At 34.9% G+C, this 57,671-nt stretch carries 51 protein-coding genes (1 of these 51 only partly in view); 30 read left to right on the forward strand and 21 right to left on the reverse strand.

Features of this window, described 5'->3' with window-relative positions; all coding sequences use genetic code 11:
• Nucleotides 1–277: 277 nt before the first annotated feature.
• The 3 genes from ACFSTE_RS19470 to ACFSTE_RS19480 all read left to right on the forward strand — a co-directional run bounded on the left by ACFSTE_RS19470 (nt 278) and on the right by ACFSTE_RS19480 (nt 2,582).
• A complete protein-coding gene (locus ACFSTE_RS19470) occupies nt 278–787 on the forward strand; it encodes a hypothetical protein (protein ID WP_176030004.1) in 510 nt (169 codons plus the stop codon).
• A 117-nt stretch (nt 788–904) separates the two neighbouring features.
• Nucleotides 905–2,107, forward strand: coding sequence for an alanine dehydrogenase (locus ACFSTE_RS19475; protein WP_176030003.1), 1,203 nt, complete (start codon nt 905–907; stop codon nt 2,105–2,107).
• 100 nt (nt 2,108–2,207) lie between these two features.
• A complete protein-coding gene (locus ACFSTE_RS19480) occupies nt 2,208–2,582 on the forward strand; it encodes a hypothetical protein (RefSeq protein WP_378255205.1) in 375 nt (124 codons plus the stop codon).
• Nucleotides 2,583–2,705: 123 nt separating this feature from the next.
• Here ACFSTE_RS19480 and ACFSTE_RS19485 read toward each other — a convergent pair whose 3' ends face one another.
• The gene (locus tag ACFSTE_RS19485) at nt 2,706–3,230 is read right to left on the reverse strand and encodes a GNAT family N-acetyltransferase (protein WP_378255207.1); all 525 of its coding nucleotides are present in this window, start codon (nt 3,228–3,230) and stop codon (nt 2,706–2,708) included.
• A gap of 17 nt (nt 3,231–3,247) precedes the next feature.
• Nucleotides 3,248–3,907, reverse strand: coding sequence for a pyridoxamine 5'-phosphate oxidase family protein (locus ACFSTE_RS19490; protein WP_378255209.1), 660 nt, complete (start codon nt 3,905–3,907; stop codon nt 3,248–3,250).
• A gap of 85 nt (nt 3,908–3,992) precedes the next feature.
• Here ACFSTE_RS19490 and pdxR point away from each other — a divergent pair, with 85 nt between their 5' ends.
• Nucleotides 3,993–5,477 carry a MocR-like pyridoxine biosynthesis transcription factor PdxR gene (gene pdxR, locus ACFSTE_RS19495; protein ID WP_378255211.1) on the forward strand — a complete coding sequence of 495 codons (1,485 nt, stop codon included), beginning with the start codon at nt 3,993–3,995 and terminating at the stop codon, nt 5,475–5,477.
• Between the two features lie 3 nt (nt 5,478–5,480).
• Here the strand turns inward: pdxR and ACFSTE_RS19500 are convergent, their stop codons facing one another.
• From ACFSTE_RS19500 to ACFSTE_RS19510, 3 genes are read right to left on the reverse strand one after another with little or no spacing between them, the layout of a single operon-like run.
• Nucleotides 5,481–6,041, reverse strand: coding sequence for a pentapeptide repeat-containing protein (locus ACFSTE_RS19500; protein WP_378255213.1), 561 nt, complete (start codon nt 6,039–6,041; stop codon nt 5,481–5,483).
• Between the two features lie 5 nt (nt 6,042–6,046).
• The gene (locus ACFSTE_RS19505; RefSeq protein WP_176029997.1) at nt 6,047–6,424 is read right to left on the reverse strand and encodes a VOC family protein; all 378 of its coding nucleotides are present in this window, start codon (nt 6,422–6,424) and stop codon (nt 6,047–6,049) included.
• Nucleotides 6,425–6,429: 5 nt separating this feature from the next.
• Nucleotides 6,430–7,602 (reverse strand): proline dehydrogenase family protein, encoded by a 1,173-nt coding sequence (locus tag ACFSTE_RS19510; protein ID WP_176029996.1) that lies wholly within the window; start codon nt 7,600–7,602, stop codon nt 6,430–6,432.
• Nucleotides 7,603–7,777: 175 nt separating this feature from the next.
• Here ACFSTE_RS19510 and aroB point away from each other — a divergent pair, with 175 nt between their 5' ends.
• Nucleotides 7,778–8,854, forward strand: coding sequence for a 3-dehydroquinate synthase (gene aroB, locus ACFSTE_RS19515; protein WP_378255216.1), 1,077 nt, complete (start codon nt 7,778–7,780; stop codon nt 8,852–8,854).
• A gap of 78 nt (nt 8,855–8,932) precedes the next feature.
• Complete coding sequence (locus ACFSTE_RS19520) at nt 8,933–9,649, forward strand: hypothetical protein (RefSeq protein WP_378255218.1); 717 nt, start codon at nt 8,933–8,935, stop codon at nt 9,647–9,649.
• On the opposite strand, the gene ACFSTE_RS19525 is transcribed toward ACFSTE_RS19520, so the two are convergent.
• The 5 genes from ACFSTE_RS19525 to ACFSTE_RS19545 all read right to left on the reverse strand — a co-directional run bounded on the left by ACFSTE_RS19525 (nt 9,646) and on the right by ACFSTE_RS19545 (nt 18,737).
• Nucleotides 9,646–11,085 (reverse strand): SLC13 family permease, encoded by a 1,440-nt coding sequence (locus tag ACFSTE_RS19525; protein ID WP_378255220.1) that lies wholly within the window; start codon nt 11,083–11,085, stop codon nt 9,646–9,648. The two genes, ACFSTE_RS19520 and ACFSTE_RS19525, sit on opposite strands and share 4 nt — an antisense overlap.
• 37 nt (nt 11,086–11,122) lie before the next feature.
• On the reverse strand, nt 11,123–11,644 hold the full coding sequence (locus ACFSTE_RS19530; protein ID WP_378255222.1) for a hypothetical protein: 522 nt from the start codon (nt 11,642–11,644) through the stop codon (nt 11,123–11,125).
• Between the two features lie 130 nt (nt 11,645–11,774).
• On the reverse strand, nt 11,775–13,865 hold the full coding sequence (locus ACFSTE_RS19535) for a M12 family metallo-peptidase (RefSeq protein WP_378255224.1): 2,091 nt from the start codon (nt 13,863–13,865) through the stop codon (nt 11,775–11,777).
• 279 nt (nt 13,866–14,144) lie between these two features.
• A complete protein-coding gene (locus tag ACFSTE_RS19540) occupies nt 14,145–16,277 on the reverse strand; it encodes a M12 family metallo-peptidase (protein ID WP_378255226.1) in 2,133 nt (710 codons plus the stop codon).
• 360 nt (nt 16,278–16,637) lie between these two features.
• The gene (locus tag ACFSTE_RS19545; protein ID WP_378255228.1) at nt 16,638–18,737 is read right to left on the reverse strand and encodes a M12 family metallo-peptidase; all 2,100 of its coding nucleotides are present in this window, start codon (nt 18,735–18,737) and stop codon (nt 16,638–16,640) included.
• Between the two features lie 438 nt (nt 18,738–19,175).
• Between ACFSTE_RS19545 and uvrA the strand changes: the two genes are divergently transcribed.
• The 4 genes from uvrA to ACFSTE_RS19565 all read left to right on the forward strand — a co-directional run bounded on the left by uvrA (nt 19,176) and on the right by ACFSTE_RS19565 (nt 28,463).
• Nucleotides 19,176–22,010 carry an excinuclease ABC subunit UvrA gene (gene uvrA / locus ACFSTE_RS19550; protein ID WP_378255230.1) on the forward strand — a complete coding sequence of 945 codons (2,835 nt, stop codon included), beginning with the start codon at nt 19,176–19,178 and terminating at the stop codon, nt 22,008–22,010.
• An 11-nt stretch (nt 22,011–22,021) separates the two neighbouring features.
• Nucleotides 22,022–22,711: an LOG family protein gene (locus ACFSTE_RS19555; RefSeq protein WP_176029987.1), complete on the forward strand. Its 690-nt coding sequence runs from the start codon at nt 22,022–22,024 to the stop codon at nt 22,709–22,711.
• 301 nt (nt 22,712–23,012) lie between these two features.
• Nucleotides 23,013–25,844 carry a metalloprotease gene (locus ACFSTE_RS19560; RefSeq protein WP_378255232.1) on the forward strand — a complete coding sequence of 944 codons (2,832 nt, stop codon included), beginning with the start codon at nt 23,013–23,015 and terminating at the stop codon, nt 25,842–25,844.
• A 204-nt stretch (nt 25,845–26,048) separates the two neighbouring features.
• A complete protein-coding gene (locus ACFSTE_RS19565; RefSeq protein ID WP_378255234.1) occupies nt 26,049–28,463 on the forward strand; it encodes an alpha-ketoacid dehydrogenase subunit alpha/beta in 2,415 nt (804 codons plus the stop codon).
• 21 nt (nt 28,464–28,484) lie between these two features.
• Here ACFSTE_RS19565 and ACFSTE_RS19570 read toward each other — a convergent pair whose 3' ends face one another.
• The 3 genes from ACFSTE_RS19570 to ACFSTE_RS19580 all read right to left on the reverse strand — a co-directional run bounded on the left by ACFSTE_RS19570 (nt 28,485) and on the right by ACFSTE_RS19580 (nt 30,903).
• Nucleotides 28,485–29,087 carry a hypothetical protein gene (locus ACFSTE_RS19570; protein WP_176029985.1) on the reverse strand — a complete coding sequence of 201 codons (603 nt, stop codon included), beginning with the start codon at nt 29,085–29,087 and terminating at the stop codon, nt 28,485–28,487.
• A gap of 44 nt (nt 29,088–29,131) precedes the next feature.
• Nucleotides 29,132–29,884, reverse strand: coding sequence for a hypothetical protein (locus ACFSTE_RS19575; RefSeq protein WP_176029984.1), 753 nt, complete (start codon nt 29,882–29,884; stop codon nt 29,132–29,134).
• A gap of 176 nt (nt 29,885–30,060) precedes the next feature.
• Entirely contained in the window at nt 30,061–30,903 is an 843-nt protein-coding gene (locus ACFSTE_RS19580; protein ID WP_378255236.1) for a 1,4-dihydroxy-2-naphthoyl-CoA synthase, read from the reverse strand.
• Between the two features lie 155 nt (nt 30,904–31,058).
• Between ACFSTE_RS19580 and ACFSTE_RS19585 the strand changes: the two genes are divergently transcribed.
• Together ACFSTE_RS19585 and ACFSTE_RS19590 are read left to right on the forward strand one after the other, a co-directional pair.
• Entirely contained in the window at nt 31,059–32,255 is a 1,197-nt protein-coding gene (locus ACFSTE_RS19585; protein WP_378255238.1) for a hypothetical protein, read from the forward strand.
• A 120-nt stretch (nt 32,256–32,375) separates the two neighbouring features.
• A complete protein-coding gene (locus tag ACFSTE_RS19590; protein WP_378255240.1) occupies nt 32,376–32,888 on the forward strand; it encodes a hypothetical protein in 513 nt (170 codons plus the stop codon).
• 20 nt (nt 32,889–32,908) lie between these two features.
• On the opposite strand, the gene ACFSTE_RS19595 is transcribed toward ACFSTE_RS19590, so the two are convergent.
• The 5 genes from ACFSTE_RS19595 to ACFSTE_RS19615 all read right to left on the reverse strand — a co-directional run bounded on the left by ACFSTE_RS19595 (nt 32,909) and on the right by ACFSTE_RS19615 (nt 37,755).
• Nucleotides 32,909–33,742: a CvfB family protein gene (locus tag ACFSTE_RS19595; protein ID WP_176029980.1), complete on the reverse strand. Its 834-nt coding sequence runs from the start codon at nt 33,740–33,742 to the stop codon at nt 32,909–32,911.
• 275 nt (nt 33,743–34,017) lie between these two features.
• Nucleotides 34,018–34,359: a DUF2853 family protein gene (locus ACFSTE_RS19600; protein ID WP_176029979.1), complete on the reverse strand. Its 342-nt coding sequence runs from the start codon at nt 34,357–34,359 to the stop codon at nt 34,018–34,020.
• A 103-nt stretch (nt 34,360–34,462) separates the two neighbouring features.
• Nucleotides 34,463–36,190, reverse strand: a complete 1,728-nt coding sequence (gene menD / locus ACFSTE_RS19605; RefSeq protein ID WP_378298348.1) for a 2-succinyl-5-enolpyruvyl-6-hydroxy-3-cyclohexene-1-carboxylic-acid synthase — start codon at nt 36,188–36,190, stop codon at nt 34,463–34,465.
• 55 nt (nt 36,191–36,245) lie between these two features.
• Nucleotides 36,246–37,325: an isochorismate synthase gene (locus ACFSTE_RS19610; protein WP_378255244.1), complete on the reverse strand. Its 1,080-nt coding sequence runs from the start codon at nt 37,323–37,325 to the stop codon at nt 36,246–36,248.
• Between the two features lie 4 nt (nt 37,326–37,329).
• Nucleotides 37,330–37,755, reverse strand: coding sequence for a PaaI family thioesterase (locus ACFSTE_RS19615; RefSeq protein ID WP_176029976.1), 426 nt, complete (start codon nt 37,753–37,755; stop codon nt 37,330–37,332).
• Between the two features lie 431 nt (nt 37,756–38,186).
• On the opposite strand from ACFSTE_RS19615, the gene ACFSTE_RS19620 reads away from it, so the two are divergent.
• From ACFSTE_RS19620 to ACFSTE_RS19705, 18 genes are all read left to right on the forward strand, one after another.
• Nucleotides 38,187–38,948, forward strand: coding sequence for a phospholipase D-like domain-containing protein (locus ACFSTE_RS19620; protein WP_378255246.1), 762 nt, complete (start codon nt 38,187–38,189; stop codon nt 38,946–38,948).
• A gap of 625 nt (nt 38,949–39,573) precedes the next feature.
• Nucleotides 39,574–40,059 (forward strand): hypothetical protein, encoded by a 486-nt coding sequence (locus tag ACFSTE_RS19625; protein WP_378255250.1) that lies wholly within the window; start codon nt 39,574–39,576, stop codon nt 40,057–40,059.
• A 269-nt stretch (nt 40,060–40,328) separates the two neighbouring features.
• Complete coding sequence (gene csx27 / locus ACFSTE_RS19630) at nt 40,329–40,976, forward strand: type VI-B CRISPR accessory protein Csx27 (protein WP_378255252.1); 648 nt, start codon at nt 40,329–40,331, stop codon at nt 40,974–40,976.
• A gap of 59 nt (nt 40,977–41,035) precedes the next feature.
• A complete protein-coding gene (gene cas13b, locus ACFSTE_RS19635; protein ID WP_378255254.1) occupies nt 41,036–44,362 on the forward strand; it encodes a type VI-B CRISPR-associated RNA-guided ribonuclease Cas13b in 3,327 nt (1,108 codons plus the stop codon).
• 850 nt (nt 44,363–45,212) lie between these two features.
• Complete coding sequence (gene tssD, locus ACFSTE_RS19640) at nt 45,213–45,953, forward strand: type VI secretion system tube protein TssD (protein ID WP_378255256.1); 741 nt, start codon at nt 45,213–45,215, stop codon at nt 45,951–45,953.
• 3 nt (nt 45,954–45,956) lie between these two features.
• The gene (locus ACFSTE_RS19645; RefSeq protein WP_378255258.1) at nt 45,957–47,174 is read left to right on the forward strand and encodes a hypothetical protein; all 1,218 of its coding nucleotides are present in this window, start codon (nt 45,957–45,959) and stop codon (nt 47,172–47,174) included.
• A gap of 75 nt (nt 47,175–47,249) precedes the next feature.
• Nucleotides 47,250–47,867 (forward strand): hypothetical protein, encoded by a 618-nt coding sequence (locus tag ACFSTE_RS19650; protein ID WP_378255259.1) that lies wholly within the window; start codon nt 47,250–47,252, stop codon nt 47,865–47,867.
• Nucleotides 47,868–47,901: 34 nt separating this feature from the next.
• Complete coding sequence (locus tag ACFSTE_RS19655) at nt 47,902–48,048, forward strand: hypothetical protein (protein ID WP_378255261.1); 147 nt, start codon at nt 47,902–47,904, stop codon at nt 48,046–48,048.
• Between the two features lie 65 nt (nt 48,049–48,113).
• Nucleotides 48,114–48,500, forward strand: a complete 387-nt coding sequence (locus tag ACFSTE_RS19660) for a hypothetical protein (RefSeq protein ID WP_176029967.1) — start codon at nt 48,114–48,116, stop codon at nt 48,498–48,500.
• A 31-nt stretch (nt 48,501–48,531) separates the two neighbouring features.
• Entirely contained in the window at nt 48,532–49,146 is a 615-nt protein-coding gene (locus ACFSTE_RS19665; RefSeq protein WP_378255263.1) for a hypothetical protein, read from the forward strand.
• Nucleotides 49,147–49,400: 254 nt separating this feature from the next.
• On the forward strand, nt 49,401–49,751 hold the full coding sequence (locus tag ACFSTE_RS19670) for a hypothetical protein (RefSeq protein WP_378255265.1): 351 nt from the start codon (nt 49,401–49,403) through the stop codon (nt 49,749–49,751).
• A gap of 48 nt (nt 49,752–49,799) precedes the next feature.
• On the forward strand, nt 49,800–50,354 hold the full coding sequence (locus ACFSTE_RS19675; RefSeq protein ID WP_378298350.1) for a hypothetical protein: 555 nt from the start codon (nt 49,800–49,802) through the stop codon (nt 50,352–50,354).
• A 55-nt stretch (nt 50,355–50,409) separates the two neighbouring features.
• The gene (locus ACFSTE_RS19680) at nt 50,410–51,006 is read left to right on the forward strand and encodes a hypothetical protein (protein ID WP_176029963.1); all 597 of its coding nucleotides are present in this window, start codon (nt 50,410–50,412) and stop codon (nt 51,004–51,006) included.
• A gap of 188 nt (nt 51,007–51,194) precedes the next feature.
• On the forward strand, nt 51,195–51,317 hold the full coding sequence (locus tag ACFSTE_RS19685; RefSeq protein ID WP_378255269.1) for a hypothetical protein: 123 nt from the start codon (nt 51,195–51,197) through the stop codon (nt 51,315–51,317).
• Between the two features lie 14 nt (nt 51,318–51,331).
• Nucleotides 51,332–51,796, forward strand: a complete 465-nt coding sequence (locus tag ACFSTE_RS19690) for a hypothetical protein (protein WP_176029960.1) — start codon at nt 51,332–51,334, stop codon at nt 51,794–51,796.
• Nucleotides 51,797–51,829: 33 nt separating this feature from the next.
• Nucleotides 51,830–52,345: a hypothetical protein gene (locus tag ACFSTE_RS19695; RefSeq protein ID WP_378255271.1), complete on the forward strand. Its 516-nt coding sequence runs from the start codon at nt 51,830–51,832 to the stop codon at nt 52,343–52,345.
• Nucleotides 52,346–52,473: 128 nt separating this feature from the next.
• The gene (locus tag ACFSTE_RS19700) at nt 52,474–53,337 is read left to right on the forward strand and encodes an alpha/beta hydrolase family protein (protein ID WP_378255273.1); all 864 of its coding nucleotides are present in this window, start codon (nt 52,474–52,476) and stop codon (nt 53,335–53,337) included.
• Complete coding sequence (locus ACFSTE_RS19705; RefSeq protein WP_378255275.1) at nt 53,334–53,963, forward strand: alpha/beta hydrolase; 630 nt, start codon at nt 53,334–53,336, stop codon at nt 53,961–53,963. The genes ACFSTE_RS19700 and ACFSTE_RS19705 overlap by 4 nt, the downstream gene beginning before the upstream one ends.
• A gap of 308 nt (nt 53,964–54,271) precedes the next feature.
• Here ACFSTE_RS19705 and ACFSTE_RS19710 read toward each other — a convergent pair whose 3' ends face one another.
• The 3 genes from ACFSTE_RS19710 to ACFSTE_RS19720 form a co-directional block, all read right to left on the reverse strand.
• A complete protein-coding gene (locus ACFSTE_RS19710; RefSeq protein ID WP_378255277.1) occupies nt 54,272–54,652 on the reverse strand; it encodes a nuclear transport factor 2 family protein in 381 nt (126 codons plus the stop codon).
• A 4-nt stretch (nt 54,653–54,656) separates the two neighbouring features.
• Nucleotides 54,657–55,169 carry a DinB family protein gene (locus ACFSTE_RS19715; protein WP_378255279.1) on the reverse strand — a complete coding sequence of 171 codons (513 nt, stop codon included), beginning with the start codon at nt 55,167–55,169 and terminating at the stop codon, nt 54,657–54,659.
• A gap of 172 nt (nt 55,170–55,341) precedes the next feature.
• Nucleotides 55,342–57,671, reverse strand: the 3' portion of a protein-coding gene (locus ACFSTE_RS19720) for a phosphoenolpyruvate carboxylase (RefSeq protein ID WP_176029954.1). The gene runs 256 nt beyond the window's last position; the window shows 2,330 of its 2,586 coding nt (coding positions 257–2,586); its start codon lies off the right edge, out of view; the stop codon is at nt 55,342–55,344.

A 57,671-nucleotide genomic window follows, 5' to 3' on the forward strand; every position in this document is an offset into this window, starting at 1 on the left:
CGTGTCTTTTTACAAGTAAAAAACATTTACTTTAAAAAACACCTAAACAACGAATAGGCATAAAAAACCTATTAACAGATACATTATTGATGTACCCCCGGAATATTCAAATTTCATATTTGTGTATTTCTTTTTCACACTAATTACATTAAATAATTTAATACTATGAACAATTTAATCATCATTAAGGGCTTGTATTTCATAATGAGTATAAATTTGATCAATGTAATATCATCAAAACAACTTATTTCTAGCACAACAACCCCAATCCATCAAAATGACAACTCAATCAACCAATCACAATTCATCGAAAAAAGCAAAATCAAAGTACCTAGACACAAGTAGTACCATTGCTATTATTATAGCATTTATTCCGTTTCTATTCTATATAAGCGATATTTTTCCTGAAGGAAAAATTTGGGAGACTTCTTTTTTTACTTATCAAAGTAAATATTATGAAAGCGTTCATGTTTTTATTTGGGTCTTAATGGGTAAATTCATTCCTTTAATTCTTCTCACACTCTGGTATTTCACTTGTAAACACTGGTGGCACAAAGTCATCCTCATTCCAATCATCTTGTATTCTTTTCAGATCATATCAATTATTACTGATGATTTGGAACTCAATAAAACAGACGAAATATACTATCTGCTCCCCTGTCTTGTCTTTATATTATGCGTAACATATACTATCAGAGTCAAGATATTTGATAAAATACACAATATTGACCTGACAGAACTGAATTATATTGATAAGAGTAAATGGTGGCAACGCAATAAAAACTAAACCCCGAAAATCGATAAATTACTCGTACAAAATACTACTTTCATAAAACCAAATAGAATTTTCTATTTGGTTTCTAACCTTTTTTATTCGTAATTTGGAATATTCAATTTTAGACTAATGAACAAACCGAGTTCTCCCTTCACCAAAGAACAACTACTTCCTCAGGAAGAGATGATTGAAGTAGCTAAACAAAAAGGCAAGCTCTTTATAGGTATTCCTAGAGAGACACATTATCAAGAAAAACGTGTATGTCTGACACCAGATGCTGTTGCCGCACTTACTAGTCATGGTCATCGAGTACTTCTGGAAACCAATGCAGGTATTGGCGCTAGTTTTTCTGATAGAGAATACAGTGAAGCCGGAGCAGAGATCACAAATGACAGAAAAAAGGTTTTCGGATGTCCCATTCTTCTAAAAGTTGAACCTCCTTCTCTGGAAGAACTGGAATTAATCAATCCACAAACGGTACTTATTTCAGCTTTACAATTAAAAACACAATCCAAAAGTTTCTTTCAGGCACTTACCAAAAAACGCATCACAGCATTAGGTTTTGAGTTTATCAGAGATAGTGATGGTGCATATCCGGCAGTGAGAGCTCTCAGTGAAATAGCAGGAACAGCTGCTGTACTGATCGCTTCTGAGTTAATGAGTAGTGCCAGCAGAGGAGGATTAGGTCTTATGATGGGTAATATCAGCGGAGTTCCTCCTGCAGAAGTAGTGATTATCGGAGCAGGAACTGTTGGTGAGTTTGCTGCAAGATCCGCTATTGGATTAGGAGCAAATGTCAAGGTTTTTGATAATTCTATTACAAAATTGAGATGCTTACAAACCAATCTGGGAAGACCCTTATACACCTCGACTATTCAACCTAAAAATCTCATCAAAGCATTGCGAAGATGTGATGTAGTTATTGGTGCTGTTCGAGGAAAAAACCGATCGCCTATTATTGTTTCTGAGGAGATGATAGAAAAAATGAAAACAAAAGCGATTGTTATTGATGTTAGCATTGATATGGGTGGGTGCTTTGAAACCAGTGAAGTTACAACCCACGACAATCCTACTTTTGAAAAACACGGTGTTATCCATTATTGTGTACCTAATATTCCTGCCCGGTATGCCAAAACTTCATCTGCCTCTATCAGTAATATTTTCACCCCTTATTTATTACAAATAGGAGAAGAAGGAGGAGTAGAAAATGCCGTACGTTTCGACAAAGGTCTCAAAAGTGGTCTTTATTTTTACAGAGGAATTTTAACGAACAAATCTGTTGCAGACTGGTTTGATTTATCTTACAGAGATATCAACTTATTAATCATCTAAAAACTAGTTTGATCAATTCCTGAATTTAATTCTAAAAATAAACTTATAAAAACTACTGCTTTTTATTACTTTTGCGCCAATCGCTATACAAGCAGTTACCATGAAGTTACTACATAGAATTGGATATTATTTAGGAGGATTTGCAATCGGTATTATTTTGTTATTCTTTTTTCTTGGAGGAAAGAAAACTTCTTGTGCATATGGACCGAATGCCCGTGTTCTAAAAAACATAAGAATAAAAGAAAGGGCATTTTCCCCAAGTGTTTTATCTAAAATACAGGCTAAGGAAATCGATACTGCTGATATTTCTGTTTTATTGAACGATGGTAATGTGAATTTTTCCAAAAGCAATACCAAACTAGACTCTTGCAAAACATATTATATAGAAGGTTCCATCAACGAAAAAGAGATTGAGATGCTTGTTCAGAATTGTGATTCTACCGCCACTATACAACATATAACTCCTATAAAATAATATAAAAAAATCCCTGAAAGCAGCTTCCTTCAGGGAGTCATAAAACATGCTTCCCTTACCACAACACCTCAAAGCATTGGCGGGGTAAGTTCTAAAGTATGTAAATTTCGAATATCGATTAAATCATGGTATTTTTTTACACATCACCCAAAAATCAAATACTTCATCTCCAATAGTAAAAAGATGCTCTCCAATTATCCGGTATTGATATTTTTTATAAAACCGAATTGCTTTCGTGTTTATTTTTAGTACTGACAACCACACATTTGTAAGTCCTTCCTGCTGGAGCTCATCCAATATAAATTGATGTAGCTTTCCTCCTATCCCCTGAGCTATACTATCCGGTGACACATATATTCTTTGCAGTTTACCTACTCCTGTTTTTTCATCAATAAACACTGAAGGAGATGCTGTTTTTACCTTGGCATATGAAATAAGCTGATTTTCTATATATACTACCCAATAGTTATTTTCTTCTTTTGCTACACTCTTAGTTATTTTTTCTTTAGAAAATGCCGTTTTTAAATAATCATCCAGAATCGCTTCTTTTTTAAACAATTTTCTATATGCTATATCAAACGTTCTTCTTCCGAACTCACAAATATTACTCACGTCTTCATGCGTCGCTCTTCTTATTTCTAATACCACCTCACTTATGATTTATATTATCTATTATTCGCTACATATGTCAATACAGAATCAGGAATTACTATTCCTTTGGCCAGTTTTTCATCTGATTCCGGTCTCCCGGCAACTTGTTTTATCGGAACAACCCCTGCCCAATAATCAGAATTCATATCCGATTTTTCATCAATCACTCCTTCGGCTCTTATTTTAGCAGAAGCTGTATCTATTGTTACTGCAATCACCAAGGTAGCATCGAATTCTTTTTTATTAGGTTTTCGTACACTCTCCCAATGCCCTGCAACCATATGGTTCATTATACATTCTAATGCTTTCATTTTTTCATCAGCATCCTGAACTTCTCTAACTGATCCAAAAACATTTACCGATCTGTAATTCGCAGAATGATGAAATGCAGAACGCGCTAATACCAAACCATCTAAATGTGTTATGGACAGACATACTTTTCCCGTTTCCAAAATACCTCTCATCATCCTGTTTTTTAAAGAACCATGAATATATATAATATCCTTATCCCTTCCATAGGCAGTAGGAATAACAATTGCATTGTTCTCCCATACATATCCAATATTACACATAAAGGTATCATCCAAAATTTGATACACTGTATCCTTCTCATATGTTGCTCTCTTGGACCCTCTTACGACTTTATTTAATGCTGAAACTGAATGATTGCACATAGTTTTATTTTTAAATTCATTACAAAAATAATAGCTTTGTGGACTCTTATATTACCCCAGTTTTTAATTTTATAATAGTCCGGTTATGTTTCCATATAAAAATAGTATCACCATCGATCGCAAAAACAACAGACCCATCTATCTACAATTATGTGATCAAATCATTTCATTCATTAGAGCTGGCAAACTCCCTCCTTCCACCAAACTCCCCGGCTCCAGAAGATTGGCTGATATTTTGGGGATTCATAGAAAAACAATGGTAGCTGCTTTTGATGAATTAATTGCTCAAGGCTGGATTGTTAGCATTCCATCCAAAGGAACTTTTATCAATAGCGAGCTTCCTATTATTTCTCCTGTAAACTTAAATTCTTCGTTCGATGCTAAAAGTAAAAAACAACTTTCTGGTTTTGATTTTTTTCACAATACGTACATTGATGATACAGATCTTTCTCTCGAAAATGACTTTTATTTGATTGGTGATGGTGTTCCCGACAATCGATTAGCTCCAATCGATGAGATTGCAAAAACATATAGAAATATCAGTAAAAAGGAATACCATAAAAAACTACTGGGGTACAGTTCTATCTATGGAAATAAAGAATTGCGAAAAACCTTAGTCACTTATTTAAATCAAAGTAGAGGGCTTGATATTACAATTGACAATATTTTAATTACCAGAGGAAGTCAAATGGGGCTTTATCTCTCTAGCCAACTTCTGCTACAGCAAGGAAAAACAATTGTTGTCGGAGCAACAAATTACAGTACCGCAGATAACACTTTCGAATATTCCAATGGAAAAATTGAACGCATAAAAGTTGATCAAAACGGGCTGAACACTCAGCAATTAGAGATGATTTGTAAGAAAAAACAAGTAGATGCTGTCTATGTAACTTCTCATCACCATCATCCTACTACCGTTACCCTCTCTGCAGAAAGAAGGATGCATTTATTGCTATTAGCAGAAAAATATTGCTTTGCAATTATAGAGGATGATTATGATTATGACTTTCATTATGAGAATTCTCCTATACTTCCATTAGCCAGTAATGATTATCATGGAAATGTAATCTATATCGGAGCTTTTTCAAAAATAATAGCTCCTGCTATGCGAATAGGATATTTGGTCGCTCCCAAAGATTTTATTCTCGAAGCTGCCAAATTAAGACGAATCATCGATAGACAAGGAGACACTCTCTTAGAAGAAACCTTAGCTACCATGATTAAGGTTGGCGATGTACAACGTCACTGTAATAAGGTAATAAAAATCTACAAACAAAGAAGGGATTTATTCTGTAAACTCTTAAAAGATAAGCTGAGTGACTATTTATCTTTTGATATTCCTAATGGAGGAATGGCGATTTGGGTAAACCTGGATAAAAAATACAATTGGGAACCTATTTCTGTTGAAGCCAAAAAAAGAAAATTATACATAAGTGACTGGAAAAGATATGATATGATCAATTCAGGTCACAATAGTATTCGCCTGGGCTTTGCCTCTTTTAATGAAATAGAGATTCCGATTATTATCGACCGATTACACGAAGCAATTCTTGCGGCTACTACACTATAATTATTATTCTATGATTAAATCATATGGATAGAGTAACCCTTGTAAGTTTTGATTTGAAAATATTGCTTTTTTCAGAGAATTATTCTGAGGATTAACCTGATAATTATACGCTTCCCTAAAATCTACTTTATCTAAAACTGTTTCCGAGAAAACCGCATTTTCCAAATTAGATTTCTTAAATACCGAAGATGTGAGATCTGCATTAGAAAAATCTGCCTCCATGAGATTACAATTATCAAAAACTGTATGCCTTAATTTTCTATAAACAAAGGTACTATATTCCAAAGTAGAATTTTTAAATATCACAGAGAACAACAAGTCATCTACCTCAGAGAAATCAACTCCTACTAACTTGCAATTCTGAAAAATCACCTCCTTAAGTGCTATCTTTTTCATCACCACTTGTGTAAAATTGCAATTCTCAAAGGTGCAGTCTAAAAATGAAATATTCGAAAAATTATGTGACGAAAAAATACAGGTATCAAACACACATCCATCATATTCTGTCCCCTTCATTTTCTGAACAGAAAAATCAACACCTTTATAAGTTTCATCTATACACATGCCTCTTAATTAATTCTCCAGGGAGGATTTTTTCTATTGACGCCTCCGTAAAACAGAATAATCCGATTCCCATCCGGATCCCGGAGTCTTGCTTCGCGCCACAAATAAGACTGATCTGTTGGCAACTCATCAAAGGATATCCCTGCTTCAATAAGTCTTTTCACCTCCTCATCCAGTCTTTCTGTTTCAAAATAAACAATTACTCCTTCTCCTGATAATAAAGAGTCTACCAAATGAACGGAAAAAGTAGCATCGCCTTCGAGACACTCAAAACGAGCATATCTAGGCAATGCTTCTACTATTAGTTTCAGCCCCAGCTTTTTATAAAATGATACTGATTGCTCTACATTTAAAGATGGAACTGTTACCTGATTCAGGTTCATATAACTTATAATTTTCTTCTTTTCTTTTCTCTGGAAAGAAGATCAAGCTCTCTACTTGTTTGTCCAGCTACAGAGGTATTTTCTTCTGCCCTTCTTATCAAATACGGCATCACATCTCTTACCGGACCAAATGGCAAATACTTAGCAATGTTATACCCTTCTGCCGCGACATTAAAACTGATATGATCACTCATTCCATACAACTGACCAAACCAAACATTAGGGTCATTTTTAGTAATTCCCTTTTCATCCATAATATTCATTGCCAACACCGTGCTATGCTCATTATGAGTCCCTATAAACACAGAGATATCTTCAATATTATCTAAAATATAACGCAATGTCGTATCAAAGTTAACATCTGTCGCTTCTTTATTTACACAGATTGGCGAAGTATATCCTTTTTCTTTTGCTCGCTCATTTTCTTTTTCCATATAAGCACCGCGAACTATCTTCATCCCTATCTTGAATCCGTATACACGTGCTTCTTCATGCAATCGTTTTAGGTACTCTAATCTATCATGACGATATAACTGCAAGGTATTATAAACAATTGCTTTTTCCTTATTGTATTTTTTCATCATTTTAGCGACCAAATCATCTGCCGCATCCTGCATCCAACTTTCTTCTGCGTCAATAAGCAATGGCAAATCTGCATCATATGCTCTTTTACAAACAGCATCAAAACGCGCTTCAATACGCTCCCACTCCTGTTGTTCTTCTTCTGTTAATTTTTCTCCTTCGGTTATTTTCTGCCAAACCAAGAATCTTCCAAAACCAGTCGGTTTAAATACTCCAAAAGGAATTGCTTTTTTATCAGCTGCAAAATCTACAATTTCCAGAATTTTCTCCAACGCGCTATCGAATTGTGCTTCTTCTTCTTTTCCTTCTACTGAATAATCCAATACCGAACTAACTCCTTTTCCATACATTTTATCCACCACGGGAATACAATCTGATTCATTAACACCTCCACAAAAGTGATCAAAAACGGTCGCTCTGATTAACCCTTGAACAGGTAAATGTGCTTTTAACGCAAAATTTGTTACCGCCGTTCCTATGCGTACCAATGGTTCATTAGAAATCATTTTAAAAAGAAAATAAGCTCTCTCTAATTCTGAATCGCTTTTTAATGCAAAAGCTGTTTCCGTATTATCAAAAATCTTTACTTGTTTCATCAAAATAACAATTTTGTCTTCCTAGGGTTAAAAATTTTATGTGTTTATCAAAAAAACACCCAAACAAATGACAATTTCATATGTTTGGATTATTATCTGCAAATATAGAACTTGAAAGTTTATTTTATTATAAATTCTATTTATTTTCACACCTTCTTAAAATTAATATCAATCTATGAAACCTATAGTTTCTAAAGACTCTATTGTCTACTTTAATGAAGACTGTTATACTGCCTTAAATTCCTACCTGGAAAAAGCAAATCATTCTACTATTTTTATTTTAGTAGACAGCAATACCCATGAGTACTGCTTACCTACTTTTATGAGTAAAATAGAAAAAAGCTACTCCATTGAAGTAATTGAAATTGAGGCAGGGGAAATCCATAAAACGATTGAAACCTGTAGCGGGGTATGGAATGTACTTTCTGAGCTTGGAGCTGATAGAAAAAGTCTGTTGATCAATCTTGGAGGAGGTGTTGTTACAGATCTAGGTGGTTTTGTAGCCTGTACTTTCAAAAGAGGAATTAATTACATCAATATCCCCACTACACTATTATCTATGGTAGATGCTTCTGTAGGAGGAAAAACAGGAGTTGACCTAGGGAACCTTAAAAATATGGTGGGGGTCATCAGTGAATCTGAAATGGTACTTGTAGACACGAACTATCTGGGAACATTGCCCGCAGAACAAATGAGAAGTGGTCTGGCCGAAATGTTAAAACACGGTCTGATCAAAGATCAAACATATTGGAAAAAAATGAGTGATCTCTCGAAACTTACTACTGAAGATCTCGATCTCCTTATCTACGATTCTGTTATCATCAAAAATGAGATTGTAACCATAGATCCTACAGAACAAAATATAAGGAAATTCCTTAACTACGGTCATACAATAGGGCATGCGATAGAATCTTTTTACTTAACTCACCCTGATCTTCCTACATTATTGCATGGAGAGGCTATTGCTATAGGTATGATCATGGAAGGTTTTTTATCTCATCATCTGTTAGACCTCTCCAAGGAAGCACTGTCTGAAATCACGGAAATTATCTTGCAAACTTTTCCCAAAGTATCAATCCCTAAGCAATATGAGCAAGAAATCATCAATTTATTAATTCACGATAAGAAAAATGAAAACGGCACTATTTATTTTGTATTGCTAAACAAAATCGGAGAAGCCACTTATAACTGTACTGTTCCCAATGATTTAATACAAAAATCATTCGAATACTACGGTAATATAACAACATAATTATCATTGGTGACATTGGTTATTTAATCAATTTTGAATAATTTTAAGAGCAACTATAAACTCTTAAACCATACTCAATTGAAAAAAAGACTTATCAAACTTGTCGCATATTTTTTAGGAAGTCTTTTTGTTCTTTTGTTAGCAACTGCTGGTATTATTTATGTTTCTTTGCATAAAAAAATCCCAGAAGGGACTCCTGGTAATGAAGCAGATACTATTGCCATAAAAATACAAGATGCTGTACATCATACAGCGTACTTAAATACAGATTACATACAATGGACTTTCTTAAACAAGCACCATTATTTATGGAACAAAAAAATGAATATTGTAGATGTAAGATGGGGTGACTATGAAGTTAATCTACATCTTAATAATCTGAAAAAAAGTACTGTTTTTGAAAATAACATTCCCTTCACCTCACTTATAAAAGAAGAAATCTTACAAAAAGCATTAACATATTTCTATAATGACTCTTTTTGGATTGTTGCTCCCCATAAATTATTTGATGAAGGCACAACCAGAAAAGTAGTTTCTTTAGAAAATGGTAGCAAAGGACTCCTTGTTACTTATACTGCTGGGGGATTAACCCCAGGAGACTCTTATCTATGGAAATATAATGATGCATACCTCCCGACTAGTTTTATAATGTGGGCATCCATACTACCTATTGGAGGAATTGAAGCTACCTGGGAAAACTGGACATATACAGATAGTGGTGCTTACTTTTCATCAATACATAAAATTTTAGGTTTTGGAATACCCATCAGTAACCTCAAAGCCTGGAATGATTAGAAAAACAAGCTGATATAAAATTTATACAATACAATCAATAAGGTAACTGATATTACATTCAAGATAAACCCTACACGAACCATTTCTGATACCTTAACATAACCACTGGCAAATACAATAGCATTCGGAGGTGTCGCCATTGGTAACATAAACGCACAACTTGCAGCCATTGTGACCGGGATCAACATGTATAATATAGGTTCTCCCATTCCTGCTGCAATTCCAGCTACTACAGGTACAAAAATAGCCACCAATGCTACATTGCTCATTAATTCAGTCATAAACAACATAACCACAATAAGCAACGACACTACTAATAAGCTACTAATTCCTGTGTATGTAGAAATTAATGATGCAATATCCTGGATAATTCCAACTTTTGATAAACCACTAGCTAATGCCAATCCTCCTCCGAATAAGATCAAAATTCCCCAAGGTAATTTTTCTGTATCCCTCCATTGAAGTGCAAATTCTCCTTTAGAAAAACCAAAAGGAATCACAAATAAACACAATGCACCAATCATACTAATCCCGGTATCAGTAAGGTGTAAACCTGGAAAAGTAGCATTAATCCCTGTTCGACTAATCCATAAAGAAATGACAACACAAAAAATCCAAAGCACTTTTTTTTCTGTAGGGTTCACTCTCCCTAACTTTTCTGCTTCTTCCTTTAATACACTTGCCGATCCATCGAAATGATCTAAATGATTCGGAAACATCCATTTTACGACAACGAAATAAACGACACTAATCATTACCGCAGAAAAAGGCAATGCTAATAACATCCAATTGATAAATGAAATTTCTATTTGATATTCATTTTCTAAAAAACCAACTAAAATAGAATTTGGAGGAGTTCCAATAATGGTTGCAACACCTCCTACATTAGCAGAAAATGCAATCCCCAGCATAATACTCAATGCAAAATTCCTGTCATTCTTAGTAAAACCATCTTCATCATTAATCAGTAATTGAATAACGGATAATGCCATAGGTAACATTACTACTGTACTAGCAGTATTACTAATCCACATACTCATAAAAGCTGTAGAAATCATAAACCCCAAAATGATTTTATTAGGGCTTGTCCCTGTCAACCGGATAATAAACAATGCTATTCTTTTATGTAGATTTACCTTCTCCAATGCTAACGCCATTACAAATCCTCCAAAAAATAAAAAAACAATAGGGCTACCATAGCTCTGTGCCACCTCTTTTATATCAGAAATTCCTAATAACGGGAATAGTATTAAAGGCAAAAAAGCTGTTACAGAAATAGAAACAGCTTCTGATATCCACCAAATAACCATCCAGGCAGCAACAGATAGAACCTTATCCGCAAGTGGAGAAACCAATTCATACGGTTGTAACATCAATAGTAAGCATACTAAAGGACCTAAAAGCAATCCTGCTTTTTTATAAATTGTATATTTCATAATGATTTATCAAGAAAAGTTTATCTGCTGCCAGCTACTATTTACTTTTGCTACCAACAAAATTCTGTGACTTGTTTTTGAAAAGCACATTAAATGTTGTCAAGCTACCATATATTCTGGTTATATACTGCTGTAGATCTATTTTCTCTTTTTCATCTAATCCAGAACTATTAATTTTTTGTTCCATCACCCGTAATCTATCACGCACCATTACTATTTTATGAAAGAAAGTATCTATTGGCAATTCCTTAGGGGATAAATTAGTATCTCCAGGTTCTAAAATAAGATTACCACCCTTCCATTTATCTGCTATCGGAACAATTTCTGAAACATCACTATAGCGTTTTAACACATCCCTCAGGATTCGTTCTACATCACTAAAACTTACACTATCCACCTCATCTTCTACTCCTTCTATAACCTCAAACTCATCCTCTACTTCAATTGTTTCCAACCCATTATCTATAAAAGTTACCCAATACATTCTGGATGTTACATTTGTTACCACTCCTAATCCATACGTTGGATGTTTTATTCTGGAACCTATTCCTAATATCATTTTTTCTGTGTTTTTAAGCTAAAATAATAACAATATCTTATTTTTAAAATTGTTTTTTTAGAAGGAGAAATCTTTCCAAAAATAAAGCGAGGGACTCCCTCGCTTTACTCTATCCGTTGAAGAAAATAATTTAGTTTTTGACAATCTTTTCTACGATCTCATGCCCATCAATTTTGATGGAAACAAAATAAATCCCTTTTGATAAACCGTTCATATAAATCTTCTTCTTTGCAATCCCCTGATTGTTAGCCACCACATCAATACGGTTAACTATTTTTCCTGTTTCATTCTTGATAATAACTTCTTTTTTTTCTTTTTTAGTCAGTGCTATTTCTATTTCAAAAACATCCCCTACAGGATTCGGGTATATAACTACTTTTTTAGTATTTCTTATCTTTCTCAGTTGTACAGACCTAAAACAGTTCCCCTGCACCACAAAATTCCGTTCATTACAGGTAACTGTAAAATCTGCTATAATATCCACCGGAGATTTTTTAACAACCCATCTGGTACCTGAGAAAGGAGTATAACGGATTCTTTCTCCAGATCGTACATATGTCTTAGGAACAAGATACCCCTCATTATACCAAAATAATCTTACGGTACAATTAGTATTATTCATAAAAGTTACCTCTACCGGATCTCCTATTTCACACCCATTAGGATTCGAAGAACATGTAGCTTGTGTTTCATACATCACTTTTCCGCATTTTATAACAAAGGATTCCACTACCTCGGTAAATGTTTTTTTTACCAACCAGTTTACACCAATTTTAGTAACATAGGATACTGTTTGCCCTGGATCAACAAAGTCTCTTGGTGTCAACACTCCGTTTTCATCAGAAACGTATCGCACACGACATTGGGTAGTGTTTTTAAACGTTACTTTTACGGAACTTCCCACAGAACAATCTCCTCCTCCCGGATCTGTAGTATCACAGTTCTTAACACAATGAGAATTATCAATATGATACCGTATGACATTGCCAGGCTGTCTACCAAACCCTTTAGACAAGTTTACTCCTACATTATAATTCAGGTGGCAATAGCTCATAATAGTTCCCCCATTTCTTGGCATCGGACCTCTTCTGCAATAACCTTCCGGAGGCTGGCAACCATCGATAGGAGTATCATTCCCGTTCCACACACAAGCGTGTGTATGATCTGAACCAAAATTATGTCCTAACTCATGAGCTATAACAGATACTGTCCACGAATAGGTAGGTACATTTTGATAATTACTTTCAATTCCGGAGACTCCATATCTCTGAGGACCACATAAAGCTTGTAACCAGGCAACTCCTCCTGAATGATTATATGTTACATAATGCCCTAAATCTCCATTCAACCCATGACGGTTTTTATAATATGTATATGCATCTATCCCTGAAAAAGGCTCAGGTCGTGTCCAAACATTAATTCCTGATAATTTCAATGTTATTCCTTCATTTTGATACAAAACAGCTACTTGATTAAACACATTCTGTATGAAAGAAGATGCATTTTCTACTCCACCTTTATGCTTATATATGGAAAAACCTACATCAAAAAATATCTTAGGACATCTTTTTACACTACCATTCTTAGCTGAAGATTGTCGTTCATAATTTAGCTGCTCTTCGGTATATTTTTCCACGCGTTCTTGTACATCACACGAAAAATTTTGGTATTTGATCAAGTCTTTATCTTCATATATGATATACTCCTTACTCTTATCCAAAGCGCCAATTACTATATTTCCTTGTTCCCCTTCAACACTTATAATACCGGATACACTATTATTTGACAAACTTATTGCAGCTACAGAGTTTTCTTTCCCCTTTACAATACCTCTGTAATATGTCTTGTTTTGATCTATTTTGTATTCTTTGCCAGAAGGCATCTCTACAATTTTAAAATCATCTGAAACTAATTCTTCTTTTATTAATTCCAAATCAATTGAAGAATCTCCTCTTGGTATTTTCAGACGTATTGTTCTTAACTCTTTATTTATACGTTTTTTTAAAGAACTCTTTTTGAAAGAAAACAAAGTGTAGTTTTTAAGCTCATTTGGTATTGGGTTGCTTTTCTCAGAAATCTCTTTTTTTGCAAAAATATCAACCTCTTCAAATAAACTTCCTATCTTTTTTTCATGGTGTATTCGCTCCTGAATACGCATTGAAGTACTCTGCGCATTTATGACTGCATGACAGCCTATTATCAGCATTACTAAATATCTCATGTTTTGTGTGTTTTTATGTTTTTAGTATTTCACTTTCTCATAATTTTTTAACTAACTCAACTAGCTAAAATTCGGGCGAAACTAGTAAAACTATTCCTACAAAAAAGAAGATATCTAGTACTATATCATAACATTAACTAAAATGAAATTTTCTTAACACGATATTTTGTTAACAACACTTTCATAATTATTAAATATTCAAAAATTACTGTTAAACCATAAAAAAGGCGAAGTATATACTTCGCCTTTTCTATTATGGGACCATATTTTCTAAAAAGATTATTTCACAAAAACCTTTTTAGTGAGCGTCTGTTTTGTATTGGTTACCTGAACAAAATAGATTCCTGCAGATAACTTACTAACATCAATTGTTTTTACCACTAAACCATCTGGTGGTGTATCTAATGACATAACTTCTAATGTTCTTCCATTTATATCTTTAATTCTGATATGAGAAGATTTAACTCCAAGATTACTTATCTCTAATGTAAGAAGATCATCAACTGGATTAGGATATGCTTTGATACTAAATTCCTTAGCTATATCCAGATCATCAAATGATGTGAACTCAGTAGAGAACGCATTTCTAGATCCTCCACAAGTACCAATTCTTCTCCATCCAGAAGCTGTTAATTCATATAAACTTCCTCTGTAAGTAACTTTATCTCCTATAGAATATACCGTACCTGGAGAATAAGGTCTTACTCCATCACAAGGATCATTTGTAGATGTACAAGGTCCTAGGTTTCTCCATCCGGAAGCTGTTAGCTCATATAAACTTCCATTATAAGTAACTCGATCTCCTATAGAATACACAGTACCTGGAGTATAAGGTCTAACCCCGTCACAATTACCTCCTGGTCCGCCTCCACAGGATCCTGAAGAGGTATATTCCGTTTGATTACATGTAATAGAGAAGTTATCCTTAGTCTCTCCGGAAGACTTTTTAGCCTGCCAGTTACTTCCTACTGTTGTATTTGCTCTATAGGTACCTCCTGCATTAGCTGACCCTTTACGAACATTATTCTCATAATACTCTAGTGTACAGTCTGAGCTATTTCTAAAGGTTACAGATACAGGGTCTCCTGTATTACACCCACCTCCATCACAAGACTGTAAACAACTTGCTCTGGCAATAGCATTATGAATAACGTTTTTAGGCTGTGTTCCAAACCCTTTGTTAAAGTTCACTCCCACACTTGTTTGTGGGCAATAACTCATGATTGTTCCTCCACCTGAAGGAAGTCCTGGTAATCGACAATTACCTTCTACACGACCAGCACACCCGTCAATAGCAGTGTTGTTTCCATTCCATACACACGCATGCGTATGTCTAGATCCAACATTATGTCCTATTTCATGAGAAAGAAGGAAAACATCAAAAGAATAAGTAGGTACATTACTGAAAGATCCTTTTATTCCTGAAATAGCTCCTCTACGTCTGGAGTTACAAAAGGTTCCGAATCCTCCGGCGATACCACCACCTAATCCATAAGATACATAATGACCTAAATCACCATTAATACCATTTTGATTTAAATATGCCAAGTAGTTATCTAAGTTTCTACTCATATTTTGACCATCTGCATTAAATGGTGTGTTTGTTGTCCAAGCTTTTGTTCCAGATAATTTTAATGCAATATTATCATTCGCATATAGTGCAATCACCTGATTAAATAAGCTTTGCATAAAGTTAGTTGCTTGCTGAGCTCCTCCTTTATCATTTACAACATTACGTCCGATATCAAAAAATATCTTTACACATTTAGCTGCAGCTTTACTATTAGAAGGCTCTTTTAAGTCTTCTGCAGTATACCCTTTGGCATCATCTTCTACTTGACATCCAAGTTCATATAAATGCCCCATCTGCTTATCCTTATAAATGATGTGGTTTTTACTGTTTTTTACTTCTCCTAAAACAATATTACCGTGTTCACCACCTACACTGATAAAACCTCCTACTTTTTGACCATAAAAACTAATAGCTACTAAAGAATTAGAATTACCTTTTACAATTCCTCTATAGTGTGCTACATCTTTATTACGTGGCAACACTCTCCCTGAAGGCATTTCTATCGCCTGATAATCATCAGTAAAAATGTCTACTTTTACTAAGTCTAATGACATGGCTGATTTTTGTCCTGGTACAGAAATATTCATTGTCTCAGGAAAATCTCCTCTCATTGACTTCATTTTACTTTCATCAACAGTAAATAGGGAATACTCAGTCAGTTCTTTAGGGAGTTCTACATTACTTTTTTGTTGGTCACTTAAAGAAAAAAGCTCTACATGGTTAAATTTCGCGCCCGAGGATTTTTGTTGGGCTACCAGTTCACTGGGTTTTTGAAGTTGTGTTTGCGAAAAGCTCATCACCGTAAAAAAGGCAATGGCAATCATTACAAATCGTTTCATTATTTTAAGTTTTAATTTTTGAATTTTTACCTTTTTTATAATTCTGGCCCCATAAACCGATTATGGGAAAAATTCAAAAGAGTTTGTGTACCACAAAGTTACGAACTAAAAACCTGACCTAAAACACTCCCACTAAATAGTATTAATATACTGGCTGAATTCATATAAACAGCATTTTATTTTGTCTATTCTTCCCTTTAGAGTATTTAATCCTATTACACATTAACAAACAAAGCAACTTAACTCATTAATTTACAATTAATTCAAGCCCCCTATATCTATACATATATTTATAAAAAAAAAGCTGTCTTATAAAAAGACAGCTTTTTCAGGGCCGTGTAAATTATTTTTAATTACCTTTTATTGGATAAATACCTTTTTAGTAATTGTTTTCTTAGTATTTGTCACCTGTATAAAGTACATACCTGTCGACAACTTGCTTACATCTATCCTTTGTGTCATTACTCCACTTGGTGGGGTACTTAACTCAATAGATTTTAATGCTCTTCCATTCATATCTTTAATTTTGATATGAGAAGAGTTTGTACCAAGATTACTGATTTCTAAATTAATAAATTCATTTGCCGGATTCGGATATGCTAACAATCTAAACTCATTAGCTGTAATCTCTCCATCTAATGGTGGCATTGAAACAATGGTATTTCTGGTACTTCCACATCTTCCTAAATTTCTCCATCCTGTAGCCGTTTTTTCGAATAAACTACCTTGATATGTTACTCGATCTCCTACAGAGTAAGTAGTTCCTGCTGACCAAGGTCTAACTCCATCACATGGATCGTTTGAAGTTGTACAGGCACCTAAGTTCTTCCATCCTGTCGCAGTTTTCTCAAATAGATTTCCTCTATATGTCACTCGATCTCCTACGGAGTAAGTAGTTCCTGCTGACCATGGGCTAACCCCATCACAGTTACCTCCTGTTCCCCCTCCACAAGACCCGGAAGAAGAATAAGTTGTTTGATTACAAACAATTGAGAAATTATCCACTGTAGCTCCTGACGATTTTTTGGCTTGCCAGCTATTTCCTACTCTTGTATTTGCTCTATAGGTACCTCCCGCATTAGCAGAACCTTTACGAGTATTATTCTCATAATACTCTAATGTACAGTCTGTATTATTTCTAAAGGTTACGGATACCTGATCTCCTGTATTACATCCTCCACCATCACAACTTTGCACACAGCTAGCTCTATTAATGAAATTACGCATTACATTTGCTGGCTGAGATCCAAATCCTTTATTAAAATTGATTCCTGCCCCTGTCAAATGGCAATAGCTCATAATTGTACCTCCACCGGAAGGAATTGCCGGTTTTGCACATCCTCCTTCTGTAGTATAACAACCATCAATGGCTGTATTGTTTCCGTTCCATACACAGGCATGCGTATGATTAGATCCAAAATTATGTCCTAATTCATGCGCTATTACTCCAACTGTCCATGAATATGTAGGAACGTTGCTATAGTTTTTATTAATTCCTGATAATCCATACTTACGAGAGCCACATAAAGCACTTAACCAGGCTACCCCTCCAGAATAGTTATAGGTAACAAAGTGTCCTAAATCTCCATTAAAGCTATTTTGATTCCTGTAGCTTCTAAAATTATCAAGATTACTAAATGGTGTAGACGATGTCCACACTTTCATTCCTGATAATTTGATGGATATATTTTCATTCGCGTATAATACTGCTACCTGATTAAATACAGCCTGAATAAAATTGGTTGCTCCCTGGCTACCTCCTTTATCATTAACAATATCATTTCCTACATCAAAAAATATTCTGGGACATTTTGCTGCCGCTTTGTTATTAGTATCTCCTCCAAATAACTCTTCTTTGGTATAGCTTTTTACTTGTCCTTCCATTCTACACGCAAAATCGTTCAGATGGCTAATCGCATTATCTTTATAGAGGATATGGCTTTTATTATTATCCATCTTCCCCATTACGATATTACCAGCCTCTTCTCCTACGCTAATGATTCCTGACATTTGATCACCAAAAAAGCTGACAGCTGCGATAGAATTAGGCTTTCCTTTTACAATCCCTCTATAGTGTACAATATCACTATTGGTTTGCAATACTTTTCCTGATGGCATTTCTATAGCCTGAAAATCATCTGTTGCAATGTCTACCTTAACTAAATCAAGGGACATAGATGATTTTTGACCTGGAATAGGTAAGTTCATTGTTTCAGGTCTTTTAGACTTGAAAGACTTCATAGCACTTTGATCAAAAGAAAACAAGGTAAATTCCTTTAGCTCTTTAGGGAGTTGAGCATTACTTTTTTGATCATTTACGGTGGTAAAAAGTTTGACTTGTTGAAAATTCGAACCCGAAGATTTTTGTTGGGCTACCAGTTCACTGGGCTTTTGTAGTTGTGTTTGCGAAAAGCTCATTACCGTAAAAAAGGCAATGGCTATCATTACAATACGTTTCATTATGTTTAAGTTTTAATTTTGAATCTCAGGCAACAATAAATCCGGCCCCAGGTAAGTATTAATCGCCATAAAATCCAAAAGAGTTTGTGTATCACAAAGTTACAAACTTAAATCCAGCTCTAAAATACTGCTAACAAATAATATAAAAATACTGCTTGGTGTACATCTAATAGAATTTTATTTCATTTTATTAGATAATGAAAAGTTTTTTTACCTGTGCTATTTTAACATCCTAAAAATACGCTATCTCTTTTTCCTAGTCTCAAAACAAGTAATTACTAACGTTGATAAGGAAAGATTCCTCTATTAATTTTTTATGTTTTCCATTTCCTCTTCTAACCGACAAATGTGGTAATGTATTCATTATTAAAAACAAAGACAATCTTGTTTTACAAAGAGCTCGCAAATAGTTACCTTTGCATTCTTGGTTAAAATTTTATGGCAATATCTGAAGAAAACATAGAGGTTTTAGGAGCGAGAGTTCATAATCTTAAAAATATAGACGTTACGATTCCTCGTGAAAAATTAGTAGTAATCACAGGTTTATCCGGTTCCGGAAAATCTTCTCTGGCATTTGACACTATTTATGCAGAAGGGCAAAGAAGGTATATTGAAACTTTTTCTGCTTATGCCAGACAATTTCTAGGAGGCTTAGAACGTCCGGATGTGGATAAAATAGATGGGCTTTCTCCTGTAATCGCGATAGAACAAAAAACTACCAGTAAAAGTCCTCGAAGTACTGTAGGAACTATTACGGAGATCTATGATTTTTTGAGGTTGTTATTCTCCAGAGCCAGCGATGCTTATAGCTATAATACCGGAGAAAAAATGGTAAGCTATAGCGATGAGCAGATCAAAGATCTCATACTCAAAGAATATGAAGGCAAAAGAATCAATATTCTTGCTCCGGTAATTCGCTCCAGAAAAGGGCATTATCGCGAATTGTTTGAGCAAATTGCCAAACAAGGGTTTGTAAAGGTTCGAACTGACGGAGAAATCAGAGATATTACCAAGGGTATGAAATTAGACCGATACAAAACACACGATATCGAAATAGTGATTGATCGGTTAGCTATTTCCAAAAACCAAGACCTGTCAAAACGATTGATGGAAACCATCAATACAGCAATGTATCACGGAGATGATATTCTTATGGTTATTGATCAGGATACATCAAGTGCTCGTTTTTTTAGTAGAAATGTAATGTGTCCTTCTACCGGAATTTCTTATCCAAATCCGGAGCCAAATAACTTTTCTTTTAATTCGCCAAAAGGCGCATGCCCAAAATGCAATGGTATAGGAAGTCTATATGAGGTCAACATAAATAAGATTATTCCAGATCATTCCAAATCAATCCATGCAGGAGGTTTAGCTCCTCATGGACCGAAAAAGAATAACTGGGCCTTTAAGCAATTAGATTTTATAGCCAAAAGGTATAATTTTAAGCTTACAGATCCCATTAGTAGTATTCCTCAGGAAGCGATGGAAATTATCCTCTATGGAGGGAAAGAACAATTTAGTATTAAAAGTAAAACACTAGGAGTTACACAGGAGTACAAAATCGATTTTGAAGGAGTTGCCACCTTTATAGAAAACACCTATCATGTCAATGAATCTACCTCTCTAAAAAGATGGGCTAAAGAATTTATGGATAATATTTCCTGTCCGGAGTGTCAAATGGCCAGACTTAGAAAAGAATCGCTATATTTTAAAATCAACGATAAAAACATAGCTGATTTAGCCAAAATGGATATTAGTGAACTGGCTGAATGGTTTAAGGAACTTCCTAAATCCCTTTCTGAAAAACAATTAAAAATTGCAGGAGAAATTCTAAAAGAAATCAATACCCGAATTCAATTCCTGATCGATGTAGGATTAACTTACTTATCTCTCAATAGAAGTAGTAAATCTTTATCAGGAGGAGAGGCACAACGAATCCGTTTAGCGACTCAAATCGGATCTCAGCTAGTCGGGGTATTATATATATTAGATGAGCCAAGTATAGGCCTTCACCAACGTGATAATGAAAAACTGATCAATTCGCTGGTTCAGCTAAGAGACATTGGTAATTCTGTCATTGTCGTAGAGCACGATAAAGATATGATTGAACGCGCAGATCACGTTATCGATATTGGTCCTAAAGCAGGAAAACACGGAGGAGAAATTATTAGTGAAGGTCCTCCTACTGACTTAAAAAAGCACCAAACACTAACAGCTGATTACCTCAGTGGTAAAAAAGAAATTCCTATTCCTTCTGAAAGACGGAAAGGAAATGGAAAAAAGATTAGCCTAAAAGGAGCTACTGGAAATAATTTAAAAAATGTATCTATCGATATCCCTTTAGGAAAGATGATCGCAGTAACAGGAGTTTCGGGAAGTGGAAAATCCACGCTTATCAATGAGACACTTTATCCCATTATGAATGCGCACTATTTTAATGGGGTAAAAAAACCAATGCCCTATAAGAGTATTAAAGGTTTAGAGCACATTGATAAGGTAATCGATATCAATCAATCTCCGATTGGAAGAACCCCCAGATCCAACCCAGCTACCTATACAGGAGTATTTTCTGAAATCAGAAGCTTATTTACCAAAACTCCTGAAGCAATGATTCGTGGTTATAAACCCGGTCGATTTAGTTTTAATGTTGTCGGGGGACGATGCGAAACCTGCAAAGGGGGTGGATTACGAGTTATCGAAATGAATTTTTTACCAGATGTATATGTAGAATGCGAAACCTGTCATGGAAAAAGATTTAACCGGGAAACATTAGAAATACGATACAAAGGAAAATCTATAGCTGATGTATTGGAAATGACCATTACCGAAGCATGTGCTTTTTTTGAGCATATTCCAAAAATTGCCCGAAAATTAAAAACAATTCAGAGTGTTGGTTTAGGCTACATTACACTGGGGCAACAATCTACAACGCTCTCAGGAGGAGAAGCCCAACGAATCAAATTAGCTACAGAATTATCCAAAAGAGATACAGGAAATACCTTTTACATTCTGGATGAGCCAACCACCGGACTTCATTTTGAAGACATTAGAGTACTCATGGAAGTACTCAACGAATTAGTAGATAAAGGAAATACCGTTTTAATTATAGAACACAATCTGGATGTTGTAAAAATGGCAGACTATATCATTGATATAGGCTATGAAGGAGGTAAAAACGGAGGTCAAGTAATTGCCAAAGGAACACCGGAAGAAATTGTAAAAAACAAAAAAAGTCATACCGCCCGATTTCTAAAAAAAGAACTGGCAAACTAAACATAAATCACATGAGAAAAGAACAACACCACAAAGGCTGGAATGAAATAAAAACCAATGACTCTTGGGCTATTTTCAAAATCATGGGAGAATTCGTCAACGGATTCGAAAAAATGAGTAGAATTGGTCCCTGTGTATCCATTTTTGGTTCCGCCAGAACTAAAACTGATGACAAATATTATCAACTGGCTGTTGATGTTGCCAAAAAAATAGTAGATCACGGATACGGAGTAATTACCGGAGGAGGTCCCGGGATTATGGAAGCTGGTAATAAAGGAGCTCACCTTGGAGGTGGTACTTCTGTCGGACTTAATATTGACCTTCCTTTTGAACAACATGATAACCCGTATATCGACAGTGATAAAAGTCTTGATTTTGATTACTTCTTTGTCAGAAAAGTAATGTTTGTCAAATATTCTCAAGGATTTGTTGTAATGCCAGGAGGTTTCGGAACATTGGATGAACTATTCGAGGCAATCACTCTTATCCAAACTAAAAAAATTGGAAAATTCCCGATCATATTAGTAAGTTCTGACTTCTGGGGAGGACTACTTGATTGGGTAAAAAACACTTTACTAGATAAGTTTGGAAATATCAGCCCAGAGGATCTGGATCTTATTCATTTAGTAGATACTCCTGAAGAGGTATTACAAATATTAGATAAGTTCTACGGAAAATACAACCTAAGTCCTAATTTCTAATCTGAAAAAAGTATTTTAAAACCTCCGGGATCGAATCCCTTTTTAGATTTCAAAAAACACAAATTGCTTTCTGTTTACTTCAGAAAGCAATTTATACTTGGATATTGTATTTTATTTACGATTTCATTATTTTTTTATTAAAAACGCAACAGTTTTAACAAAAAACAGTTATTATTAAATAATAGTTCAATGAATTACGATATATTTAAAAAAAATTAAATCATTTTTATGACTTTTATCAACAACACACTACTATATTTCGCCTCCTTAATAAATAACTAATATTTCTTTTGCTACTTTCTTGAGAAACCATAGATTTCTTCATATCGTTCTATTGTACTTTGCATTTATATGTACGCTATATTCTCAACATCAAATCACGATTAGCAGTACATTATATCCGGAGTCCAATACAATTCAAATAGAACAAGAAATCGTATACAACAATACATCCAATGATACATTAGCTTCGCTCTATCTAAACGATTGGGCAAATAGTTTTTCCAGTAAGACTACCCCTCTCGGCAAACGTTTTTCCGAAGATTTCCTAAAGCGTTTTCACTATGCCAAAGAACATGAAAGAGGCTATACCGCTATTAAGTTTATTACTGCTGATGATAGTAGAATTGCATCGTGGAAGCGATATGATTCTGTTCCTGATATCGTACAGGTTCAACTACGCACTCCCTTACTTCCTTCAGAAAAGATCGCTTTTAGACTTCAATATGACGTAAAATTACCCAGCGATAAATTTACCCGATATGGTTATCATGACAATGGTGATTTTAGCCTTAAATATTGGTATATATCGCCTTCGGTATACACTAATAAGTGGAATACTTACAGTAATAAAAACCTAAACGATCTATACAATCCGTTATCAGACCTGCATATAAAAATGAGGCTTCCCTCATCTTATAAAATACACAGTGAATTACAACAATATATTATTCCAGATGAAACAACGGAAGAAACACAAACCATACAACTAAGCGGAAAACAGCGAAATAAAGCAAATCTTTATATAGAAAAAGACAGTTCTTTTTATGATTACCAAATTAACGATCTAAAATTCATCAGTAATATTGACGAAAAAGATATCGCTCCAGAATTAAAATCCATTGCTATTCACAAAATACTAACTTTTCTGGAAGCACGCTTAGGGAAATATCCTTTTGAAAAAATTATTACTTCTCAAAAAGAATATAAGAATAGCCCGGTATATGGTCTTAACCAATTGCCAGATATCCTCCGCCCTTTCCCCGATGGGTTTCAGTATGAAATAAAACAACTCAAAACCATTTCTAAAAACTATATAGAAAATACCTTATTAATCGATCCCAGATATGATGCCTGGATAAAAGATGCGATTCATGTCTATCTGATGATTGCCTATACAGAGCAATATTATCCAGAAATGAAAATGATAGGTAACCTCAGTAAGATAATAGGTGTACGATGGTTTCATGCAGCAGATCTGGATTTTAATGATCAATACTTTTTAGGGTACAAAAATGTAGCTCGATTGTTTCTTGATCAGTCACTCACCACCCCACAGGACAAGTTAGTCAAATTCAATAAAAATATTGCGAATGCTTATAAAGCAGGTGTTGGCTTCAAGTACCTGGAAGACTATCTGGAAGACGACAATGTTATTCCGCTTAGCATCCAAAAGTATTATTCGGAAAATTTATTAAAGCTAACCGATTCTAAAAAATTTGAAGCCACCTTAAGCCCGCTTACACCTAAAAATATAGAATGGTTTTTTGAGGATTATATCAATACCAACAGTAAAATAGATTTCAAATTTAAATCCGTCAAGAAAAGGAAAGATTCAATTGAGGTCACAATTAAAAACAAAAGCTATAATGCAATGCCCGTATCTGTTGTTGGGCTTAGAAAAAAAGAATACGTATCAAAAACATGGGTAACAGATATAACAGGAACTAAAACGATCAAGATCCCTAATGAAGGGCTTACTAAACTCGTTCTCGATTACGATCAAAAAATTCCGGAAACCAACAGAAGAGACAATTACAGAAACCTGAAATGGATTCAAAACAAACCCTTTCAGTTTCGCTTCTTTCAGGATATAGAAGACCCAACCTATAATCAGATCTTTTTTATCCCAGAGTTTGAGTTTAATGTATATGATGGATTTACTATTGGTTCCAAGTTTCACAACAAAACTGTAATCAGAAGACCCTTTAACTACAATATTACGCCTAGTTATGGCTTTAAATCACAAAAATTATTAGGTTCAGCTTCTCTTTCATACAGAAGGCAAATTGCTGACTATGGATTATATCAAATCCGTTATGGAATCAGTGGAAACACCTATAGTTATGCCCCGGATCTATTATATCAGCGGGTATCTCCTTTTATCTCTTTTTCTTTCCGACCAGAAGACCTCCGGTCTAACCAACGACAACGTTTAACCGTTAGAAGTGTGAATGTATTCAGAGAACGTGCAGAAGAGAATCCGGTAAATACTCCCGATTACAGCGTTTTTAATACGCGGTATTTGTACAGCGATAACAATTTACTCAATATCTTTAATTATTCAATAGATTATCAGCTGGCCAAAAACTTCAGTAAACTATCCACTACCTTTAAGTACCGAAAGATATTTTTGAACAATCGTCAACTAAACCTCCGTTTATTTGCCGGAACATTTATTTTTAATGACACATCTCGTGATGGAGACTTCTTCAGCTTTGCATTAGACAGACCTACTGATTATCTGTTTGATTACAGTTACCTGGGACGAAGCGAGTCGACAGGATTGGTCAGTCAGCAAATTATCCTGGCAGAAGGAGGCTTTAAGTCTAAGTTAGACTATTCATTCTCTAATCAATGGCTCACCACCTTTAATGCGGATTCTAATATCTGGAAATGGATTTTTGCATATGGGGACGTAGGTTTTGTCAAAAACAAAGGGGTTTCTCCCAAATTTGTTTTTGATACAGGGATCCGGCTAAGTTTAGTAGCTGATTATTTTGAAGTCTTTCTTCCTATTGCTTCTAATAATGGATGGGAAATTGCACAACCTAACTACAACGAAAAAATACGGTTTATTATCACCCTTAGCCCCCAGACCTTAATAAGCCTGTTTACCCGAGAATGGTATTAAACTTTTTTAGCCACACCAACCTATAAAAAAGAAAGTTTTAAAAATTAAATATTCCTCAAAAAAACCTCATTTTAAATACATAAAAATAACTTTTAATCATCAAAACAAGTGTTTAAATATCAAATTCGTAATAAAAATACAAATACAACATTTGCAAATCCCTCTAATTTTAATTAAATTTGTATCGAATAAAAAATCGTTCGTATGCAGCCTGAAACAACAACTACTCCTAATATTTCTTTTGAAGAATATAGAAATCAAATACTTAAAGATTACAAAACAGCATTATTAAGTAGAGAATGTAGTTTATTAGGCCGACGAGAAGTACTTACCGGAAAATCAAAGTTTGGTATTTTTGGAGGAGGAAAAGAACTTCCTCAATTAGCAATGGCTCGAGTTTTTAGAAATGGAGACTTTAGATCGGGTTATTACAGAGACCAAACATTTATGATGGCAATTGACCAATATACTGTACAGCAGTTTTTTGCCGGATTATATGCACACACAGATATAGAAAAAGAACCTTTTGCAGCAGGAAGACAGATGGGAGGGCATTTTGCTACTCATAGTCTTAATGCAGATGGCTCCTGGAAGAATTTGACTGCTCAGAAAAACTCCAGTTCAGACATCTCTCCTACTGCCGGGCAAATGCCTCGTCTGTTAGGCTTGGCACAAGCTTCTAAAATATACAGAAACGAAAAAAGTGTTGCCGGAGAAAATAACTTCTCTATCAATGGAAATGAAGTTGCCTGGGGAACGATTGGTAACGCGAGTACCAGTGAAGGATTATTTTGGGAGACCGTTAATGCTGGAGGTGTTCTTCAGGTACCAATGGTTATAAGTATTTGGGATGACGAATACGGTATTTCTGTTCATGCAAAACACCAAACAACTAAAGAAAACATTTCTTTAATTCTGGAAGGTTTCAGAAGAGATGACAAACACGAAGGGTATGAAATTATCTGTGTAAACGGATGGGACTACCCGGCATTAATTGATGCCTATAAAACAGCAGAAGATTTAGCTCGTGAACAACACATTCCCGTTATTATTCATGTAAAAGAATTAACGCAACCACAAGGACATTCTACTTCTGGCTCTCACGAGCGTTACAAAAGTGAAGAACGCCTTAACTGGGAAAGAGAACACGACTGTATCAAAAAATTCAAAGAATGGATTATTGATCACAATATTGCTGAGGCAGATGAATTGGTCGCTATAGAAAAAGAGGCGAAAAAAGAAGTTCGCTTAGGAAAAACTGCTGCCTGGAATGCATATCTTTCTGAAATTAAGACTGAGCAGCGAGAAGCAGTTTCTATCCTTAGAGATATTGAAAAAGTAAGTGCTAATAAAAATTTTATCTCTCCTTTGATCAATGCGTTGGAAAATAAGGATGAGCCGATACGAAAGGATATTATGGAAGCCACCAGAAAAGCGCTTCGATACCTTATTAAAGAGGATTCTGTAGAAAAAACACACTTACAAAACTGGATCAATTCCTATTTTAACAAGATACAACCAAAATACAGTGACCACTTGTATAATGAAAGTGATAACAAAGTTACTGCTATAGAAGAAGTAGCTCCTGTATATGGGGACGATGCTCCATTAGTAGATGCACGAATTATACTAAGAGATAATTTCGACCGTATTTTCGAAAGACTTCCTGAAACAATGATTTTTGGTGAAGACAGTGGAAAAATTGGAGATGTAAACCAGGGATTAGAAGGGTTACAGGAAAAATATGGTGAATTACGTATTTCCGATACCGGAATCAGAGAAGCTACTATTATTGGTCAGGGAATTGGGTTAGCCATGAGAGGGCTACGTCCTATTGCAGAAATACAATACCTGGATTATATTATGTATTGTATTCAAGGACTTAGTGATGATCTGGCGACATTGCGCTACAGAACATTTGCCAAGCAAAAAGCTCCTATGATCGTAAGAACCCGAGGACACCGACTAGAAGGTATCTGGCATTCCGGATCTCAAATGGCTGGATTAATTCACTTATTAAGAGGAATACATATCCTTGTACCAAGAAATATGACAAAAGCAGCTGGTTTCTACAATACCTTATTAGACAGCGATGAGCCGGCAGTTGTTGTAGAATGCTTAAACGGATATCGACTAAAAGAAAAAATGCCTAGCAACTTAGCAGAAATACGTACCCCTGTTGGTGTTGTAGAAACGGTAAAAGAAGGAAACGATATTACATTAGTTTCTTACGGATCTACCTTACGACTGGTAGAGCAAGCAGGAAAAGAGTTACTTTCTGTAGGCATTAATGTAGAGATTATCGATGTTCAATCACTTGTGCCATTTGATCTTTCTCATGATATTGTAAAAAGTGTTGCCAAGACGAATCGATTACTAGTTATTGATGAAGATGTTCCTGGAGGAGCTACCGGATATATCCTGCACAAATTAATCGATGAGCAAAACATCTATAACTACCTGGATAGCAAGCCTCAAACATTGAGTGCTAAAGCCCACCGTCCTGCTTTTGGCACAGACGGAGATTATTTCAGTAAGCCTTCTGCCGAAGATATTTTTGAAACAGTCTACGATATTATGCACGAAGCAAAACCTGCAACATATCCTAAACTGAGATAATATAAAAAAGAAATAAGGAAATCAGTCTACGCTATTTTCTATGCGTAGACGTTTTCCATTTTTATATGATATCACAAAAATATTCTTACTAAATCCCAGATCTATTAAAAGCTTTCGGAACTCCTGGGCTTCTTGCAAAGTTTCAAAAATTCCCAAACTTAATTTATAATAAGAGGTATCACTATAAAATCTCATATTAGTAAATTTTTCTGAGATCAAAGAAGTTTTATTCGTAGAAAAAGACCGAAGCTGCACTGAATATACCGTATCTTTATCAATGAGTTTTCTATAGAGGTACAGCGTTTTGATCTCTTCGAGATTAACCTTATCCTCTCTCAATTGTCTCAATTGCATTTTTAGAGAATCCATCTCTGTTGAGAATACCGCCATATCCTGATTCGCATCTTGTTTTATTACAGCATCTTCTCCTTTAAAAAAGAATGCACCAATACATGCTATTAACAATACTAAAGATACAATAGACAATATTTTTTTGATTCGATTGTTTTGATCAAATTCCTTCTCTCTTTCTTCCAGAAACTCTTCCAGTTCCAGCTGTTTCGTCTCTGCTTTCTCTATTTGATTATGTAACGATATAAGATCTTCGTCTTCAATATGTGGCATTATATTTTTTTTGGGGTGAGGGTTACTATATATGCATTCGCTAGTTATACCGATAAATCTTTTTTGAAAATCCCATATACCACACCATCACTCATTTCCAAAACCAAAAGCGATTTATCTTTAATTATCTTCTGAAATAGCGCCAAAGAATAGTTAGCTTCGGAACTATTTTTTATATTTTTTAATCGTACGTTATCATTTACTTTTAGAACTCTGATCTTAGGATTCACATTGCTTACAAAATATTTTTCCGGTAGGGAGTACAACGTATCTCCTTTACTGGTTATCGCCTGCATTGCCTTTCCTTGTTCTTTTGCTTTTTGAACTGCCTTTTCTCCTTTAAAAAAATCTACAAAATCAGCTTCTATAAAAATTATACCATTGTTTTTATACACTTTATTAAGAATACAGTATCTTCTTCTATACTCTTTCTTTTCAGATGCTTTTATCAATGTTTTTCGAAGCTTTTCTTCTTCTTTTAGCTCATTTTTATACGAATTCACATCACTTTTTACTGCGATGAGTTCATTTTTAATTTTATGAATTGAAACCACATCCACGACGCTGGTATGTTTCGTTTCATTTTTTTTTATTATACCTCCCCAATGATACAAACACAAAAAAACAATGGCACTAAAAAAAACCAATATTCCTGATAAAAAATACCAGTACTGCTTTCGTTCCTTTTTAATTTTCCCTGAAACAGCGTTTAGTTTCCCTTCTAAACTTTGTTGTTTCAATAATGTTTTCTCAATTTTATATCTTATGGATAAGTACTCCCCTACTTTAGTATCCATACAATATTTATTTTCCCTTATTCTGATGACAAAAATAGCATCAAAACAAAAAATAACCCAACATATAAACGCATTGTAGCTGTTCTTAATACATTAAACATTAAAAAACAGCTACGAAAACGTATATTAAGATATAAAATCTTTAGCAGACTTCATCTTTATTTTTTATTTAATTTTTAAGGAATCCACTTGATATCCTTGAAGTTAGGTTTTCTTTTTTCCAAAAATGCATTCCTTCCTTCCTTTGCTTCGTCTGTCATATAGGTCAATCGTGTTGCTTCCCCTGCAAACACCTGCTGTCCTACCATACCATCATCTGTAGCGTTAAAAGCAAATTTCAACATTCGTATAGAAGTTGGCGATTTTGCTAATATTTCCTGTGCCCATTCATAGGCTGTTTCTTCTAATTCATCATGAGGAATCACTGCATTAACCATCCCCATATCATGAGCTTCTTGCGCAGAATAGTTTCTCCCTAAAAAGAAAATTTCTCTCGCTTTTTTCTGTCCTACCATTTTTGCCAGGTACGCGGACCCGTAACCTCCGTCAAAGCTGGTTACATCAGCATCTGTTTGCTTAAAAATCGCATGCTCCTTACTCGCCAAGGTAAGATCACAAACTACATGAAGGCTATGTCCTCCTCCAACTGCCCATCCCGGAACTACCGCAATGACAACCTTAGGCATAAAACGAATAAGACGCTGAACTTCCAGAATATTTAATCGGTGCATTCCATCTTCTCCTACATATCCCTGATGACCACGAACACTCTGATCTCCTCCGCTACAAAATGAATAAACTCCATCTTTTGTAGAAGGTCCTTCTGCTGATAACAACACAACTCCTATAGAAGTGTCTTCTCTGGCATCTAAAAAAGCTTCAAATAATTCGGTTACTGTCTGCGGTCTAAATGCATTTCTTACATTAGGTCTGTTAAATGCTATACGTGCAACTCCTGCTGATTTTTTATAGGTTATATCCTTGTATTCTTTTACTGTTGTCCAGTTTATTAAGCTCATTATTTACTATTTATTATCTACCAAAAATAATACATTAAATCGTATTCTGCACATGATTTTATAAGTTAACAAAAAGTAAAAATACCAACTGTTTTTAACACCGCCTTAATAGTACTTTGCACAGTTATTGTATTTACTGAAGGAAAAAATTAAACATGAAACAATTTTTACTGATACCTCCAAAATTTCCTAAAATTACCCACACCAACTTTACAGTGATAAAAACAGTTCTTTTCCTAACTGCATTTTGCATGCATCACACCTCCTATACTCAAGAAAAATTACTACACATAGAAAATATAGAAGCTAATGAACATAAAGTAATCAAGGCGTTTGGTAAATTAAAAAAAAGACCCAAAAAGAAAAGGCTACAAGAGAAGTTCTCTATAGTATTCAACAACGCTATCTCAAAACACAAGGATCGTTTACATACGTTATCACACCCCAGTCCAATAGAAGACAAAAACTGGGAAGGACTAACAAACGCTCTGCGATCAATACAATTCTTAAATGAGCTCGCAACATCGTCTGGCATCACACCGCTTACTAAAACTCCCTCTATAGACAGCATTACTGCATTAGCTACTACTGACCTCTATACTAAAGGAAAAGCATCTTTAAACAAAACAGAGAACAGTTACGCCTATGAAATTGCCTATACATATCTCACACGTGCACTCCAATTCACCCCTAATTACAAAGACCTGAAAAAACTAATCGATATCACTATTGCAGAAGGAACCAGGAATGTATATTTCACCCCTGTAACCTATCAAAACCTAGGTAATTATGTTGAATGGGGAAATGATAATTCGAGTGTAAGTAGTGATTTCATTATTGAACATTTATCAAAAGACATTTCTGTAAATAATGTCGGGAGTCATTTTGTTCAGAACAAGTTAAAGGCTGATCGAGTTATCGCGATAGAATGGGTTTCAATAAATATATCTCCAGAAAAAAATCACCAGTATACAATCAAAAGAAGCTCGCAAATAATGGAAAACGGAAAAGAAAAAACAGTATCCGCTACCGTGCACTATCACAAAAAACATAAAGACATTACCGGAACACTAAATATTAAAATAAAAGATACTAAAGCTGCCCCGTATTTAATTAATGAAAACCTTTCTGGTACCAGAACATTCGAAAAAACAGAAGTTACTTATACAGGGGACAAAAGAGCATTAACTCAAGAAGACAAGAGCTTCATAAACAACTCTTATGGAACTAACAACCTGAATTTTAACTACACCAATAATTACAATCTGATCACAGAAATGTATTTAGATACGATCCATGACCAAGTACTCAATCACATTGGGAAATTATTAAATTGGAATTACAATATGTAACAGACAATGATCTGATTTCGATACATCTTTTTGCCTTAAAAAGTAAAGGCACTACCATCCTGGTGCCAAAAAACGGATACAATTACTGAATCATCAAAAACATTTTAATTTTTATCAGCAATGAAACATTTTTTATTTTTATTCTTATTTACACAGCTGATCGGCTTCTCTCAGCAATCAACTAATTTTTTTAACACAAACTACGCGGTTTACACCATACCTGTTTCTCATATATCCCAAACTCATCATTCCGGGAATCAGCAAATTTCCTCTTCTTCTATATGGTACAAGTTTACCTGGAGTAAGAAACGAGTAAAAGTCAAAGATTCTTCTAGTATTGTTTCCCTACAACAAAGAAAAAGCAGTAACAAGAAAACTTCTAAGAAAAAAGCAACAGCAGAAAGTTATCAAAACAGTAAATTCCCCGACAAGAAAACATTTGAATACGATCGTATTGGTTACCTGACGGATTATATGCGGTATCGAAAATCTTACCAAGTCAGAAATCTTTGTTCCCGAGTATTTTATTCTCCGGATAATCCAGAAATTCCTATTACGGATGGTATCATCAATCAGGCAGTACTGGAAACAATTCGCCCCACTATTGATCCATTCTGCATTCCTAGTCAGTAATTTATCAGAGAAAGCTGTTTTTATTCCACAAGTCGGATCCCATCTTTTTCGATCAGTATCTGTCGTTTTTTATAAAGTGTCCCTATCGCTTTTTTAAAACTCTTTTTACTCATCTGAAACACCTCTTTAATATCCTCCGGATCTGACTTGTCATTCAGGTCTATAAAGCCTCCACTGGCTTTGAGTTCTTTCAGGATCTGATCTGCATTCGGGTCGATACTTCGGTATCCGTGCCGCTGAAGTGTCAAATCTATTTTTCCGTCCGGGCGTACTTTTTTCACATAGCCTTTAAACGTATCTCCCACTGTAATTTTCTGAAAAATTTCATCCTGATAAACCAGCCCCAGATATTTCCCATTCACTATCATATTCCAGCCATATGGAGAAGGATGGGATGCAATCAGGCTTACCTCATCAAATGGCGCTAATAATACCAACGAGTTATCCAAAAATGAGTTTGTCTTACTCGAGGCTACTAATCTGTCCGTTTCTTCATCCAAATACATATAGACCAGATACCAACTCCCTTCTCTCATCTTAGATGCTTGTTCCTTAAAAGGAACAAAAAGCTCTTTATCTACCCCCCAATTCATAAACGCTCCTATTTTGGATACGGTAGTACATTTCAGATACGCAAATGAATTGACAGTGATAAATGGTTCCTGGGTAGTAGCTACTATACGCTCTTCATTATCCAAATACAAAAACACCTTAATCGTATCTCCTATTTCAAAAACTTCAGGAACAAACTTATTAGGTAATAAAACTTCATTTCCTTCTTCATCACTCAAAAAAAGTCCCGGATCCCGGTCTCTTACAATCTCTAATGTGTTATATTTCCCTAGTTGTAGCATGTCATTTGTATTTTGCGGCAAAGATAACTCTTTAACCGTGATTATGCATTAAAAAATCTATTACAGTCCGAAACTACTCTAAAATATACGTATGGTTATATTTCTTATATTCCCGCATTGGTGCTCGGCTGAATTTGATGAAATATTATTTTTTGTGTTATTTATGAACTTTAGCTCCAGGCTCTAACACACCAATCTAGGTTTAACGTTATTTTCTACACAAAAAAAAGGTACTCCCAATCGAAGTACCTTCTTTTGCTAAAAACAAGATTTTTTTAGTTGTATATAGCCTCTTTACCAAAATGTTTTGTTAGTAAATAATATACTACGGCTCTATACTTATTTCTATTAGACTTTCCATACTGTTCGATAACAGCATTGATCGCTTCGTCTAATTTTGGTCCATCACTAAGACCTAATTTTTTTATCAAGAAATTATTTTTTACTGTCTTCAACTCTCCTTCATCACTACCAGAAACTGTAGAGGCATCACTATTATAGATAGATGGCCCACAACCAATAGTAACTTTAGTCAATAAATCCATATCTGGAGTCTGACCGATTTTATCTTTAATATCAGCTGCGTATTTTTGAATTAGTTCGTCTCTTTTACTCATAAGGTAATAATAGTTTAAGTGTTAATAATTAGTTCTTACTCTCTCAAATATAAGATAATTATAGCGCAATTATTTACTGATTATCAAGATTAAACTTCTTTTTTCAGACGAAAGACCTAAAATAACCGATTAAAACCTTATCATTCTCTATTCTTGGGGTGAAAATTTCTAATAAAGCCGGAACATCGTCTAAAGCATACAGGGACTCCATTCCCGAGACAATGGCTTCTTCTGAGCTCGCTTTATGATACACTATTCCATACATAGCACATAATTGTTCTGCCGTTAACGAGTGCTTTGTTTCAAAAAAAGTAGAAAAGGCTTCACTTTCTTCTTTTCCCGGCAATATTCTAAAAATCCCTCCTCCACTATTGTTAATGACAATAATCTTAAAATTAGCAGGGATATATGCATTCCACAAGGCATTACTATCATAGAAGAAACTAAGATCTCCTGTAATTAAGGTAGTAGGTTTTTGAGAACCAATTGCTGCTCCGATAGCAGTAGAAGTACTCCCGTCAATCCCACTTGTCCCTCGATTGCAAAACAGCCTGAATGAAGGACTTAAAGAAAATAACTGGGCATATCGCACCGTAGAACTGTTACTCAACTGGATATATTGTCCTTCGGGCATCTGCTCAAAAATTCTTTCAAAAGCTTTTAGATCAGAATACGCGACTTGTTTCAGGTATGCCGCATGCTTATGCCTTCTTTCTTTTCTAACAGCCAGCCAGTCTTTTTTATAGGTACTCGCTACACTTACCAATTCATCCGCTAATGTTTCAAAAAACAAATTGGGATTCAACTTAATATGCTCTGTCAGACAGAAATAGGTATCAAATGCTTTTTTCTCATCAATATGCCAATGTGATTGTGGCTGGTATTTTCTCAAAAAAGCTTTGATTCTTTTAGAAATTACCATTCCTCCTATTGTCAGCAGTACTGCTGGTTGTAATGCCAAAAACTCTTTATCACTAAGAGGTGTTATCAACTGATCGATACAGTTTATATGAGAATCGTGGTAAATATTAGAGGTCGTCTCTGTCAATACCAGTACCGAAGGGTCATTAGCCAATACATCTACCCATTTTTGATCCAGTGTGTTCAGACTATTCACTCCTATAAGAACTATTTTCTTATCGGTTGTATTCCATCGTTCCAGCATTTCTTTTTTCAGTGATTCAGAAAAGTGATAGCGACTATCTTCCAGTGGAATATTTTTCGGGAAAACGGTTTGGTTTTCAAGCTTATCATATAGAGGTTCATAAAAAGGTGCGTTGATATGTACCGGTCCTTTTTGCTCGATTGCTTTATTCAATGCCAGATTTACTTCTCTCGCATTGTGTTTATACACCTCATGATGGCGTTGTTTAACATGAATATCGACCACCTCCTGAGTAGCAACTACCTCAGAATAGAGACTGGCAGAATACAAAATATGATTTTCAAATATATTTTTTTGCCGTATGGTTTGTCCATCACCAATGTCAATTCGTTCTATAGGTCTGTCTGCACTGATTACCACCAAAGGAATATCACTGTAATACGCCTCTGCCACTGCCGGATAATAATTAAGCAGTGCACTTCCTGAAGTACATACCAGCGCTGCAGGTTTTCCGGTTTGCTGTGCTAATCCCAGGGCAAAAAAAGCAGCACATCGTTCATCAACTATGCTATAACAGTTCATTCTCGGATTTCCGGTAAACCCAATTGTCAATGGAGCATTCCTCGATCCCGGGGATATTACAATATGGTGAATTCCTTTTGCTTCACACAAGCTTACGATTGTCTGTGACAACGGAATTTTAGAGTAGTAGCTATGTTTTTTCATTCTGGATGCAAAATACAATATCAATACTTTTTTCGCTAAATTTTTTTAGCGATTATCAAGTACCAACAATTCGCAGTACTTTTTTCATGGTTTCTGTTTTCTTTACTGTTTCTTCCCACTCAGACACTGCAACAGAGTCTTTGGTGATTCCTCCTCCTACGAATAGCTTAACATGTGCTGCAAATACCTCCATACACCGCAGGTTTACAAACAGTTCGGATTTCTGTGCTGCTCCCATATGCAGTGGTCCAAGAAATCCGGTATAGAATGTGCGTTTATAACCTTCATTGGCCATAATAAATGATTTCGCTTTTTCTTTAGGAAGTCCGCATACAGCCGGAGTCGGATGCAGGACTGTAATGATGTCCTTCAGATTTGTTTTTTCTGCAATAGTACATTCCAGGTCCGTTCTGAGATGAAACAAAGAACCTGCCTGATGGGTATACACTGCTGATTGCTTCAGGTTATCAGTTATATGAGATAGTCCTGACACAATAAAATCCGTTACTATTCGCTGTTCTTCTTTCTCCTTATCTCCCCATATGACAGGAGTACCGTCTTCTGCTGTTTTTGTCCCGGCCAGTGCCATGGTAGACAATATACCTTGTTCTACTTTTAGAAGGGTTTCCGGAGTAGCTCCTACCCACTGCCCTACCTGAGGATGGTACCAGAAATACACAAAGGCATTGGAATACAATAGAGTTAACTCATGAAACAATTGCAAGGCATCATCCAGCTGGGTCGTCACTTTTTCTGTACGAGAAAGTACTACTTTTTCTAAACTGCTGTTTTGTATTTCGTGAATCCCTTTTTCTACCAAGGTAATATGGGCCGTTTTCTCACAATCAGCTACCTTATCCGCTATATTCTCAACTCTATCTACATCAGAAAAAGGCATGGTTGCCGATGTAATCACCTCACTCTTTGTATACGGCATAACTATCGCTTGCTCGCTTTCCAGATCAAAGGGTGCGAATACGAATCCTGCTTCTGAATAGCTATTGGTAGTATATACCGTCGCATCCTGCTGCAAAAAAGCAGTACAGCTATTTTCTTCTTTTTTTCTATAAATGACAAAAGGAAGTTCATTGTCTAATTGTGCCCCTATTTTAGCATACACTTCTGCTAAGTTCATATTCTTATTTATTTTTTGGCAGGGCAATCGTTGTCAATTTAACCGAAGAAATAAGCTGTTCGTTTTCATCCTTAATTTTGATATCCCACAACTGGGTAGTTCTCCCTCTGTGAACCGCACGAGCCGTAGCATATACATATCCCTCTCGAATGCTTTTTACGTGATTGGCTGAGATTTCTATCCCACGGATATAAAATTCACTGGAGTTTAAAAAAATCATGGAAGCAGCACTCCCTACACTCTCTGCTAATGCTACCATAGCGCCTCCGTGCAATACCTTATCCGGTTGGTATACCCGGGAGGTTACCGGCATTTTTGCTACCAGATAATCTTCTCCCACATCACAAAAATGTATCGCCAGTGTTTCCATCAAGGTATCCTTACAGATTTTATTACATTCCTGCAATATTTGCTCTTTTGTCAAATCCATCTATACGTCAATTTTCAAAGGTAAAAGTACGCATTGATCCGCAATAATTCTATTTTTAGTAACAAGGGTACTCCTCCCCTGATCAGAACACCATCTGTTTGTTTTTATACACCTCGCAAAAAACACTGCTATACAATCGATTAGATCCGCCAGTATACATTTCAGGAATCAGGATCTTTATCTGATTTTTTTCTGACTTTGAGAAATAATAGCTTCCTCCCTCTTTTCTTTTTTATCGGTATCATTGACTAATCAAAATAAATGGAAAGAATTAAAAATCTCAATTGAGGAAAACTATTCCTGCTAATGGGAATAAGCTACCTCGCGATAAGTCCACGAAGTAGTTTACCTATATTCACCCTACGGAATTCCGTAAGGTACTTTTATTTTTTATCTTTATCATTGGCAATCAAAACAATAAAAAAAACAGCATGTTTTACAACGGTGCTAATTGTGATATTTATATCGGAAAAGGAGCTGGAAAAAAACTCCTAAATGATATCCGGAACGCTAAAAAATCTATAAAAATTGTTTCCCCCTTTCTTTCGCCATTTTTAATCGCTGAGTTGATCCGTTTCAGAAAACGAAACTTAGATATAGAACTGATTACAACCGACACTATTGAAGATTTTTATGGGGATTATGAAAGAAATATACATCAGCTGATTCTCCAAAATAAAGAAACAGACAGAGAAGCAGTCGAAAAACGTGAAAAATGGAACGATATTTCAAAAATTCTAACCTACATCACCTTGGGGCTTCTAGCAATATGCATTGGAATTGCCTATTTCTTTAGAGATATAAAAATTGCCTTGGCGCTCATTCCTATTGGTATAATGGTACTGATCATAAAGCTTTATAAGAACAAAATAAAAAACCAAAGAATCTACTCCTATTGGTATTCACAGCTTTTTCCCTTTAAGGTGTATATGTCACCCGATACGACAGCATTAAGTGATACATTTATTCATGGAAAAATTTATTTGATAGACGATCAAATTGCCTATTTAGGTTCCTTGAATTTTACCGCAAGTGGAACAAAACACAACTATGAAACCCGAATACGAACAACTGATCCTAATGTGATAAAAGAGATCAAAGAAGAGCTGTACCAACTCTTGCATCATTCTGATATACCAGAAAGAGACATACAGTATTGGGGAAAACAATTGTACCCTGAGCCTATTAATTAAAAATAAGAAGTAAATCGGGTGGCTCTGCAGTAATTAGTATAGACTGATAAAAATAACATATTCAGCAAAAAATACTAAAGAGAGCAGTACGAGATATATTAAGTCGCTTTGATCATAATTATCAGTCTTTAGATCGTGAGATTATAAAACGAGTAAATTTCAGAATGGGACAATTAGCAAATCAACTCTCATTTCATTTCCCGGTATTCAGTGACATACATATAGAACGAGTTTCTTTTGTTCCTGTTATTAATTAAGAATGAATTCATAGAAGTATAGAGGTTGCTTATATTCCTAAGTCAAATGTATCCAAATATGGAGGTGCTGGTTATCCCGGAAAAGAAAATGGGCAGCTCTGCGAATATCCAAAAGGGGTTCCGAAATTTTATACGTGGAATGAATTTCTATGTCGATGGGAGGTTTGTTTTCTCTTTTTATTATTGATTTAGTTGCCGGATGTAACACCTATAAAACCATAGTGTTCCTCCCCCTTTTTTATTGGTTTCACCTTACGGAAAACCGTAAGGTATTTTTGTTTATTATAAGTATTATTGACCGATAAAATAATTATGTATCTATTATAAGGTGTTAGCCTAAATCTAGAAAATCTAAAACTCATCAACTAATGACCCAAGTAAATAATATAATTAAAGCAAACTCAAAACAAAAAACCATTCTTACTATTTGGAATACTGGAGAAAAGGGGAAAACAGAAAGTTTGAGGCAATTTTCAAATTTATTGCTAACAACATTCCCTACATATATTCCTATTTATCCTATTCCTTCGAATATACCTATATCGAATGATTTTAGGTTGGTTATAGAAATTGAAGGAGTAATTATAGGAATTGAAAGCCAAGGAGATCCTAACACTAATTTACATGATAGATTAGTTGGTTTGGTTACTACATATAACTGTGATATAATAATATGTGCAAGTAGAACAAGAGGAAAAACTGTAGCAGCTGTTCAAAATATTCGAAATACTTATGGTTTTCAAGTAATATGGACTTCTACATATCAAATCGATGACAGGACTCAATACGAATTGATAAATCGATTAAAGGGTAAACATATTTTGGATTTACTCAAAAGTTTAGGTTTACTATAAAGATACGAATCATTAATAGTCATCAAACTAGCCTACATATTTCTATAAAACACTGCTTTATAAACTCTTTTCTCATAATTTCTTTGAACACCATTATTTTTAATCGCCTAAAAAAGGTTTATAAAAAATAAGATCTGTAACAACAAAAACAGAATCAAATCAAATATATAATTGGATAAAAAACACTATTTTAGTAATTATATACTCCTGAAATACACAATCAGGCACTCCCTAAAGATTTATTTTTTTCATTTAGTTCCAACTTGTACATGAATAAACTTTCTTTATACTCTCTTTTAGCCATTTTACTGCCCGGGGTTTTTGCGATATTCTGCCTTCATTATCTAAACTCTTATTTTTCAGTATTTTCATTAACATTTGACATCTCTTCTTTTTATGAAGGAACCTTGCTTTTTGGCTGTGCACTTTTTGCCGGGCTCGCGCTCTATGCGATAAGTTGGCGAATGCCCCGCTTTTATACATCTATAGGATTAAGAGCGCCTATTTCCTCTATAGTCGCCTCTTCTCAGGAAATACAACGAATCCTCCCTGATCTCAGAGAGCACCTTCCTGTTATTATAAAAGGAGCATCAGAACTAACACTGGACAGCACTCATAAAACCTGGGATGCTTATTTTGATGAGGTGTATTATATCTTAGAAGCCGCCAATCAAAATAGCGAAGTAGAGGGATTTCATAGTTTCTATCTTCTTTGCCGTCAGATTACAGCTCTCTCTGTACTGGCTTCTTTTGGTACTATCTTCTTATATTTTTACAGCGATGACGCCCTGTTTAGTAAGCTACTATTTCTTTTTCTATCAATAAGCATTATTGCTTATTTGATCACACCTTATTTCAGAAAGCGAATGGTAGAAAAACTGTTCCTACACTTTAATGGATATATGAAAACCCAATAAGCTGCATATCCTCCTCCCTCTCATTTTATGACATAATTAATTTATTAAAAAAACAACACATGCTCGTAGCCAAACAAACTCATTATGACTGCCATTCTACAGTGGATAAGCATTACTTCGCTTCCTTCTGTAATGACGCGCAACTAAATCTGGAACAAGCCTTGATTTCATTATGGACAACCTTTAATCCTACAAAAAAAATACCTGATATCTATGGTATTATAGATCACTTATTCCCAGAGCAGATCAGTCAGGGAGATTGGAACTACAGAACAAAAAAAATGTTACAATACTTTAACTGGGCAGATCAATTATGGATGCCGGAGTCTTTGGTATCCAGCGATACCCCTCCGGATCTAACTGAGATAAGAGCACTTCTTATCTCACGGCTCAGAACATTGTACAGAACCATTTGTAATCTGAGGAATTATTATACCCATAAAATTCATCACACTGTTTATCTCGATCCCAAACTCAGTCGTTGGCTAGATCGGGTATTACTACATACAGTAAAAGATGTGATGCGGCAGCGTTTTAATGAAGAAACGATGGAGATTCGTCTCCCTAAGCGATACGATGCACTCAAACAACTAAAAGGAAGCGCATTAAAAAAAGAAATAGAAGAAGTCTTCAGTCACCTGATTAGCCCATTACACAATAAGGATAAAAAAGAAGATTGGGCATTACTCCCTTCACTAAGCTCTACGAGAAAAAACCATACCATATCCACAAAAGGATTCGCTTTTTTGATCTCTTTATTTCTTCCCAGAAAAGAGATGGAGGAATTTCTGGATCATACCAGAGGGTTTAAAAGCACAGAAACACTTTCTTTTCAGGTAACCCGATGGGTGTTTACCTACCGATGTTTCAAAAAAATAAAAAAAGTACTCCGCAGCGATTATTCAGATATGGCATTAGCACTACAAATGCTCGATGAGCTAAGTAAGTGCCCCACTCCTCTCTATAATCAGTTAGCGAAGAAGTATCAATGGGAATTTATAGAAGATATTAATGAATATATACAAGACCATGAAGAGAATGAACAAGGGCTATTTGCTTCTACAATATCTCATCAGATAATTCGCAGACGATATGAAGATAAGTTTCCTTATTTTGCTATACGATTTCTGGATGAGACCCTTAATTTTACCCGGTTATTCTTTCAGATTGTTCTGGGCACCTATGAACATGACCGAAGGGAAAAAAACTTTTCTTTTACCCTTCATTCAATAGATCGATCAATCAAAGAACAAATCAAGGTGTTCGGGAAATTATCCGCCATCCAGAAAGCCAAGGAAGCATTCTTTACTCCTGACACTTCTGATCATACAGCCTGGCAGCGATACCCCGGAGCACATTACGCTATAGAAAACAATAAAATAGCGATATACCATACCGAGGTTACGAAAAGACTCCCTGATAAAGACCGAAAAAACCGAAAAGATAAAAAAACGGTGCTACAGGAATTAGGGTTAGAAGATATCGCCAGAGTATCCCCGCCAACTGCATATCTAAGCGTTCATGAACTCCCTGCCATGGTCTATACCGTATTACAAAAATTACAACAAGGAATCCCCAAAGAAACCATACGAAGAGAACTAGAAAACAGGCTTAGAGATAAAATCAGGGCACAGTATCTAAGCGATACCAATATCGACCAGATGATCTCCAGTGGTCAACGCGGCACACTGCCTGATAGAATCTATGAAACCAAGGTTAAAAAACAAGCCCCTGATCAGAGCAAAAAACCTATGAAGGAAGGGCTTCAGACCGATAAACTAAGAAAAGACCTCCATAGAGAAATTCAGCTCTCTATCGAAAAAAGAAATGCGCTAAGAAAAACAGCTGATGCTACCTCAAGGCTCAAAAACTGGTTAACCAATACAGAAAAAGGAGAGCTTGCCACCTGGATTTGTCAGGATATCAAACGTTTTATCTCTAAAAACACCAGAACAAAGTGGAAAAGTACACATAGCCGGGAATTACAGGCGATGTTATCACAGTACGATCACTATCAGGAACAAATCATAGTAATCCTGCAGAAAGACATTGGTTACAGTTCCAAGAACGAACACCCCTTCTTAGAAAAGGCACTAAAGCCCCCCAACCTCATCCTGTTTGCTGATCGCTACCTACAAGAGCGCATATCCTATCTGAGAAAATTAGACCAGGAAGAACTATCGCAATTAGAAAAAGCATATTCCGAAACACCGATTCATAAAAAATTAAAAAAGCTTAAAAAAAACTCAGCTTTCTGGTTAGGATTTGAAAAACGGAAATATGTATTGTATGTAAACAAAGAATACCTGGCACATCTGCAAGCAGCCCCTATCAACCTATCCCGGGGTCTTTTTGATGATACGCCTACTGTCACAGACACAAATCACCAACACACCCCAAAAGCAGCCTGGTTCGAGCATACCCTAAGCTCCCTGACAGAAGTTCAGGAATTTTATAGCTACCCCAGAACCTATTACCTGAGAGCTGAAACCACTTCTCCGCTATCCTTAGACCCTAAAATCCCTTCTATCAAAACTCAGATTCATGATCAGGAAGCCACCCCCACACTAAAAAACAAACTCTATAAAAACGAAGGAATCATCCGTAGGTATAACAGGCAGGATGTTCTGATAGCAGAAATGGCCACCTACCTATTACGCTCCTTATTATATCAGGATTTTCCTGATATTTCTCTAAAGGATTGCTTTCTTAGCCGTGCTCAGAAAAAAGAGCAAAACCATCAAGCACTCCTCCAACGAGCCCGTACCCCGGGAGACACCTCTGATAATATCATCAATCAAAACCATCTATGGTCACAACGATTCAGAATATCAGTACTCGACGGAAGAATCTATGGAGATTTTGCATTAAAAGACTCAGGTAAGATCTATCGCTTACTGCGTGATAAGCGAGTGATGACCCTCCTGCAATATGACCATCACCCATGGGAGTATCAGGAATTACTCACAGAATTAGAAACCTATTCCAGAAACAGAAGAGAGATTATTTTTAGAGAAATCCATCGATTAGAAGAACATATACACAGCTGCGCGATCGGAGCAGAAGACCAATTGCTGGATCACAAGGGGAATCAAAACTTTAGACACTATCTGGGTTATTTCTTAAAAAATAAAAACAATATCAATGAAGAAGGCTATCGACAATTAATCACAGGACAGAAAATACCATTGACAGACGATACCCCCCTGGGGCGCGCAGAATTATTAATCCATCTACGCAATAAAGTTGCCCATAACCAATATATAAGTCCGCAACTGATGCGATTAGTAACTCCTGCTCTATCCGCCGGAGATAAGAAAAGACACTATGCAGATCAGATACAATATAAAATCCGGGAACTCGTAGCAGAATATCGAGAACTATAAGATCATTCTTTATAAAAAACGATGGTTAAAAGACGATTGAGCCCCTAGTTTTGTAAGATACTCACAACATGTTTCTCATTGATATCTAAATAATGTATGTTGGGAATACCCTAGTTTTGTAAGGTACTCACAACAGGTTTATAGAGATTCTTATAATAGACATCGTTGGGAATACCCTAGTTTTGTAAGGTACTCACAACCAGATTTGGTTTCATTACGCTGCTATTATTGTTGGGAATACCCTAATTTTGTAAGGTACTCACAACGAAATAATAATATATAGCAGCATACAAAACTACTGATCTCCACAGCTGTATACAGTAAACAAGGGGGCGACCCCCTCCGGCTATAGGGTCTAGCCCAGCAAAAAGTATTTCGAAACATTAAATTAATATTTCGAAGGCTTCCAAGACGGGTTCTAAGCCTTGTTACTAATAGCTGTTTGCCCAAAATAATATAAAAAAGGGCGTTCATTAAGGGGCTTATGCCCAAAACTGTGGATAGACAAGCATTAAATGAATGTTTCGATTGATTAAAAGCATTCTTCGAAACAGTTCGGGAACGCTTAGAACGTGTGCTATAAGGGGTTCTAAGGGGTATCAGCACCCATCGATCCTCTATAAGACAGGCTATAAGGGGCTGCGATGGGGGTTCACCCCTGTTTAAGTGTGTGTGTTCTTTTTTACATAAAAACACTGCTTTTATCCCCTTACGTGCTTCTTCTTCTTAACAAGTAGCTATTAACCAGGATCATTTCCAATAACTAGAATACGCTTTATATACTGGGCATCGATACACTATTTACTGAAACTACTGCAAAAAAAATGGATACTATTGTATACAGTATTACATGATTAGTTATATTGTGCTATCAATAGAATCACAAACACAAATCATCAACAATATGGGCTTTAAAGCTGAACTAGTACTAGACAATAAGGTATATCCGCTATTGCTCTGTGATTATGAGTTCTCACAGACAGCAGATCATACAGGACGCCCCAATCCCTATATTACTGCGGGGATTATCGATATTCGGGTTCCTATGACCCGGGACGATGTATTAGTGGATTGGGTATTGCAACCTTCTCTAATGAAGAAAGGAACCATCACTATCTATAAATACGATTTGAGCGCCGTAGAAACGACTATTAATTTCTATAATGCACATGGATTACACTACCACTTAGCATTTGATGCCAATTCGGCACAGGCTGCCTATATCGATTTTAGAATCAGTGCAGGGGAATTACATCTTAATACCCTGATCCATGAGAATAGATGGAACCCGGAGAGACATCAGGCAATAGTGACGCCAAGAGAAACACGTGAGGAAGAACCCAAAAAGATTATCACTTCCTTCTTAGAAGATACCGCTGGTAATAGAATCCAAACTCCCAGAAAGGATCAATCCGTTTATCTGGTGGTACAAACACAAGAAATGATAGGACACCCTATAACCATTGACCTGCAAGACACCGAAGTTGATTTCCTATACAATAATGAGGTATTACCTAATGACCAGTTAACAGACTATACTGTGACTGCTGATACCATGAGAATTCCATTAAAAACCATAAAACAACAATAAGTCATGCCCACCATATACCAATCTGACAACCCTAGTAACAGCTATACCTTTCCTCCTATAGAAATAGATGAATTTCTACCTATCGTAGAGATCATACCAGAAAAAATAAAAGACAGTTCTAAAAATATCTTTGAAATAAACGGAGATGAACTATCTGATACCAAAGAAGAAGCAACCCTCTCTGAATATCTGGATAGTAATAAACGTACCATAATAGTACAACAGCTTCTAACTAATAAAAAAAAGCTAAAATTATCGTTTAAAGTAAGGAAGGGAATTAGCTATACTAGTGTATTCGAGCAGGATGACGATGGATATATAGAACCAAAATTATCTATCGAAGACACAGATATAAAAATTACTAGCAGTACCCAACTCAAAAAAAAATACGGAGACCAATTCGAGATCGAGATAACCCATACTGCTAAAGAAAGCAAAGAATACTACATCGATTTTTATGCCAATGATAATGAAGATGATTTTAATGTAGGAGAGTATAAAAATGTATACTGCGGCAGGATGAAAATAGTATATAAAGTTGCTAATCAATGGCAGTTTAGTAAAGAAAAAATTGAAAAAATAAAAAAATATGCCATTGCTAATAATGCCAAGTATAACAGTAGAGGAGATGCTAATAGATACCACCATTGTACAGACACTCATAAATACATTATATATGAACTTTTAGACCACCCTAGTGATTTAGACTTAGGAAAAGATCAAAACCACTTACCTTCTGCCAATAGAGTTACCCCAAATGATTTTAAAAAAGCAGGAGAAGCTACTACCGATGGAGTACGAAATACATTGATTGCTAAAACTTATGCAGAATCCCCTAAAACATTTACGGTTATTGATATAAATAACAATGAAGTTTTATTAAGTAACGGACAACCAGGAAATACAGATACTGAACTAAAAAGCTTTAAAGAAAGCCCAGTTGAATATATCAAAACAAAATGTCCTGATAATGGTTATTATGTTTTTATAGGAGCTTATAATGCCGACTATCACTCGTTTACCATCGTTGTTAATAAAGAAAATGATAACTTTAGCTTTATATTTATCGATCAGATTCTCGGTGTCGCTAATTATACAGCAAATAGTTTGGAAAAAACAAAATTATTAGAGGATATATATAACTTTAACTTTAATTTCCCTATGAAATTAGAGCTATATCAATTGAGAAACAAAAAAAATAATATAGTAAATAAACCATAACAACTATGTGGATACCCAACAGTATTATGATATGGCGATTCCATCTGACCATTAAAAAACAATAAATATAAAAAGATGAAAAATAGTATTCTTATTTTACTGCTTGTCAGCTTTTGTGTTAGTTGCAAGAATTATACGCCCAAAAACAGTATTCCTATAAAAGAGACTTCTCTGATAGATTCAGTTACACATGATTTAAAAAAAATAATACATAAAGATACCTTAGTTAGTGTTTTGAATTTTAAGAAAACACTCAGTACTATAAAAGGTATAAGACATACAAGAGACAAATATAAGGATTGGATGTTTAATAAGGCTAGAACATTGAGAAGACCTTTTCAATTAGACTATTCTGATTTTAAGGTTGCATCTACAAGCTATACCTATAAAAAAGACTGTGTCTTTTATTTACATAGAATTACACATACAAATGATTCCATTTCTATAAAACCTTTTTTAGAGAATATACAGGGCAAGCATACAGAAGGATATACCAGAAACCGGATTCTATTATTCGCTATGCTAAATGATAAAGAAGCTAATTTTATTGACATCCCAGAAAAAATGAACCCTTATATATTACGGGAAGAATTATTAGATATCCTAACTAAAAAAATTAATGGAGATGTTATTCTTTGTGACCGTGCTCAAAAATGCAAGTATAAAAATTTACGAACACACATACCCCAATAAGAGGGGTACTACCTGAGAAAGTGGGAGTACCTTTATGGTCTGTAATCTAACAAAAATTAGTGACCCGGGACGATGTATTAGTGGATTGGGTATTGCAATTGAATTTAAACCTTCTGATATAAGCTTTATTGAATGGAACAAGCCAAATGGAGATAGAGAAAAAAAATATGGGTATCGATAAGTGTGTTTTTATTAAAAGAAAATGACTCATTTATCGGAAGAGTATTAAAATCATTAATTTTTATAATGAAACCTGATAAAGAAATTTTAAGCGATTACGGAAAAAAAGTAATCTCAGAATGTTATGATCCTGGGATTGCCTATATAGATCAATTAAAGATGGAAGAAAACCCACCTTTTATAATAGCAGATGAAGTGGATTTTGTAAAAAACCTTACAGATAATCAGATAAAAGGTTTAAAAAAAATAATTCATCGTACTCAAAGCAATTTATTATTTTCTTTATTTAGGATTTTCGAAGAATGTAATGAAGAATATAAGATATTTTACAAAGATGATAAAAAGATGGTGGATCTTGTAGAGATTAGCGAGATGCTAAAAGCTGAACATATGATTAAAGGAGGGTGGATAGATCGTTTTAGTAAAAAAGTTAAAGATGATGAGGCTATATAATTATCATTAAAAAACATTAAAAGAAAACAACATGATTAACCAATGGAAGGCTCTTAGTTTTAGGTCTCTTTTATTCGCAATACTTTTTTCGAATTGGTTATATCCTCAACATAAAGATCGTACCATAGAAGACATAACTCTGTCATGTGTTTACGAAGCATTTACTAAAGGGGGAGTTGATCTAAAAAAAGAATTAGAATCATATGAAGCTTTTTTAGTGCAGAACAACTTCTTGAAAAATAAATCAGGAAAAGAATATATTGCTTTTTTGAAAGAAATGAATAGAATAAACTATATTCCTGCTACTCGACCAAATGCTTTATTCATTAGATTGTTGGAGGCTGATTTCAAGACAAATTATGATAAAGATTGTGTTCTTAAAAAAGTTATAACAGAAGGGAATTTTTCTTCTCTATCTGATTTTAAGAATACAAAATTACATCAATTAGAGCAAGCTGTAAAAAAAGTGATGTATCGAAATGAAGCTGATTTTAAGACGATATCTAAAGTACATTTGGACATCTTAGACGAGAGTGATTATGAGAAACCATATTTTAAAACGATGTTTCTTTTATCAATAGCGTTAGGGTCAAATGAAGAAGGGCATGAAGTATTTGAGAAATTGCCTCCTCTTCCAGATAACTAAATTTCTATCGTCAAAATTAGAAGAAATATAAAAGTATTACTTACGAAATAATAAGTATATGAAGGTCCAGAGGGCAAGATAATAATTCCCCAAAATTAATTTTTTGGGGGGGGGGTGTTATTTGTAATACTCCCCTCAAAACATGGACTTCTTTTATTCGAAAAAATAATACTGAAAAATAAAACAATGATAAAATATTTCAACAAAAACAAGAATATAGCCATATCCACTTGAATTATAAAAGATAATCTATTATGCATTTTGAAAATATTAATCAGGCAAAAAAAGAGTTAGTTGAAGCTATACTCTCTGAATATATAAGTGTTTTAATTGATGATGATAGAGTTCAAGAGATTAAAATTAAAAAAGCGTACAAAATACAATATTATATAGAAGAGAATTTTGATTTAAAAGAGATGAAAGATCTGCTTAGTCATGATATAGCCAGAGTAAGGGTGTGGGCGGCTAAAATGTTACTCCCTATATATGAGGAAATTGCTTTAAAAGTACTTGATGATATTAGTAAAAGTAAAATACCTCATTGTTCTTCAGATGCTAGAATTATATATTGTGAATGGAAAAATGAGCCTATTTCCTTTGATTAACCACAAACTAATAATACTGACTTATACTCAATTAAACCCTAACTAACCATGAAACCTGCATTTATAATATTAGTGTTCCTTATATCTTCATGTCAATCTGGGAATACTGATTTATTAGAAAAAAACACTTATCAAGTAGTTTCTCTATTAATAGATGAATTTGGAACTTCCTTGAAGTTTGATCATCCCCAAGGAGAAAAAAAAGCGGATTCAGATACTAATTCTAATCCTACTATAGGAATAAATAAAGTATTAAAGTTTACAAGGGAAAGGCTTAATCTATCAAATAAAAAAGAAGAAAAATCGTATCTAAAGCTATTAGAAACATTTAATACCTTTAGAGAAGATATTAATCTTGATCTAAAAAAAATAAAGGTTAAAGAAGGATATAATTTAATATTTATAGACACTACAAAAACAAAACAAGAACAGTATAACATGTATGATAGACAATTGTATTTGTCTAGAATTTCGTTTGATAAAAACTATAAAAAAGCCCTCACGACAATATCAATAAAAAATGGAGGATATTATTTATGTCTACTAAATAATATCAAAGGAAATTGGGAAATAGAGAAGAGTGAAATGCTATACATCTATTGACAAGGATTGATAGAGTACGATAGTTTTTTTAATAGTCTAATAACTGTAACTAATAATGAAAAATGTATTTTTAATAATTGGGGGGCTATTTTTTTTAAACTCTTGTCAATTTAATGAAAAAGAGAAAGAAAAGAATACATATGAGATCATATCATTGCTTATCGATAAGGCAGGTAGACCTATTAAGCCACCTCCACCACCAGAAGGTCAAGAACCATTTTTTACAACTAACCAAATTGATTCTATTATGAAACAAAGTCAAGATGTAGCTTTATTTCCAGTGTTAGAACAGGAGAAAAAAAGATTTGTTAAAGATGATAGTTATGGGGAAGAGTTTAATAATCTTTTAAAAAAATTAGCTACACTTAATGATGAGGTGTTAATTGATATATCCAAAATTGAAGTTCCCAAAGCGTTTAAATTGGATATTGTTGACACTCTTTTGTTAAAATCAGATAAGAGACATATAAATAAGAATTATGATATTCTGATTTATTTTTCAAATATATCGTTTAGTGATAATTATACTAAAGCTGTTTTGTCAATAGGTACTACAAGAGGATATTTAAACGGTAGTTCAGCTATCGTTTTTTTAGAAAAAAAAGATGGTGTCTGGAAAATAGTTTATTCGAAAGAGTACGAAATCTCTTGATTAAAACAACAAAGAAAGTTAACTAACAACCAAGCTATTGTAATCTAAATAAAAGGGAGTGTTACATTAAAAGATACTCCCCTTTATTGAATTTTTGGTGAGTACATGTTTATGTCTGGAAACTATGTAGCGTCTTAATAATTAGTTGATTACAAAGAGATACGTGAAATTATCAGAGGAAAACAAGAATGCATTTTGAAAATATTAATCAGGCAAAAAAAGAGTTAGTTGAAGCTATATTAATTCAACACAAAGCACTACTTGAGGATGATGGTAAAACTCAGGAAGAAAGGAAAACACATCAAAAATAAAGGCGCTACTAATTATGTGTAACTTAAAGATAAGTTTAGTGTTGTTCTTTATCACTTCTACTCTAGTGCATTGTCAGAGTAAAAAAACATCTAATGAAGAAATGATAACCTCTTTTTTTAATACGGTTTATAAATCGAATATTCCTTCTGATGATTTATATAAACAATACTTTTTTGAAGACTCTAATGCTATCGAAATAAGGGATCGTATAATGAAACTTTTTAGGAAGCATATTGTTCATATAAAATCTAAAAAAAACTATTTGTTAAATACGAAATCCGAATTTGAGGTTGAGAATTATTCTCAAAGTAAAAGAACTGATTTAGTTAAATTTATAGAAAATGATGATAAAGAAAATATTTACTTTTTGACTGTAGATAACAAAATAGAATTTTATGTTTTACTTAAACAAAATAAGATATATTCCTTTGAGTATGTAAAGAAGGGAGGAGAAGGACTTTTTATAGCTTATTATTAAGTTTGGTTTAATGATGCATTGTAGTATAATACTATGGAATTTGAAAAATTATTAGGAAAACATATTTCTGTATTTGAAAAAGTAATAGGAAAAGACTTCGAGAACAAATTGCATGGAAAATATCTTTATTATATTCCTAATAAGGATATTAAAAAGTATTTTCTTGAGGTATCATATTATGCGATATCAATTGTTGTTGATAAAAGCGACGTACTCGAATCAATCTCATTACGTTTTTATAAAATTATAGATAAACAATTTTATTCCTCGTTAGTTAACAAATATAGAGTGCCTAATTCTATTTTAGTGCCTTCTGGATCATACACAATAACAAGTGAAAGTATCACAAAAGAGGATTCAGACAGTATCGTAGCAAGTACAAGAAAGAGGGAAGTTGATCTAAGAGAAGGTACTTTTAATGAGAAACCATTCGTTATGATATGGAAAAAGGAAAACTTCTATATTCAAGCTTTTTTAAGATATGAGCAGAATATTAGTGAAATTACATTTAGTATAGACGGTTCTCCTTTTATTATAAAACCAAAGTAAAAGAATTGAAATATCAAAGCTGTTATATCAATAGATATAACTTCCTTGTTTCTCAAAATACCGTATTATTGTTTTCTTTCAGACAATAAGAACTACTGTTGTACAATCAAAAAAAACAGAGAACATATATGATTCAATACCTGCTTCCCTCATTTGATTCTTTTCCTATTTCAGTTCATGAATTTATTCCTGAATGCTCAATACAAAAAACCATTGTTTTTGCCCCGGCAGTTGCTGTTCCTCAAAAGTTTTATTTCCACCTGGCTACTTACCTATCTGAAAAAGGATATCACGTAATCACTTTTGATTATAGAGGAATCGGATCTTCGAAACCCAAAAAAATTACTCGCTTAAAAAAAGATGGGTTTCTTTCCTGGGCACTGGATTTTAAAACGGTTTCGCTTCATGTCAAAAACAAATACTCTCATCATGCGCTATACATGATCGGTCATAGCTATGGAGGTAATACAATTGGACTCAGTGACGTATATCAGTATTATGACAAACAGCTTTTCGTTGCTTCGCAATTTGGAGTTTTTAACAATTTTTCTGCTACAATGCGTTTTTTAATCACTCTCAATTTCAGGTATATCATTCCTATCACCACATTCCTGTTAGGGTATTATCCTGCCGGCTGGTTTGGGTTAGGGAATTCACTGCCTTCTCAAGCAGCCAAAGATTGGGGGACCTTCTTATTACATCCGGATTCCATGCTTTATTTCGCCAAACAAAACAACACTACACACCACACACGAATTCATACCCCTATGTTATTGATCAGTATCGAAGATGACACCTATGCTCCTACAAAATCTGTAAAAGCCCTGACTCAAAACGTATATACAAATGCGATGAGCGAACAACTGCATCTCTTGCCTAAAAATTACGGATTGTCTCAAATCGGACACTTTGATTTTTTTAGACAAAAAAATAAAGATATATTGTGGCCGATTGTAACAAACTGGTTCGAAAAACAACATAAAACCCCATGAACAAACAGGTCAATTATCAGGCTTCCAATACTTATGATACATTAAATTCACTTACAGATCACACCAAAAATGTATGGTTGGTCTTTCACGGAATCGGCTATCTCAGCAGGTACTTTATTCGGTTGTTCTCCAGTCTTCCTCCAGAAGAAAACTATATAATCGCTCCGCAGGCACCTGCCAAATATTATAAAGACGAGCAATATAAGCGTGTCGGATCGAGCTGGTTAACCCGGGAAAACACCCTTATAGACACACAAAATGTACTGAATTATATTGATGCTATTATGACCTCAGAAAACATCCCTAGTCATGTAAACCTCAATGTTTTGGGCTATTCTCAGGGAGTAAGTATTGCCAGCAGATGGATTGCCAGCAGAAAAATTAACTGCAATGCGTTGGTACTGATATCAGGAGGATTTCCTAAAGAACTGACTAAAGAAAACTTCTTGTTTTTGCCAGAAACAACGCAAAAACTACACATCTTAGGAGCGAATGATCCCTATTTCGAAAAAAGTAAAGTAATTGCTGAGAAATCCAGAGTACAAGATATTTTACCTGGTATCAGATTTATTACCCATCAGGGAGGACATGAATTAGACTGGAAAACCCTACAGCCACTACTCTAGTCTTCTATTGGTAAACTACCTTGGGGATTATCCTTTTTTTGAGTGTCAAAAAAAATACTTCTTCACCTGATTACGTGGTCAAGTGAAGAAGCTTTATGTACTAAATACATTCTTACAGTCAATCGTAAAAGTAAACCTATCTTCTGTGCTATCCTAGAGGAAAAACACGGTTTTTACAGAAGGGAAATTCCCCCATAAAGGTCATAAATACAACTGTAGCCCTACCCTGTGTATATTTTGTTTCTTACGTAAGAAAGAAATCGATTACTATTGTAGTAGACTATGCTTACCTTACATCAGAGATGGTATTACTCTAATTGAGAAAAAGCTTCTTTGGATCTGGCAGTATCATAGATAATTTTTAAGGTCGTTATCTTATTATCTGAATCAAACTCCAATACATCTACTACATTAAAAATAACCTGCTGATGATTACGTAGTTTCCATTGGTATTCAAAAAGTATCAATATTCTGCTTGAAGTAGGCTCACTAAAAATACCATCTAACCTCAGTGTAGATGACATTGTATCTGCAAACAATTGGGTATAAAACAATCTTGCCTGCATTCGCCCGTATAGCGGAGATTCAATAACTGCGTCTTCTGTAAATAATAACAGGGTCTCTTCTACCGATGCCTTTTCCAGACATGACAAGTATTTTTTGGCTATGGTTTCTCTGAGTTGATGCATCTGTTTATAAATAACGTTCTTGTAGTACCTGAAAATGATGAATCTGATGTCCCTGCAATATATACCCTACAGCTCGGGCGCTCATTGGGCTTCCACTTGCGTTTCCTATTCTGGTTAACATCTCCTCAGTAAAACCGGAAAAAAGAGTGATCGTACCACTTCTTACTGCCTCGAAATCTGCTACTAACTGCGGAATTGTATACTGATTCGCATTAGAAAACGGGACATACTCATCTTGCTCAAATCCCATAATAGGAGTTTTATCATTTCGCGCAAATCGCAAAGCTCTGTATGCAAAGATCCGTTCTGTATCGATCAGATGCTGAAAAACTTCTAAGACAGTCCATTTGCCATCAGCATAGGCATACCGGTGTTTTTCAGAAGGAATTGCACTGATAAAATCGACAAACTCTTGTTTTCTTTCCCGAAGCCCTTCAAGGATATTTGCACTTGTTGCTTTTTGTATATACATACGATAATATGTATTGTATTCCTCTGTAGTTAGCTGATCTATCATATGCTAAAAAATTAAAAGTGAGGTAGAAATTTAGCATTTTCCACCTCACTATATATGTTTATTAACATTTTTTTATCCGATAACCGGGATATAAATGCTCTGTGAGCACTACTTCTTATTAGAAATACCAAACAGAGGTTATAAAAAAGCGACCTCTGATCGCTCTGCAAATTTATGCAGAATTACGACTGGCATTAATATTTCCAAAAAGAGAACGGGTAACCATTTTTTCATAAATCGCAAGCACCTCCGGAGTAGCATCTCCTGACTCGTTTAACTCCTGAATCATCTTCAGGGCATACTGTTGGATCGTAAGCAACGGCAATACGATTTTTTCTCTGGCTTCTACAGAGGCTTTTCCTGCCGGTTCATTCTCCATCAGTTCTGTATATCCTGTTAATTTAAGCAGTAGTTTTTTCGTTAGCTTGTACTCATTATAGATAATATCCCAAAAAGCACCGTATTCTTTATCTTCTTTCATATAGGCAGTAAGACCAAAGAATGATTTTGATAAACTCATCATACTATTTCCTACTAATGCTCTAAAGAAAGCGGATTCATTATACAGAGCAACTACCTTATCAAAAGCTCCTTTATCTTCGAAGTGTTTTAAAGCAGTTCCTACCCCGTAAAAACCGGGTACATTTTGTTTCAACTGACTCCAGCTTCCTACAAAAGGAATAGCTCTCAGATCTCCAAAGTCCAGAGTAGCACTCTTACTTCTCTTGGATGGGCGGCTTCCTATATTGGCTTTTCCATAATACTTCAGCGTACTCATATGCTCCAGATATGGAAGGAATTTAGGATGATTCTTAAAATCAACATATGTCTTATAGCTTACTTCTGCCAACTCCTCCATTGTCTCTTTATTTGCTGTAGAGAACAGGTTTTTCTCATTATTGGTCAATTCATTTTCAACTCCTGCTCCTAATAGTTGCTCCAGGTTGTACTGACATGAATCCAATGTTCCAAAATTAGAACTAATCGTTTGTCCCTGAACAGTTAATTGAATTTCTTCATCTTCTACTGTGGGACCTAATGAAGCATAGAACTGATGTGTATTTCCTCCTCCACGAGCTGGTGGTCCTCCTCGTCCGTCAAAAAACATCACCTTTACATCGTATTGTCTGGAAATAGCTGTCAAGGCTTCTTTGGCTTTGAATATTGCCCAGTTTGCCATCAGGTATCCTCCGTCCTTGGTTCCATCAGAGAATCCTAACATAATGGTTTGCTTCATACCTCTTCGTTTCAGGTGTTCCATATACACCGGATTGGTATATAATGCTTCCATTACCTGATGGGATACTTTCAGATCTGGTACGGTTTCAAATAACGGAATCACATCGACAGTAGGCTGCTCCCAATCACATAATCGGATCATCGCAAAGGTCTCCATAACATTCAAAACACTTCCATTATTACTTATAATGTACCTATTCGATCCGCGCTCTCCGTTATTTTTCTGGATGGTTTTTATCGCATAGATTGACTCTACGGTTGCTTTCGTAATATTTTCATCAAAAATTGAAGGGTCTAGCGTTCCTTTTACATTAGACAATACCTCAATTTGTTCTTCTTCTGACAGGCTTGTGTACGTTTTTGGAAAAATCCCTAAATCCAACGCATTTGTTTTTTCGACAATTTCTGTCAATACTTTATGGTGTACACGGGAGTCTTGCCGTATATCCAACGCTCCAAAATGGAATCCAAAGATTTTGACCTTGTTGATCAAGTCTTGCACATCTTCTAAGAACAACGATTGATGTTTTGCTATCAATTCTTCTTTGATCTCTTTTAATCCCTCCATTAAGGTTTCCAGCTTTAACGGTGCTGCTGTTTTGGCATAATAGAAGTTATCATATAGCGCATTTTCTAACACTGCTATCTTATCCTGAAGATTTCCGAAAGTAATTCTCCTCTTTAGTTCTCGTATATCTCTGTAATAGTTGATCAGAATCGTTTTCCGCAACCTCTTTGCTACTTTTAGGGTAATCTCAGTGGTTACAAACGGGTTCCCATCCCGGTCTCCTCCAGGCCAGAATCCCAGATTGATTAAATCATTCGAAAGATCTTCTCCTTCAAAAATATTTTGCTGTACGTAGTTATATATTTTTCCTACAGAATGATAAAACACATTTTCTAAATACCAGATAAGACTAACGGCTTCATCAAATGGTGTTGGTTTTTCTTTTTTGAAAAAAGCAGTTTTCCCTAACTGTGCCAATAGTTTTTTTATCCGTAATAAATCATTAGCTCTGATCGCAATATCCAGGTCATGAATAATTCCTAAAACAGTTCCCGGATAAAACTGGGTGGGATGCGCTGTTAAGGTTGTTCTAATTTTGAACCTTCTCAGGTATTCTTGTAATTCTTTAAGCTTTCCCTTGGCTTGTGCTTCTTCTTTTATACTTCGTAAGGTACCACGCCCATCCATATTATTAACAACAGGAAAGGCTGCATCTTCTATTGCATCAAATAATACAACCTGACGTTCTATATATT

Origin of the sequence: Aquimarina hainanensis, assembly GCF_042684685.1 — a bacterium.
Classification (GTDB): Bacteria; Bacteroidota; Bacteroidia; order Flavobacteriales; family Flavobacteriaceae; genus Aquimarina; species Aquimarina hainanensis.

Bases quoted from the DNA above. Each gene is read 5' to 3' on its own strand.
- ACFSTE_RS19470 (WP_176030004.1), top strand. From the start codon at position 278: ATGACAACTCAATCAACCAATCACAATTCATCGAAAAAAGCAAAATCA.
- ACFSTE_RS19475 (WP_176030003.1), top strand. From the start codon at position 905: ATGAACAAACCGAGTTCTCCCTTCACCAAAGAACAACTACTTCCTCAG.
- ACFSTE_RS19480 (WP_378255205.1), top strand. From the start codon at position 2,208: ATGAAGTTACTACATAGAATTGGATATTATTTAGGAGGATTTGCAATC.
- ACFSTE_RS19490 (WP_378255209.1), bottom strand. From the start codon at position 3,907: ATGTGCAATCATTCAGTTTCAGCATTAAATAAAGTCGTAAGAGGGTCC.
- pdxR (WP_378255211.1), top strand. From the start codon at position 3,993: ATGTTTCCATATAAAAATAGTATCACCATCGATCGCAAAAACAACAGA.
- ACFSTE_RS19500 (WP_378255213.1), bottom strand. From the start codon at position 6,041: ATGTGTATAGATGAAACTTATAAAGGTGTTGATTTTTCTGTTCAGAAA.
- ACFSTE_RS19505 (WP_176029997.1), bottom strand. From the start codon at position 6,424: ATGAACCTGAATCAGGTAACAGTTCCATCTTTAAATGTAGAGCAATCA.
- ACFSTE_RS19510 (WP_176029996.1), bottom strand. From the start codon at position 7,602: ATGAAACAAGTAAAGATTTTTGATAATACGGAAACAGCTTTTGCATTA.
- aroB (WP_378255216.1), top strand. From the start codon at position 7,778: ATGAAACCTATAGTTTCTAAAGACTCTATTGTCTACTTTAATGAAGAC.
- ACFSTE_RS19525 (WP_378255220.1), bottom strand. From the start codon at position 11,085: ATGAAATATACAATTTATAAAAAAGCAGGATTGCTTTTAGGTCCTTTA.
- ACFSTE_RS19530 (WP_378255222.1), bottom strand. From the start codon at position 11,644: ATGATATTAGGAATAGGTTCCAGAATAAAACATCCAACGTATGGATTA.
- ACFSTE_RS19535 (WP_378255224.1), bottom strand. From the start codon at position 13,865: ATGAGATATTTAGTAATGCTGATAATAGGCTGTCATGCAGTCATAAAT.
- ACFSTE_RS19540 (WP_378255226.1), bottom strand. From the start codon at position 16,277: ATGAAACGATTTGTAATGATTGCCATTGCCTTTTTTACGGTGATGAGC.
- ACFSTE_RS19545 (WP_378255228.1), bottom strand. From the start codon at position 18,737: ATGAAACGTATTGTAATGATAGCCATTGCCTTTTTTACGGTAATGAGC.
- uvrA (WP_378255230.1), top strand. From the start codon at position 19,176: ATGGCAATATCTGAAGAAAACATAGAGGTTTTAGGAGCGAGAGTTCAT.
- ACFSTE_RS19555 (WP_176029987.1), top strand. From the start codon at position 22,022: ATGAGAAAAGAACAACACCACAAAGGCTGGAATGAAATAAAAACCAAT.
- ACFSTE_RS19565 (WP_378255234.1), top strand. From the start codon at position 26,049: ATGCAGCCTGAAACAACAACTACTCCTAATATTTCTTTTGAAGAATAT.
- ACFSTE_RS19570 (WP_176029985.1), bottom strand. From the start codon at position 29,087: ATGCCACATATTGAAGACGAAGATCTTATATCGTTACATAATCAAATA.
- ACFSTE_RS19575 (WP_176029984.1), bottom strand. From the start codon at position 29,884: ATGGATACTAAAGTAGGGGAGTACTTATCCATAAGATATAAAATTGAG.
- ACFSTE_RS19580 (WP_378255236.1), bottom strand. From the start codon at position 30,903: ATGAGCTTAATAAACTGGACAACAGTAAAAGAATACAAGGATATAACC.
- ACFSTE_RS19585 (WP_378255238.1), top strand. From the start codon at position 31,059: ATGAAACAATTTTTACTGATACCTCCAAAATTTCCTAAAATTACCCAC.
- ACFSTE_RS19590 (WP_378255240.1), top strand. From the start codon at position 32,376: ATGAAACATTTTTTATTTTTATTCTTATTTACACAGCTGATCGGCTTC.
- ACFSTE_RS19595 (WP_176029980.1), bottom strand. From the start codon at position 33,742: ATGCTACAACTAGGGAAATATAACACATTAGAGATTGTAAGAGACCGG.
- ACFSTE_RS19600 (WP_176029979.1), bottom strand. From the start codon at position 34,359: ATGAGTAAAAGAGACGAACTAATTCAAAAATACGCAGCTGATATTAAA.
- menD (WP_378298348.1), bottom strand. From the start codon at position 36,190: ATGAAAAAACATAGCTACTACTCTAAAATTCCGTTGTCACAGACAATC.
- ACFSTE_RS19610 (WP_378255244.1), bottom strand. From the start codon at position 37,325: ATGAACTTAGCAGAAGTGTATGCTAAAATAGGGGCACAATTAGACAAT.
- ACFSTE_RS19615 (WP_176029976.1), bottom strand. From the start codon at position 37,755: ATGGATTTGACAAAAGAGCAAATATTGCAGGAATGTAATAAAATCTGT.
- ACFSTE_RS19620 (WP_378255246.1), top strand. From the start codon at position 38,187: ATGTTTTACAACGGTGCTAATTGTGATATTTATATCGGAAAAGGAGCT.
- ACFSTE_RS19625 (WP_378255250.1), top strand. From the start codon at position 39,574: ATGACCCAAGTAAATAATATAATTAAAGCAAACTCAAAACAAAAAACC.
- csx27 (WP_378255252.1), top strand. From the start codon at position 40,329: ATGAATAAACTTTCTTTATACTCTCTTTTAGCCATTTTACTGCCCGGG.
- cas13b (WP_378255254.1), top strand. From the start codon at position 41,036: ATGCTCGTAGCCAAACAAACTCATTATGACTGCCATTCTACAGTGGAT.
- tssD (WP_378255256.1), top strand. From the start codon at position 45,213: ATGATTAGTTATATTGTGCTATCAATAGAATCACAAACACAAATCATC.
- ACFSTE_RS19645 (WP_378255258.1), top strand. From the start codon at position 45,957: ATGCCCACCATATACCAATCTGACAACCCTAGTAACAGCTATACCTTT.
- ACFSTE_RS19650 (WP_378255259.1), top strand. From the start codon at position 47,250: ATGAAAAATAGTATTCTTATTTTACTGCTTGTCAGCTTTTGTGTTAGT.
- ACFSTE_RS19655 (WP_378255261.1), top strand. From the start codon at position 47,902: ATGGTCTGTAATCTAACAAAAATTAGTGACCCGGGACGATGTATTAGT.
- ACFSTE_RS19660 (WP_176029967.1), top strand. From the start codon at position 48,114: ATGAAACCTGATAAAGAAATTTTAAGCGATTACGGAAAAAAAGTAATC.
- ACFSTE_RS19665 (WP_378255263.1), top strand. From the start codon at position 48,532: ATGATTAACCAATGGAAGGCTCTTAGTTTTAGGTCTCTTTTATTCGCA.
- ACFSTE_RS19670 (WP_378255265.1), top strand. From the start codon at position 49,401: ATGCATTTTGAAAATATTAATCAGGCAAAAAAAGAGTTAGTTGAAGCT.
- ACFSTE_RS19675 (WP_378298350.1), top strand. From the start codon at position 49,800: ATGAAACCTGCATTTATAATATTAGTGTTCCTTATATCTTCATGTCAA.
- ACFSTE_RS19680 (WP_176029963.1), top strand. From the start codon at position 50,410: ATGAAAAATGTATTTTTAATAATTGGGGGGCTATTTTTTTTAAACTCT.
- ACFSTE_RS19685 (WP_378255269.1), top strand. From the start codon at position 51,195: ATGCATTTTGAAAATATTAATCAGGCAAAAAAAGAGTTAGTTGAAGCT.
- ACFSTE_RS19690 (WP_176029960.1), top strand. From the start codon at position 51,332: ATGTGTAACTTAAAGATAAGTTTAGTGTTGTTCTTTATCACTTCTACT.
- ACFSTE_RS19695 (WP_378255271.1), top strand. From the start codon at position 51,830: ATGGAATTTGAAAAATTATTAGGAAAACATATTTCTGTATTTGAAAAA.
- ACFSTE_RS19700 (WP_378255273.1), top strand. From the start codon at position 52,474: ATGATTCAATACCTGCTTCCCTCATTTGATTCTTTTCCTATTTCAGTT.
- ACFSTE_RS19705 (WP_378255275.1), top strand. From the start codon at position 53,334: ATGAACAAACAGGTCAATTATCAGGCTTCCAATACTTATGATACATTA.
- ACFSTE_RS19710 (WP_378255277.1), bottom strand. From the start codon at position 54,652: ATGCATCAACTCAGAGAAACCATAGCCAAAAAATACTTGTCATGTCTG.
- ACFSTE_RS19715 (WP_378255279.1), bottom strand. From the start codon at position 55,169: ATGATAGATCAGCTAACTACAGAGGAATACAATACATATTATCGTATG.